This window comes from Pontibacter anaerobius (assembly GCF_026241195.1).
Classification (GTDB): domain Bacteria; phylum Bacteroidota; class Bacteroidia; order Cytophagales; family Hymenobacteraceae; genus Pontibacter; species Pontibacter anaerobius.
This window is the reverse complement of sequence record NZ_JAPFQO010000009.1, coordinates 172,134-229,804: the sequence shown is the minus strand read 5'-3', so window position 1 is coordinate 229,804 and position 57,671 is coordinate 172,134. Positions and strand designations below refer to the sequence as shown.

36 protein-coding genes (2 of these 36 cut by a window edge) are annotated in these 57,671 nt (G+C 50.0%); 23 read left to right on the top strand and 13 right to left on the bottom strand.

Annotated elements, in window-relative coordinates:
* From OO017_RS14540 to OO017_RS14460, 17 genes are all read left to right on the top strand, one after another.
* Positions 1-437: the final stretch of a TolC family protein gene (locus OO017_RS14540; protein WP_266053286.1), read on the top strand. Its footprint begins 1,045 nt before the window's first position; only the last 437 of its 1,482 coding nucleotides appear in the window; its start codon lies off the left edge, out of view; it ends in the stop codon at positions 435-437.
* Positions 438-1,059: 622 nt separating this feature from the next.
* The gene (locus tag OO017_RS14535) at positions 1,060-1,764 is read left to right on the top strand and encodes an ABC transporter ATP-binding protein (RefSeq protein WP_266053285.1); all 705 of its coding nucleotides are present in this window, start codon (positions 1,060-1,062) and stop codon (positions 1,762-1,764) included.
* Between the two features lie 2 nt (positions 1,765-1,766).
* Positions 1,767-3,008 carry an ABC transporter permease gene (locus tag OO017_RS14530; RefSeq protein ID WP_266053284.1) on the top strand — a complete coding sequence of 414 codons (1,242 nt, stop codon included), beginning with the start codon at positions 1,767-1,769 and terminating at the stop codon, positions 3,006-3,008.
* Positions 3,005-4,186 (top strand): ABC transporter permease, encoded by a 1,182-nt coding sequence (locus OO017_RS14525; protein ID WP_266053283.1) that lies wholly within the window; start codon positions 3,005-3,007, stop codon positions 4,184-4,186. Before OO017_RS14530 ends, OO017_RS14525 begins: the two co-directional genes overlap by 4 nt.
* Positions 4,187-4,915: 729 nt before the next feature.
* Positions 4,916-6,298, top strand: a complete 1,383-nt coding sequence (locus tag OO017_RS14520; protein WP_266053282.1) for a sigma-54-dependent transcriptional regulator — start codon at positions 4,916-4,918, stop codon at positions 6,296-6,298.
* Positions 6,282-7,580, top strand: a complete 1,299-nt coding sequence (locus OO017_RS14515) for a sensor histidine kinase (RefSeq protein WP_266053281.1) — start codon at positions 6,282-6,284, stop codon at positions 7,578-7,580. The genes OO017_RS14520 and OO017_RS14515 overlap by 17 nt, the downstream gene beginning before the upstream one ends.
* A gap of 260 nt (positions 7,581-7,840) precedes the next feature.
* A complete protein-coding gene (locus tag OO017_RS14510) occupies positions 7,841-8,062 on the top strand; it encodes a hypothetical protein (RefSeq protein WP_266053280.1) in 222 nt (73 codons plus the stop codon).
* Positions 8,063-8,458: 396 nt separating this feature from the next.
* Complete coding sequence (locus OO017_RS14505; RefSeq protein WP_266053279.1) at positions 8,459-9,175, top strand: polysaccharide biosynthesis/export family protein; 717 nt, start codon at positions 8,459-8,461, stop codon at positions 9,173-9,175.
* A 2-nt stretch (positions 9,176-9,177) separates the two neighbouring features.
* Positions 9,178-11,547 (top strand): GumC family protein, encoded by a 2,370-nt coding sequence (locus OO017_RS14500; RefSeq protein ID WP_266053278.1) that lies wholly within the window; start codon positions 9,178-9,180, stop codon positions 11,545-11,547.
* A gap of 76 nt (positions 11,548-11,623) precedes the next feature.
* Complete coding sequence (locus OO017_RS14495; protein ID WP_266053277.1) at positions 11,624-13,165, top strand: lipopolysaccharide biosynthesis protein; 1,542 nt, start codon at positions 11,624-11,626, stop codon at positions 13,163-13,165.
* 18 nt (positions 13,166-13,183) lie between these two features.
* Positions 13,184-14,392 carry a glycosyltransferase family 4 protein gene (locus OO017_RS14490; RefSeq protein ID WP_266053276.1) on the top strand — a complete coding sequence of 403 codons (1,209 nt, stop codon included), beginning with the start codon at positions 13,184-13,186 and terminating at the stop codon, positions 14,390-14,392.
* Between the two features lie 13 nt (positions 14,393-14,405).
* Positions 14,406-15,722: an O-antigen ligase family protein gene (locus OO017_RS14485; protein WP_266053275.1), complete on the top strand. Its 1,317-nt coding sequence runs from the start codon at positions 14,406-14,408 to the stop codon at positions 15,720-15,722.
* Between the two features lie 41 nt (positions 15,723-15,763).
* Positions 15,764-16,699, top strand: coding sequence for a nucleotide-diphospho-sugar transferase (locus OO017_RS14480; RefSeq protein WP_266053273.1), 936 nt, complete (start codon positions 15,764-15,766; stop codon positions 16,697-16,699).
* A 7-nt stretch (positions 16,700-16,706) separates the two neighbouring features.
* Entirely contained in the window at positions 16,707-17,954 is a 1,248-nt protein-coding gene (locus OO017_RS14475; RefSeq protein ID WP_266053271.1) for a glycosyltransferase family 4 protein, read from the top strand.
* Positions 17,955-17,972: 18 nt separating this feature from the next.
* Complete coding sequence (locus tag OO017_RS14470) at positions 17,973-18,812, top strand: glycosyltransferase family 2 protein (RefSeq protein WP_266053270.1); 840 nt, start codon at positions 17,973-17,975, stop codon at positions 18,810-18,812.
* Positions 18,813-20,063: a glycosyl hydrolase gene (locus OO017_RS14465; protein ID WP_266053269.1), complete on the top strand. Its 1,251-nt coding sequence runs from the start codon at positions 18,813-18,815 to the stop codon at positions 20,061-20,063. It begins immediately after the preceding gene.
* Between the two features lie 615 nt (positions 20,064-20,678).
* Complete coding sequence (locus OO017_RS14460; protein ID WP_266053268.1) at positions 20,679-23,507, top strand: PA14 domain-containing protein; 2,829 nt, start codon at positions 20,679-20,681, stop codon at positions 23,505-23,507.
* Between the two features lie 82 nt (positions 23,508-23,589).
* Here the strand turns inward: OO017_RS14460 and OO017_RS14455 are convergent, their stop codons facing one another.
* The 5 genes from OO017_RS14455 to OO017_RS14435 all read right to left on the bottom strand — a co-directional run bounded on the left by OO017_RS14455 (position 23,590) and on the right by OO017_RS14435 (position 36,295).
* Positions 23,590-27,132 (bottom strand): PQQ-dependent sugar dehydrogenase, encoded by a 3,543-nt coding sequence (locus tag OO017_RS14455; protein WP_266053267.1) that lies wholly within the window; start codon positions 27,130-27,132, stop codon positions 23,590-23,592.
* A gap of 205 nt (positions 27,133-27,337) precedes the next feature.
* On the bottom strand, positions 27,338-29,620 hold the full coding sequence (locus OO017_RS14450; RefSeq protein WP_266053266.1) for a LamG-like jellyroll fold domain-containing protein: 2,283 nt from the start codon (positions 29,618-29,620) through the stop codon (positions 27,338-27,340).
* Positions 29,621-29,820: 200 nt separating this feature from the next.
* Positions 29,821-31,605, bottom strand: coding sequence for an SGNH/GDSL hydrolase family protein (locus tag OO017_RS14445; RefSeq protein ID WP_266053264.1), 1,785 nt, complete (start codon positions 31,603-31,605; stop codon positions 29,821-29,823).
* Between the two features lie 211 nt (positions 31,606-31,816).
* On the bottom strand, positions 31,817-32,812 hold the full coding sequence (locus OO017_RS14440; RefSeq protein ID WP_266053263.1) for a PorP/SprF family type IX secretion system membrane protein: 996 nt from the start codon (positions 32,810-32,812) through the stop codon (positions 31,817-31,819).
* A 6-nt stretch (positions 32,813-32,818) separates the two neighbouring features.
* Complete coding sequence (locus OO017_RS14435; RefSeq protein ID WP_266053262.1) at positions 32,819-36,295, bottom strand: Ig-like domain-containing protein; 3,477 nt, start codon at positions 36,293-36,295, stop codon at positions 32,819-32,821.
* 582 nt (positions 36,296-36,877) lie between these two features.
* Here OO017_RS14435 and OO017_RS14430 point away from each other — a divergent pair.
* Genes OO017_RS14430 through OO017_RS14420 form a run of 3 tightly spaced genes read left to right on the top strand, consistent with a single transcriptional unit; the run spans position 36,878 to position 40,771 of the window.
* On the top strand, positions 36,878-38,353 hold the full coding sequence (locus OO017_RS14430; protein ID WP_266053261.1) for an MBOAT family O-acyltransferase: 1,476 nt from the start codon (positions 36,878-36,880) through the stop codon (positions 38,351-38,353).
* A 6-nt stretch (positions 38,354-38,359) separates the two neighbouring features.
* Entirely contained in the window at positions 38,360-39,496 is a 1,137-nt protein-coding gene (locus tag OO017_RS14425) for an alginate O-acetyltransferase AlgX-related protein (protein WP_266053260.1), read from the top strand.
* 39 nt (positions 39,497-39,535) lie between these two features.
* A complete protein-coding gene (locus OO017_RS14420; protein ID WP_266053259.1) occupies positions 39,536-40,771 on the top strand; it encodes a glycosyltransferase family 61 protein in 1,236 nt (411 codons plus the stop codon).
* A gap of 22 nt (positions 40,772-40,793) precedes the next feature.
* Here OO017_RS14420 and OO017_RS14415 read toward each other — a convergent pair whose 3' ends face one another.
* The 8 genes from OO017_RS14415 to OO017_RS14380 all read right to left on the bottom strand — a co-directional run bounded on the left by OO017_RS14415 (position 40,794) and on the right by OO017_RS14380 (position 49,394).
* Positions 40,794-42,005 carry a glycosyltransferase gene (locus OO017_RS14415; protein ID WP_266053258.1) on the bottom strand — a complete coding sequence of 404 codons (1,212 nt, stop codon included), beginning with the start codon at positions 42,003-42,005 and terminating at the stop codon, positions 40,794-40,796.
* A gap of 18 nt (positions 42,006-42,023) precedes the next feature.
* Entirely contained in the window at positions 42,024-42,800 is a 777-nt protein-coding gene (locus OO017_RS14410; RefSeq protein WP_266053257.1) for a nucleotidyltransferase family protein, read from the bottom strand.
* A 72-nt stretch (positions 42,801-42,872) separates the two neighbouring features.
* On the bottom strand, positions 42,873-44,231 hold the full coding sequence (locus OO017_RS14405) for an NAD(P)H-dependent oxidoreductase (RefSeq protein WP_266053256.1): 1,359 nt from the start codon (positions 44,229-44,231) through the stop codon (positions 42,873-42,875).
* A 45-nt stretch (positions 44,232-44,276) separates the two neighbouring features.
* The gene (gene rfbC / locus OO017_RS14400) at positions 44,277-44,840 is read right to left on the bottom strand and encodes a dTDP-4-dehydrorhamnose 3,5-epimerase (protein WP_266053255.1); all 564 of its coding nucleotides are present in this window, start codon (positions 44,838-44,840) and stop codon (positions 44,277-44,279) included.
* An 8-nt stretch (positions 44,841-44,848) separates the two neighbouring features.
* The gene (locus OO017_RS14395) at positions 44,849-45,934 is read right to left on the bottom strand and encodes an NAD-dependent epimerase/dehydratase family protein (protein ID WP_266053254.1); all 1,086 of its coding nucleotides are present in this window, start codon (positions 45,932-45,934) and stop codon (positions 44,849-44,851) included.
* Between the two features lie 63 nt (positions 45,935-45,997).
* Positions 45,998-46,801 carry a glucose-1-phosphate cytidylyltransferase gene (rfbF, locus tag OO017_RS14390; RefSeq protein WP_266053253.1) on the bottom strand — a complete coding sequence of 268 codons (804 nt, stop codon included), beginning with the start codon at positions 46,799-46,801 and terminating at the stop codon, positions 45,998-46,000.
* A gap of 390 nt (positions 46,802-47,191) precedes the next feature.
* Positions 47,192-48,010 carry a WecB/TagA/CpsF family glycosyltransferase gene (locus OO017_RS14385; RefSeq protein WP_266053252.1) on the bottom strand — a complete coding sequence of 273 codons (819 nt, stop codon included), beginning with the start codon at positions 48,008-48,010 and terminating at the stop codon, positions 47,192-47,194.
* A complete protein-coding gene (locus tag OO017_RS14380) occupies positions 48,000-49,394 on the bottom strand; it encodes an undecaprenyl-phosphate glucose phosphotransferase (protein WP_266053251.1) in 1,395 nt (464 codons plus the stop codon). Before OO017_RS14380 ends, OO017_RS14385 begins: the two co-directional genes overlap by 11 nt.
* Positions 49,395-50,442: 1,048 nt before the next feature.
* On the opposite strand from OO017_RS14380, the gene OO017_RS14375 reads away from it, so the two are divergent.
* The 3 genes from OO017_RS14375 to OO017_RS14365 all read left to right on the top strand — a co-directional run.
* On the top strand, positions 50,443-56,295 hold the full coding sequence (locus tag OO017_RS14375) for a T9SS type B sorting domain-containing protein (RefSeq protein ID WP_266053250.1): 5,853 nt from the start codon (positions 50,443-50,445) through the stop codon (positions 56,293-56,295).
* A gap of 8 nt (positions 56,296-56,303) precedes the next feature.
* Positions 56,304-57,326, top strand: coding sequence for a PorP/SprF family type IX secretion system membrane protein (locus OO017_RS14370; protein ID WP_266053249.1), 1,023 nt, complete (start codon positions 56,304-56,306; stop codon positions 57,324-57,326).
* A gap of 133 nt (positions 57,327-57,459) precedes the next feature.
* On the top strand, positions 57,460-57,671 hold the 5' portion of the coding sequence (locus tag OO017_RS14365) for a transmembrane 220 family protein (protein ID WP_266053248.1). The gene runs 172 nt beyond the window's last position; the window shows 212 of its 384 coding nt (coding positions 1-212); it begins with the start codon at positions 57,460-57,462; the stop codon falls past the right edge of the window.

The following is a 57,671-nucleotide window of genomic DNA, read 5'->3' as shown; positions in this document are numbered from 1 at the left end:
CGGACAACCAGCAGCGCGCACGCATTGGTTTTAATATGCCCATCATGGACTGGGGCCGGCAGCGCTCCTCCATCAAAGTGGCCCAGCTAAACCAGCAGTTAGTGGAGTACACCATCGGCCAGGAGGAAACCGGTTTTGAGCAGGAGGTAATAACGCAGGTAAACCAGTACAACACCCTGAAAGCCCGCATCCGAACCACTGCCGAAGCCGACGCCATTGCCGCTGAACGCTACGAGATCACTAAAAACACCTTTCTCATCGGGCGCATCAGCATCACCGACCTGAACATCGCCCTTGCCGAGAAAGACCAGGCCCGCCGGGCTTACATCACCGCACTCAGTGAGTTCTGGGAGGCACACTATACTTTAAGACAGCTAACGCTTTACGATTTTGAAAGACAGGAGCCGATTGTGGCGGAGACACAGGAAAGGATATGAGAACAAGTATGAAATGGGATGAGGAAGCACCGGGTCCAACCACCCCTACCCCTCCTTGTCTAAGGAGGGGAGCCTGTAATTACTAATGTTGAAGTGTAAGTTTCATAGTTGGGGATGGATGTCATCAGCAAAAGTTTGAACCCACCCCTAACCCCTCCGAGGTGGGGAATTATACTTGTTCCATAGCAAAGGCAGCAGCTATCGAACCTGATCCCAGTCCTTGGGTTGAGCGCCTATGCGAGTTTTTCCGGTGACGAGCGGCAGCGAGGCAGCCCGAGGCACGAAAAGAGGGCCCCTACCCCCGGCAGGAAAAGCTCCCAGCGCGATGCCCGAGGACGAGCCCTCCCGGGCTGGAGGGAGCCACAGCCAGAGATGCAACGATAGGCTTGTAAGACTGAGGATGAAAAGTAGCAGAATAGTATAGTTAGCGTCGAATTGAAGGAAGCAGCAAGTATGGCTACAGTCGAGTTACAAACTCGACACTATAAAAAGGCACGAGTTACAAACTCGCGCCAGCAGTAGCCAGCAGTAAGAAGGGAGCCAAAAAAAGGCAGTAAAAAATAAAAAAAGCGAATAACAACATCAAAAAAGAATCAACTCTAAAAGACTTATATTTAAAACTATGATCACATTATCCAACATCGAAAAGGTTTACCAAACCAAGTCCATCGAGACGGTGGCCCTGCAGCACGTGAACCTGTCTGTTCCGAAGGGCGAGTTTCTTTCCATCATGGGGCCATCGGGCTGCGGCAAATCCACGCTACTCAACATCATGGGCCTGCTGGACGTGCCCAGCCAGGGCATGGTGGAAATCGACGGGCAGCCCATCACCACTTACAAAGACAAGGAACTTGCGCATATCCGCAACGAGAAAATCGGTTTTGTTTTCCAGAGCTACCACCTGGTACACGACCTGAGTGTGCTGGATAACGTGGAGCTTCCCCTGCTCTACCGCAGCGGCGTTTCCGCTTCGGAGCGCACCAAACTGGCCAAAGCAGCCTTGGAGAAGGTAGGCCTTAGCGCCCGCACCAAACACTTCCCAGGTCAGCTCTCCGGTGGCCAGCGCCAGCGGGTGGCCATTGCCCGCGCCTTGATCGGGCAACCGCAGATCATACTTGCCGACGAACCAACCGGTAACCTGGACTCTGTGATGGGCGAGGAAATCATGAACATTCTCCTGGACCTGAACCGACTGGACGGCACCACCATCGTGATGGTAACGCACGACGAGAACATGGCCCAGAAAACCGAGCGCCTGGTACGCTTCTTCGACGGGCAACAAGTATCTGACGCCAAAGTATTCGCCAACAACCTGCAACAAGTATAGCCATGCTGAAGAATTACCTGAAAATCGCCTGGAAGGTGCTCTTGCGGCGCAAGTTCTTCACCTTTATCAGCCTCTTCGGCATCAGCTTTACGCTCATGGTGCTGATGGTGGCCACCTCCCTCTACGACCATACTTTCGGACCGCAGATGCCGGAGCGTAAAATGGATGAGCTGCTGTTTGTGAATATGATGCGCGAAAGCGCCGAAGGTGGCTATATGAGCAGCGGCCCACCGAGTTATTACTTCCTTGACCGCCACGTGCGCACCTTACAAACGCCGGAGATGGTTTCTATAAACTCTATGCCCTTCCAAGTAAACAGTTATATCAATAACCGAAAGCTGGCATTGGACATAAAGTATACCGACCAGCAGTTCTGGGATATCCTGGACTTTAACTTCGTAGAGGGCAGTTCCTTTGGGCAGCATGATGTAAAAAGTGCCAACCGCGTGGCAGTTATCAACGAGCATACCCGCAACCAGTACTTCGGAGACACCGAGGCCATTGGGAACTACATTGAAGTGGACCAGGTAAAGTATAAAGTGGTGGGTGTGGTAGAAGATGTACCCGTGCTGCGGCTGCACTCTTACGCCGATGTGTGGGTGCCGATTACGCTGCGCAGCCAGGACCTTAACAAACCAGGCCTGCGAGGAACCTATTTTGCCACCATTAAAGCGCGCCAAGCCACGGATATCCCCGCCATCAAGGAGGAGTATGCACAGGTAATGCAGGTGGTGGAGAAACAGCAGCCTGATAAAGACACAAAGCTTTCCTCTTTCCCCGACACCGTTATTGAGGCGTTTGCCCGCACTTTCCTTGGAAAGGGAAAAGAGCCTGGCCTGACAAAACTCTACGTTATACTTGCGGTTGTGGCACTGCTGTTCATGCTGCTGCCTGCCGTTAACCTGGTCAACATCAACATCAGCCGCATCATGGAGCGCTCCTCCGAGATTGGGGTGCGCAAGGCCTTTGGGGCCTCCTCCTCCACCATCATCGGGCAGTTTCTGGTGGAGAACATCTTCCTGACGCTACTGGGCGGCTTGCTGGGCTTTGGCCTTTCTGCCCTGGTGCTGCACCTTATCAACGATAGCAACCTGCTCGTCTACTCCGACCTGGGGCTGAACCTGCGCGTGTTCGGGATGGGCCTGCTGCTTTGCCTTGTGTTTGGTTTGGTTTCCGGAGTTTACCCGGCCTATAAAATGTCACGTTTACATGCCGTAGAGGCGCTGAAAGGAGGTACAAAATGATACGCCATCTGTTTAAACTGATCTGGAACAGGAAAAAAAGCAACTTCCTCCTGATCGCTGAGATTTTCTTCTGCTTCCTGGTGCTGTTCGGGGTGCTGAGCCTGGTAACCTATAACGTGCGCAACTACACCAAGCCGCTTGGTTTTGAGCATGAAGATGTATGGTTGGTAACCATGCGCCCCAACTCCGACTCCACCGCCCAGAACAGGCAGCAGTTGGAGCAGGTGTTAAGCCGGGTGCGCGCTTTCCCGGAAGTGGGGCATGCTGCATTAACCAGTTCCAATGCTCCTTTTTCTTTCAGCCAAATGAATAACAGCTTATCGTATGGTGAAGTCAAAGATGTAATGACGGATAACTACGATGTGCAGGACGCCTATGACAAGGTGATGCGTCTCAATATCACTGAAGGCCGCTGGTTTAACCCACAAGACAACGCCTCGCACCACAGCCCCATCGTGATCAACAAAATGCTGAAAGAGAAACTTTTCGGGCAGGAAGAGGCTGTAGGCAAACTCATCCCCAAGAACGACACCACTAATTATGTGGTGGTTGGTGTAACGGATTACTTCAGGGCTTCCAGCGAGTTTGCCGCCGAAGACCCGGCTTTATTCAACCGTATCAACATGGATAAGAGCCCTGATTATTTCTGGAATGAGTTGTTGGTTAGGGTAAAGCCGGGCACCGGGGTAGCGTTTGAGGAGAGAATGGTAAAGCAGCTCGCCAGCATCGGTAAAGACTGGACGATAGAGGTATCTACGTTGGAAAAGATGCGCCAGAACAAGGCAAAACTGACGCTCGCCCCAATGATTGCCCTCGGCCTGGTATGTGGTTTCCTGATCCTGAACGTGGCGCTGGGGCTTTTCGGGGTGCTGTGGCACAACATCAGCCGCCGCAACGGGGAGATTGGGCTACGCAGGGCACTGGGGGCAGCCTCGAAGCAAATTTACTGGCAGTTTATCGGTGAGGTGCTGGTGCTGGCTACGTTCGGGCTCCTGCTGGGCGCGTTCTTTGCCGTGCAGTTCCCACTGCTGCAGGTCTTCCAGGTTGAGTCAGAAGTATACTTTATAGCGCTCCTGAGTTCTATAGGCATCATCTACCTACTCACTGCTGTCTGCGCGTTTTACCCGAGTCGGCAGGCAGCCGGCATCCATCCGGCGATGGCACTGCATGAGGAGTAGCCTTGTCCCGCCTTGGCAGGAACTGTTTTCCTGCCAAGGCGGGCTGCTTTTCCGGGTCCAATCATCTTTGGGGAGTTAAGAGTTAAGAGTTATGAGTTCAAAGTTCAAAGTTAAAAGTTAGGGGCGATTAACCCACCCCTGCCCCTCCGAGGAGGGGAATTATACCTCTCCCCGACCCTCTCCTTTTCTCGAGGGCCCCTACCCCCAAAACAGGAGAGGGAGTCCGGTCCCAGTGATATAGCAATGGCTATCGAATCTGTTCCCAGTCTTTGGGTTGAGCGCCTTGTGAGATCCGGTGCCGCGCGAGCGGCAGCGCCCTGGCGCAGGAGGGAACACCGCGCGATGCCCTTATCGAGGGCCCCTACCCGCAGGACGAGGCCTCCCGGCCTTGAGGGCACCACAGCCAGAGATGAAACGATAGGCAAGTAAGGCTGGGGATGAACGGCAGCTAGAAAGTACAGCTTGGTTCAAGTTAGGAAAAGCAGGGGCTATGGAAGTATAGAAGGACAGCCAAAGCCTAAGTATGGCCACAGTCAATTACAAACTCAACATAAAAGGCACGCAAACTCGCGCCAGCGATAGGGAACAAGGATATCCCCAGCAGGAAGGATTAAGCCAAAGTTCAAAATTAACTATGAAAGTATAGCAGACACAAACCTCATCCCTCTACCAATTTATACTTTAAACCCTTATCTTTATACATTATAAAGCAGCAATTGCAAACGCACCATGGTCCTTATAATTGACGACGACATAGCCGTACGCGCCTCACTTGGGCTGCTGCTCAAACAGAACGGGTACAAAACCAAAGAGGCAGCCAACCCGGAGGAAGCGCTGCAACTGGCGGGGCAACATCCGCTTGAGCTCGTGATCATGGACATGAACTTCTCCATCGATACCACCGGCCACGACGGGCTTGACCTTCTCAGCAGATTTAAAAGCCTGTACCCCAAGCTGCCGGTTATACTCATTACAGGCTGGGGCTCGATTAGCCTGGCCGTGGAAGGCATGCGGTTAGGTGCTGCTGATTTTATCACCAAGCCCTGGAGCAACGATTACCTGCTGCAGGCCGCTCGCACGGCCCTGAGCCTGTCGCAGGAGCCGCAGGAAGAGGCAACCGAGGGGCTTACCCGCAAAAAGCTGGATAAACAGTATGACTTCGGCAACATCGTCGGCCAGGACCCGCAGCTGCTGCAGATACTGAAAAAGATTGGGCAGATTGCACCCACCGATGCCTCTGTGTTGATAGAAGGCGAGAGCGGCACCGGCAAAGAACTTATCGCGGAGGCAGTGCACCGTAACAGCCAGCGCAAAAGCCAGCCTTTTGTAAAAGTAAACCTGGGCGGCATCTCCTCCACCCTTTTCGAGAGCGAGATGTTCGGGCACAGGCGCGGCGCCTTTACCGACGCCAAGGCAGACCGCGTAGGCCGTTTCGAGTTGGCCAACAAGGGCACCATTTTCCTGGACGAGATCGGCGAACTGGACATGAACAGCCAGGTAAAGCTGCTGCGCGTGCTGCAGGACCGCACCTACGAGGTACTCGGCGACAGCCGCTCCCGTAAACTCGACATCCGAGTAGTATGCGCCACGAACAAAGACTTGGCAATGCTGGTGGAAGAGGGTAAGTTCCGGGAGGACCTATATTATCGGATTAACCTGATAAAAGTGAAACTGCCCGCCCTGCGCGAGCGACAGGAGGATGTGCCGCTGTTGGTGCAGTACTTTGTAAGCAACCTCAAGAAAACCTATAACCATCCGGAGCTGGAAGTGAGTCCGCGGGCCCTGCAGTGGCTAAAAGAGTTGCCTTTGCCGGGCAATATCCGGGAGCTGAAGAACCTGGTGGAACGCACGGTGCTGGTGGCAGAGCGGGACATATTGCAGGCAGAGGATTTCCAGGCCCAGGCCCAGCAAAGCCCCGCCAAACCCGGCGACAAAACCCTGCCCGCCGTGGGCACCATGACTCTGGAGGAAATGGAAGCCTCCATGATTAAAAAATCCATGGACTTTTACCACAACAACATCAGCAAGGTAGCCCGGGCGCTGGGCCTGAGCCGTGCCGCCCTGTACCGCCGCCTCGACAAATTCAATATCCCGTATGACGCTGCGGACTAAGTTTATACTTTTCGCCGTGTTTATACATGGCCTGTTGCTGGCGCTGGCCTGGTTCCTGCTGCAGCAGAACAAATACCTGTTTCTAGGTATAGAATTGCTCATTCTGGGCTCTATCTATATTACATTTCAACTCTACCGGTCCTTCTTTAAACCGCTGATGCTTATCAGGGCAGGCATAGAGTCCATTAAAGACAAAGACTTCTCGACCAAGTTTATGGCCGTGGGGCAGCAAGACCTAGATGAATTGGTGAAGGTGTATAACCGCATGATAGACCAGCTGCGGCAGGAACGGGTGGCGCAAGCCGAGAAGCACTTCCTGCTGGACAAGCTCATCCAGGCCTCCCCTGCCGGCATTATCCTACTTGGTTTTGATAACCAGGTGGAAAGTATAAACCCGGCAGCACAGCGTTACCTGGGGCAGAAAGCAGAAGAGCTAAGAGGTAAACACATCAGCCAGCTGCCTGACGCGTGGGCAAGACAGCTAAAGGACCTGCCAACCGGCCAGTCCACCACCTTTCGTATCAACGGAATCTGGACCTACCGCTGCCATCGTGCCCACTTCCTGGACCGAGGTTTTCAGCATTATTTTATACTTATAGAGGAGCTGACCGAGGCCATACTTCAGAACGAGAGGCAGGCCTATGAAAAAGTGATTCGGGTGATGTCGCATGAGGTGAACAATACCACGGGGGCCATCAACTCCATACTTGGGTCGCTGGGGTTTTATACTTCGCAGTTGCAGCCGGAAGATCAGGAGGACTTTGCGCATGTGCTGCAGGTAGCCACCGAGCGCAACACCAACCTGAGCCGCTTCATGGCTAATTTTGCAGAGGTAGTGCGCCTGCCACAGCCTAAAAAAGTGCCAACCGATGTGCATGTACTGCTCCAGAACCTGCACCGCCTGTTGCAACCCGAGCTGCAGCGGCGTCAGATAAACCTGCAGTGGCAACTGGCGCCCGAACCGCTGGAAGTGCCCCTGGATGCACAGCAACTGGAGCAAGTGCTCCTCAACATCCTTAAGAATGCCATGGAGGCCATAGGCACCGACGGAGAGATTACCGTGCAAACCAACGCTTCACCAAAGCAGCTATGCATAACAGACTCCGGCGGCGGCATTCCGGAACAGGTTCAGGCCCACCTGTTTACGCCTTTCTATACCACCAAGGCCAACGGACAGGGCATTGGGTTAACCATGGTGCGCGACATACTGGTGAACCACGGTTTTGGTTTTTCGCTTAGTTCTGACAACAGCCACCACACTACTTTCCAGATCAAGTTTTAACCCGGTTTACACGTTGTAGTAATGTTTAAGGGCATCGCCTTCATGTTGGCTGTGCTACTTCAGCTGCCGATAATCTTAATTAATAAATAGGATTATTATAGCAAATCAAGCGCTATACATGGCATAAAACTATACAATTCTAAGCCACTTCTTTATTTTCAAAAGAATATAACTTTTTTGGGCATATTTTCGTAGCGCCGCCGTACAACCTATGTTTATTTTCCCTAAATTGGTTTTAGACTTTTAGCCAAATTAAACAAATGGAGTACAACATTATTATTGCGCCAGACCTGGAGGGGTTGGCATCGGAAGTGGCGGGTTTCCTGCCACAGGGTTGGAGATTGAAAGGCAGCATTTTGGAGCACGGGGAGGGATTTGCCCAGCAACTGGTACGCCACACCAAAGATAAGCTCAGAGTGCAGCAACAGCAGCACCAGCAAAGGCAGCCTGCCAAGCAACGCCGCACCAAGTGGATTGAGTAGCAGCTAGTAATTTATACTTCATCCTTTTGTTAAAATCCATTTCCGGGGCCTTGCCAAGGCAGCTCCGGAAATGGATTTTCTTTTTGCCCCCCTATGCCTCCCGCACACCTTTAGCGCCCGCCCGTTACTTGCACTATGCCAACCCTCAGCTGCACTTAAAGCAAGCTTTCTGACAAATATCCAAAATTTTAGGCCTTTTCAGTATCCTTTTATCAGAGCAGAAGTATATATGCCTTGAACCGAAAATCAGGTTCGCTTACGCTTATACTTAAAAACACAATTTTGAACCGCTTACAGAGCCAACATCAAACTACAGCACTGTAAGTTCACCCTTAACCCTTTTATATGAGAAATTTAGTCTACTTTCTCCTGCTATTGCTATGTGTAAGCTCCTGCATGGCGAAAAAAGAACTCGTATACATTCAAAACCCCAATCTTAAAGAAAACGTCCCGACAGATTTCCAGACAAGGTATTCTGCCTATAACCTACAGTCTAATGACGTACTTTCTATAAAAGTACTGAGTGTGGACCCGGACATGTCCAATTTGTTCAACATCACGAACCCTGCTAACGCCTTTGGTGTATCAGAGCCGGCCAGCCTTTACCTGAGTGGTTACGCCATTGATAATGAAGGATTTATAAATCTTCCAACAGTAGGCAAGCTAAAGGTAGAGGGCCTTACCACCTCCCAGACACAGGAGCTGATACAGAAGAACCTGGACCGCTATATTACCGATGCTACGGTTGTTGTGAAGCTTATAAGCTTTAAAGTGAGCGTTTTAGGCGAGGTGCGCAACCCTGGCTATTTCTACATTTACAACGAGCGTGCAAACCTGCTGGAGGCATTAAGCATGGCCGGAGACCTTACACAAGGCGCTGATCGTGAAAACGTTAAATTAATACGACAGAAGCCCGATGGCAAATCTGAAATTGTCTTGTTAGACCTCAAAGACCCGAACCTCGTACAATCTCAATACTATTACCTAATGCCCAACGACGTGATCTACGCCGAACCTCTCAAGACACAATTAAAGCGAGACAACCTGGTGGTTTGGAACGCTGTGCTGGGGGTTATCTCTACAGGGGCATTATTGTACAATTTGTTTAAGTAACGATGAAGAGAAATAAACAGGAGCACGAAATAGACTTAAAGAGTTGGTTATTCAAGTTCAGGTCTAAGTGGTATTGGTTTGCCTTGAGTGCCTTAATCGCTCTCGCTGCGGGCTATGTGTATGTAAAAAGCTCTCCGCGCATTTTCGAGTTTAAGTCCACGTTACTGCTCGGCGACCAGCAGACCGGCTCCAAAAGGGCACAGGAACTGCTGGAGGTGCTGGATGTGCAGAGCAAAGGTATAAAAGTGGAGGACGAGATTGGCTTGCTAAGCTCTGCCGAAATGATAAAGCAGACGCTGCAGAAACTCAACTTTACGGTAGCGTACTATAAGGTAACCGACCATTGGCTTAATGAGATAACCAACCTGGTGGTGGAAGAACAGTACAAAACCGCGCCTTATGAAGTGGAACTGGATACAACTGCACTGCAGTTGGTAGACATCCCCATTAAGGTGCGCCTGCTGGACAAAAACACCTACGAGCTTGTAATTGAGGCCGAGAACGTGCCACGCTACGATTTTCGCTCCAACTCAGTGGTAGGCTCCTTGCCTATAGTTAACTTTAAGAAAACGCTTAAGTTTGGAGAGCACTACCAGGACGATAACCTAAGCCTGACGCTGCAGCGCACCGATGTAGAGGACCCAACAGGCAAAGAATACTATTTCGTCATCAACAGCCTCGAAAGCCTGGTAAAGCAGCAGCAGGCCTCGCTTGGCATTGCGCCAATAGACCGTGAAGCCCGTGTACTTGTACTAGGCAGCAAAGGCAGCATCCCTGATAAGCAGGTGGCTTTCCTGAACACCCTGATGGCAGAGTATGTGGCCAACGACCTGAAAGAGAAAAACCAGAACGGCCTGAAGACGCTTGAGTTTATCGATAGCCAATTGGCCACGCTCTCCGACTCGCTGCGCCAAAGCAAGCAGGCGTTGTCTTCTTTCCGCTCTAACAACAGGATCGCCAACATCAATGTGCAGTCTAACATCAACTATGAAAAGCTGTCGCAACTGGAGGCGGAGCGTGCCCGACTGAACACGGACAAAACATACTATGAGAATATCCTGGACCAGATAAGGAATGGCAATGGTATTGCGCAGTCGGTGTCGCCTACAGTGGGGGGTATCCAAAGCCCGCTTCTCAATAACCTGTTTGTGCAGTTGGCCGAGCTGAACCAGAAAAAAGCCGGCTACCGTACGACCGCTACGGAAGACAACCCCATGCTGCGCAAAATTGAAGGCGAGATTGCCAGTACACGAAGCGCCATTGAGGCCAACCTGCAGAACCTGGTAGAGTCAGCGAACATCTCCATAGGCAATGTGAATGACCGCATCAGCAAGATAGAGTCCACACTTGCCGCATTGCCGGAAAACGAGCGTAAGCTGATGGACCTGCAGGGGCAGTCTGAGTTTATCGACAAGAAGTATGATTTCCTGCTGGAGAAGCGTGCAGAGGCTGCTATCACCCTGGCTACCAACGCAACCGACAAAAAGATAATAGACAAGGCCTCGATGGTAGGTAGCACACCGGTAAACGTGAAGCCGAAGATGATCTACCTGCTGGCCCTGCTGATTGGCCTGGCCATACCTGCCGGTTTCATAGTGCTGGTGGATAATGTGGATAATACCATACAGGGGAAAAATGATCTGGCCAAAATAACGAACATACCGTTTCTGGGTGTGGTGGCGCATGGCTCTAAGTCAGATAAACTGGCTGTGATGAACAACCAGCGCTCCGCCATTGCCGAATCGTTCAGGTCCATTCGGATTAACCTGCAGTACCTGATGGCAGACTCAAACTTCAAGGTGATCGGGGTAACTTCCTCCATCTCAGGCGAAGGAAAGACATTCTGTTCAGTTAACCTCAGCTCTGAATTGGCGATGTCCGGGAAGCGCGTGGTACTGATAGAATCGGATATGCGCAAGCCTACATTCAGCAAATACTTCCCGGTGGCTGAGTCTATTGGCCTGTCGTCCTTCCTGACACAAGGTTTACAGCTGGAGGAGGTCGTGCAGAAAACCTACATGGAGAACCTGGACATTATTCCGTGCGGGCCGATTCCGGAAAATGCGCTGCACCTGCTGGAGATGCCGAAGATGCAGGAGCTGCTCAGCCTGCTGAAGGAGCAGTACGACTACATTGTGATCGACACCCCTCCAATCGGGTACGTGTCTGAATACTTTGTGCTGATGCGCCACATGGACGTAAACCTATACGTGGTGAAGCACAAGTATACCAACAAAGAGATGCTGTCGCAGATCAACGAGCTGTATGACACCAAAAAGGTCAAGGATATCTACATGGTCATCAATGACCTGAACTATAACAAGACCTACGAGTACGGGTATAAGAAAAACGCCAAGTACTATTACGCCTAACATTCAACACACAACAGCGGGTGCAGCTACTATACTTTAGCTGCACCCTACCTGCTACTATATTGCCGTTTCAAAAATGAGTAAAAACTTAGCCTCCAAAGCTGTCAGCGGCCTGAAGTGGGGATCTGCCTCAACCATAGCCAACGCAGTAATGCAGATAGGCTATACTTCAGCCATGGCCCGCCTGCTTGCCCCAGAGGCCTTTGGCCTGGTGGCTATTGCCAGCGTTATACTACGGTTCGGGAGTTATTTCGCACACCTTGGCCTTTCGCAGGCTATTATACAGAAAGAGGATCTTACACAGGATAATATTAGAGCTGCATTCACATCATCAGCTCTGCTTGGGTTAAGCTTTATGTTGCTGATATGGGCCTTAGCACCATTTGCCACCATGTTTTTTGAAAACGGCTCTTTTGAGAGCGAGGAGGTAACACCCATCGTACGAGTAATGGCTTTTTCTCTTCTTATTGGAGGATTATCGTCTACAGCGTTTAGCTTGTCAGAGCGAAACATGCGGTTTAAAGAGTTGAGTATCGTAGAGACACTCTCTTATGTCATATCATATTTATGTGTAGGTGTGCTGTTGGCGTACTTAGGCTATGGAGTATGGAGTCTTGTGTTCGCCACTCTTACACAGGCAGCACTTGTTGCACTAGGGGCATACGCAATTACAAGACACAGCATACTCCCCCACTTCAAGTGGGAGTCGTACAAGCCCCTGTTCAACTACGGCAGCAAAATGTCAGTAATCAGCTTTCTCGAATTCATTAGTCAGGATATGGCTACCATTTTAATAGGCAAAACATTGGGACCGTACAAACTGGGTATTTATGACAGAGCACACCGGTTGGTAAATCTGCCTATGTATATGCTTACGCGTACTATCAGCCGAGTTATCTTCCCATCTTTCAGCAAATTACAGTCAGAGACTAAAAAGCTGGCGAGTGTCTATATCTCCAGCACAACACTTTTGGCGGCCATTATTATTCCTACCTGCCTGGGTTTGTTAGTGGCGGCTCCCGAAGTAGTGTACATCCTGCTCGGTGATCAATGGGGTGAGTCCATTCCTGTTCTGCAGGTACTTTGCCTGGCCATACCGTTAAGCTTCATCACCATGTTTGCAGGCATCGTCTGCGATGCCAAAGCTGTATTGAACATCAAAATAGTGCTGACGGTAGTTTTTATTGCTGTAATTGCCGGGTTCTTCTTTATGTTCAGGCAATATGGCCTGATTGGCTTTGCCTTTGCAGTACTTGCCGGGGAGCTCGTACGTATAGCTTTCTACCAGACCGTGATGAACCGTATTCTAAAGCTACCTTACCTGGAGCAGTTGCAGGTATATGTACCAGGCTTGGTTAATGGTGTAATTATCGCGGCTGTTATTTATGGCCTGAGCAGCGTACTCAGAGGTATAGAGCTTCCACATGTGGTAACGCTGGCTATTCAGCTAATTACAGGGGCCGTTTTATTCCTCATACTCACGCTCTTTTTTCCCCATAAAACCCTTAAAGCTCAAATTGGAAAGCTTCTTTCAAAGTTTGGACTCGATGATAACCCCACAAGTTATTATGGCAAAATCATCTCCAAGTATAGAAAGGACGTAATCAAAAGCACTTAAGATTTAAATTAAGAAATTATGGTAATAGGCGTATCCGGACCTGTTGATATAGAGCTGTTGGAAAGTGATTTTGGAAATACACCCATACCCAAAACCAACACGTTTCCGCTTACATCTCACTTTGTTAACGCACTTACCAAACGCGGGTACCGTGTTATAGTCTACACAAACTCAGGTGAGATTTCTACACCCACTGTGTTACATAGCGACCAGGTTACCGTATGTATTGGCTGTACAAAACCACAGCCTGGCAGAAGGATCTTCAAGTATGAGAGAGACCAGCTACAGTCGCTTATGCAGGAGTATCCTGCCGATATTATCTACGCCTTCTGGACTTATGAGTACGCCTGGGCTGCGCTGGACAGCGGTATTCCCACGGTAGTAAGCGTACACGACATTGCCCGTAAGATTCTGGTTAACCAACCGGACATGTTCAGGTTGGTGCGCTTTTTCATGAATGCGATTGTTATGTGGAAGTCAAAATGGCTTGTGGCCAATTCTAGCTATACTTATGCCCAGTTATCTGCGCGAAACAAGAAAAAGGCAACTGTAATCAACAATTTTTACACGCCACACTTGGATGACCTCCCGGTAGGCACTGCCAAGGAAAACTACATCGTTTCCGTGGTGATGGGGTTCACAAAGCGCAAGGGTGTACCAAAGGCTCTACATGCTTTTGCCAGGCTTAGGAAAAAATTCCCGACACTAGAATATAAGCTTATCGGAGCAGACATGGAGCCAGGCGGAGACGCACAAAAGTATGCACAGCAGCATAATATTGAAGAAGGAGTCCGTTTCCTCGGACCACTCTCCCACCCTGAACTCATGCAGCATGTAGCTGGCGCAAAAGCTCTGTTGCACCCATCAGTCGAGGAGTCGTTTGGTATGGCAGTGCTGGAGTCTATGATTGTTGGCACGCCGGTAGTTGGAGGCAGAAAGAGTGGGTTTATACCACACCTCTTAAACCACGGAGGGGCTGGTGTTCTTTGCGACATAAACTCTGATGAAGAAATGTCTGCAGGGGTAGCAAGACTGCTATCAGACACCTTGTTTGCCGGGCAGGTAGCTTCTAACGCCTATGCATTTGCCAGGGCAAATTTTTCTGAAGATGTTGTGGTAGCACAGCACCTGCAGCTATACAGCGAGATTCTTAACACAGGAAACTCTTACAGCCCAATTGCAGTAACTCAAAAGGAAAATAGCCCGCTGCTTAACAACCAGCTTTAGCATCTTCAACCTTATGAAGTTAAATTACAGTTTCATTTTTGCATTCCCGCTCATGATGATCATGTTGCTCGACCCCATGTTCCTGGAACTGCTGTCGGGGAACGATGAGGCCAGACTGGGCTCTATGCTGAGTGTATTAGTAAAGCTCAATGCGGGTATAGCCTTTTTATACAGTCTGTACCGCTTCCAGAGTATGTCCTCGTTCATGCGTTTCGTGTTCGTGCTGGTTACACTCTATGTGTTCGGGATGGTATTTGAGTCTTACTATAAGTATAGCAGTTTCTTTATATACCCGCATGTTTTTCTGCGGCTTTTGTTGTTTTACTTCGTCTTCTTTACCTATACCTTCTATAAGAACAATGATTACCTCAGACTAAGCCACATTATAAATTTTATCCTGATAGGATTTGTGCTCAATGTCGTGCTGATACACCCAGATGCGCTGAGCCTCTCCTCTTTCACCAACCATGAAAGGGGTGTGAACGCTACCACCATGTACATGCTGGTAATTCCGTTTTTGTACTTCGCCAGCCAATACCTGTTTGTAGGTGGATTGTACAACATGATCATGAGCTTTGTGGTAGTACTGGCAATTATCTTCTTCCAGCACAGGACAGTATGGGTTTGTATGGTTGGCATTCTGGTAGTGTATGTATACCTGGTAAAGTTTAAGGCCGATAAGCCAGTGAATTTTGGAAAGCTGCTACCGATCGCAATGGTAGTAGCAATACTGGGCATCGTAAGCAGCGCCTTCTTGTTTTCAATCCACCCCGAGATCATCACCAAATTGCAGGAGAATTTCTCTGATATAGAAAATGCCAGTGAGCAGGGAACAGGCGGTTGGAGGTACAACCAGTTTTTATCGTACCTCCCATTCATAAAAGAAAACTTTATTATGGGGATGCGTTTCGAAGGCTTCGAACTGCCGATACAATTCTACCGCGATGACCTTGACGCACCTGTATTTGAAGATGGAAACGGCCACCATTTCCACAGTTTTTATGTGGATGTACTTTTTTACGTAGGCTTTGTGGGGATGCTGATGTTCATGATGATGTATTTTTATTCCATCGTGAAAGGCTTCACCAGAAGACTCTTAAATGAAAAGCAGATTGTGCTTCTGGCCTTTATCACCAGCGGCCTGGTCTACGGCATTTCTTATATCCTGCCATACTTCTTCTATGCATTTTTGGGCTTGGCCATCGCTTACCTTGAACAAGATATGAGCCAGTATAGCTTTCTGCCTGATTTTGGCAGACGCAGAAAAGAAAGAATACGAAAACTTCGGCTTGAGAGAATTAGTATCAAACAGGCAGCAACCTCCTACTAAGAATAGGAGTACAAGTATATACCAAAACCCTTATCACTTGTATGAGTACCGCTATACCGCAAGAACAACTGCACACTCCGGTGTTGCTGATCATATTTAACCGCGCCCACACCACCCAGAAAGTATTTGACCGTATCCGGCAGGTAAAGCCTAAAAAGCTCTATGTAGCCGCCGATGGTCCACGCCCACATGTAGCCTCCGATGCCGAGCGCTGCGCAGAAACACGACGTATTGTAGAGCAGGTGGACTGGGACTGCGAAGTAAAGACGCTGTTTCAGGAGCATAATTTGGGCTGCGGCGTGGCTCCCTCCCGCTCCATCTCCTGGCTTTTTGAGCAGGAAGAGTATGGAATTATACTTGAGGATGACTGCATCCCGTCGAAAAGCTTTTTCTGGTTTTGCCAGGAGTTGCTGGAGAAGTATAAAAACGATACCCGCGTGATGCACATCAGCGGCAACAACTACCTCGATGGCTGGCGCCGGGATTCAGATTACTCCTACTACTTCTCCGACAAGGTGAACAGCTGGGGCTGGGCCACCTGGCGCCGCGCCTGGCAACTATATGACTTTAACCTGGGCAACTACCAGGAGCTGAAGAAAAAAGGCTACCTCAATGGCATCTTCCTGAACAAGCTGGAGGAGAAGTATAGACTGAGTAAGCTGGAGGAAACCTTTGAGAATATACAGAAAGGCGATGTATGGGATTACCAGTGGGAGTTCACCGTATACAGCAATTCCGGGCTATGCATTGTGCCGGAAGTAAACCTGGTACGAAACATTGGGTTTGGCGAGGATGCCACTCACACCTTTAACCTTCACGATAAAAAGGCGCAGGTGCACGAGGAGGAGATCGAGTTCCCGCTACGCCACCCTAAGTTCGTGATCCGGGATGTGGAGTCGGACCGCCGCAACTTTAACAAAATGATGCGTGATAAAGCCAGCGCCAAATTGAAAGCGTTGTTCAGCTTTAGTCTTTAATTAGCTTATGAAATTACTTTTATCTGCATATGCCTGCGAACCGAACCGTGGCACCGAGCTGGGTAACGGCTGGAACTGGGCTTTAAACACGGCCAGGCTAGGGCATGAAGTATGGTGCCTGACCACGGTAGAAGGCAGGGAAAGCATTGAAAAGGAAGTTGAAAAATTAGCCTTGCCCAACCTGCACATGGTTTTTGTAGAACTTCCTGCCATGGTAGACAAGCTGTTTGAATACCACCTGGGGTTTTACCCGCACTACATGTATTGGCAGCATAAGGCGTACCAGCAGGCAAAGAAGTTGGACAAGGAAATTAACTTCGACCTGGTACACCACGTCACTATCGGGAGCCTGCAGATGGGTACTGCTCTATGGCGGCTGAATAAGCCACTCATTTTTGGCCCAACCGGCGGAGGGCAGGAGGCTCCGAGGGCACTAAAGAAATACTTTTTCGGAGGGTGGAAAATGGAGCTCATGCGCAAAGCTATAAGCGAACTACTGCTGGCCCTGAACCCCAACGCACGCAAAGCCATGCAACACGCCTCGCTGGTGCTTACCACAAACCAGGATACCTACGACATGGCCCAGCGCATTGGAGCCCTCAACCCTAAAATGTTCCTGGACACCAGCCTTCCTGAGGACTTCTACCCGGAGGCTTACCCGGAGCGCATTCCTGATGAAACGCTGAAAATACTATGGGTTGGGCGCCTCTTTGCCCGAAAAGGCCTCCCACTCGTCATGGAGGCACTGAGTAAGGTTCGCCCGGATGTAAAGTATGAGCTGACAATACTTGGGGATGGCCCGATGCACGATTATGTACCACGCTGGATTGAGGAGTATAAACTACAAGGCAAAGTAAACTGGAAAGGGCAGGTGCCATGGGAAGAGGTAAAACGCGCCTATACCCACAACGACCTTTTTCTCTTCTGCAGTCTCCGCGACTCCAGCGCCGCCCAGTTCCTGGAGGCCATGGCTTACGGTTTGCCGATCATCACCCTGGATCTGCACGGTGGCAAAAACCTTATACCTGATGATGCCGGTATAAAAGTACCTGTGAGCACTGTAGACCAGACCGTAAAAGCTATTGCCGCTGCCGCGGAAACGCTTTACGACCAGCCGCTGCTACGCCGCAAAATGGGAGTTTCAGGTTATAAGTTTGCCAAGTCTCAAACCTGGACAATCAAGACACAACACATTAACGAGTTTTATAGTAAGTATACCCAGGCTCAGCCTGCCGAACTAACCGTTCAACATTAGAATCAGCCCTTAACACCTATGTTATACATCGTTATACCTGTTTTTAACAGAAAGAATTTCACCAAAGAGTGCCTGCTCTCCCTGAAGCGCGGCACTAACCAGAACTATAAAATAATTGTAGTGGACGATGGCTCCACCGACGGTACCGCTGATATGCTGCGAGAGGAATTTCCGGAGGTAGAAGTGCTTTTCGGAGACGGTAACCTCTTCTGGACAGCCAGCGTGAACATGGGCATCAAGCATGCCCTGCAGCTAGGCGCCGAATACGTGATGACGTTGAACAACGACCTGGAGGTAGCCGAAGATTATATCGAGAACACCTATAAACGTATGGCTGAGAAGCCAAACGCTATTATTGGTGCGCTGGAGATGGACGCTGGCACCCGCGAGCCTGCCTTTGGTGGCGAAATCGTAGATTTTAAGCTTAACAAGGTACGTCACCTGCTGCAGGAACTACCTAAAGAGCAGCAGGTTGGCCTGCATAAAGTATCACAGCTCCCCGGTCGTGGCTTACTCATTCCTCGCGCTGTATTTGAGAAAATAGGCTTGCTGGACCAGGACAGGTTCCCTCACTACGTAGCAGACTATGACTTTACACACACCGCCTTGCGCAACGGTTTTGAGCTCTACGTAAATTACGATGCTAAACTTTATACTTACCCGGAGGAAAGCGGAGAACGTAAAAACCGCCAGAGCAAGTCGCTTAACAACTTCTATAAGCACCTGTTTGATATAAAAGGCGGCGGTAACCTGCGCGATTTCACCCGCTTTACCTTTAAAAACTGCCCACCACCCTATATTCCATATTACCTGGCAAATGGGTATGCCCGCCGCATCTTTGGATACATGCTGAAGTAAATGCAGCACAGCGTAAGTATAAAAGCCACCTTCCGGCACCGCAGCCACACGCTGTGGATGAGCAGAAGGTGGCTTTTTATACTTTTAGCGGCACTGGCGGCGGCAGTCGCTGCAACCATCCTGATGCGTAAGCAGGGCTTTTCACCGAGAGTTGCCTCTTCAAATCACAAGGGGTCCATAGTTATTACTAAGGGTGGCACCTACAGTGGCAACTGGGAGTCCCGTAACTCGGACGTGGCCGCCGTAGAAATTCGCACTGAAGAGCCGGTGGTGATAGAAGATTCTCATATTAGCGGTGCCGGTTTCCTCATACACAGCCAGGGCTACAACGTAGACATAACTGTACGAAACACCGAGGGCTACGGCTTACCGCCCACCTCCTACACCGGCTACAAGAAGCCGCGCCGGTTTCTGGCAGTAGATGAGTTCCGGAATATAGTGGTAGAGAATTGCTACCTGGAAAGCACTGCCGGCATCTACATTGGAGGCAAATACACTGGCCACGGCAGCCCTAACCAAAGTATAAAGACCCGCTTCAACAAAGCCCGTAACATAAACGGGCAAGTATACGAAGGCAAGGAACTAGTGCAGTTCGTGCAGTTTAATTACCGCGGCGAGGTACCCAATGCAGAGATTGCCTGGAATGAGGTGATAAACAGACCTGAAGCATCTGCCGTGGAGGATAACATTAACATCTACAATTCCAGAGGCACCCCAGCCTCTCCTATCCGAATCCACAACAACTACATTCAGGGGGCCTTTCCTTATCCATTGCACCTACCGGAATACTCTGGTGGTGGCATTATCGCGGACTCCCCTGGCACCGATTCCTCTTCAGCCACAGCCTATGTAGAGGTTTACGAAAACCAATTGGTGGGCTTGGGTAATTACTGCCTGGGTATAGCCGGCGGGAACAACATTGAGATGCATCACAACAGGGCCATTGTTGCAGCAGAATTCAACAACGGTAGAGCCTACCATTTCTGGACCAGTGGCATCTGGGCGAAGGATTACTATAAAATGGGCAACACCTTTAACAACAGCATGCATCACAACACCCTTGCTGTAAGGGGCAAAAACCACACCTGGCGTAACGAAATTTTCGATAGCACCTTTGCTGCGGCCGATGAATACGCCAACCACATCCTTTCAGATAGTATCACAAAAGAACTGGAGGAAGCTGAGCATGCACTCTGGACAAAAAAGCTAGAACGTAACAACCTCCACCTGGGCCCTAGCTCAGGCTTATAACACAAGGCAAATCCACACTTTGTGGAATCCGCACCTGCCTATACTTCCCTCAAACTCACTTTATGTATTGCTTAAGTTAAAAGTGTAGAAAATTTCCACACCTAAAAAGTACAATCAAAAACTTTCGAAAGCATTAAAATATTACAATATAAGTAACTTTGCATATTTATATAACTATTCCTTAACAACTAACTAACAACCCCGCCACCTCAAAGCTGCAAAAACATTGTTTTTGCACTATATAGCTGCATTAGCGCCAAAAAAATACATAGCACAATACCAAGAAAATAGCAAAACACGTAACCTTATTTAATGTGCACCAGCAAGCCCATAAAAGGCTTTATCAGTCAAAACAAAGCACTATTACATATAACTATTCAAAGTGACATATAAATTTTTATAGTTTTTTTAAACGAATAGTATGAAATAAAATAATTTCTTATCTATATTTGCAACAGATTATATATTAAGATTTTAGCCACCCATTAAACCTAAGAGGAAACTCTAAAAAAACTAAAAAATCTTATTAACAGTGCATTAGCCAAAGGACACTGTAAGATTTTTAAAGAAGACAAAACATTAAAAAATCTAATTTTCAACTTTTAGCCAAAGGAAATGAACACAAAAATCTCTAACCTGAGCAAGAGGGCAGGTCGGGCAGTAGTAGCTCAACTCTTCGCCTACATTTTGTTCGTGCTTCTTCCTTCAACAGTATCAGCACAAACCTACAGTGGTCCTTTAGTGATCACGAAAGGGGGAACTTACAAAGGTAACTGGGAGTCTAAAGACTCTGAGGTTGCCGCAGTAGAGATCAAAACCAGTGAACCTGTAATTATTGAGAACTCGAATATCCGTGGTGCAGGACCGCTCATCAGGAGTTTAGGTAACAAGATTAATCTTACTGTTCGTCACACCAATGGCTACGGTATCACTCCCACGCCTTACAAGGATTATAAAAAGGCTCGCCGCTTTTTAGGAATCGATGTTTTCAAAAATGTAGTTGTAGAGAACTGCTATATGGAGAACACAGCGGGTATCTACATCGGCCAAAGCTATGAAGGCAATGGCACTTCTTCCGAAACAATTAAGATTCGCTACAATATCGCTAAGAACATTGATGGCCGTGTGTATGGAGGAACAACGTTCGCACAGTTCGTACAGTTTAACTTCAGAAAAAACATCAGCCATGCTGAGGTAGCCTGGAACCAGGTTATAAATACGCCAAACAACTCTGCGGTTGAAGATAACATCAACATTCACAACTCAAGAGGAACTCAGTCATCCCCGATCCGCATCCACAACAACTACATAGAGGGGGCTTTCGCTATACCAGCAGAAGGTAAGTCCTACTCTGGTGGTGGTATTATTACCGATGGAGATGGAGACATCAACACCTGCCCGGCTTACATTGAGGCGCACGACAACCAGCTAATTGGCCTTGGAAACTACTCTATGGGTATAGCAGGTGGCAACAACATCCGTTACCACCACAACAGAGCTGTAAACGCTGCTACATTTGAAAACGGAACAAAGTACAGTATGTATACCTCCGGCTTGTGGAGCAAAGACTATTACAACAAGAACACAACCTTCTCTAACTCTGTAGATAACAACGTGGTAGGTATCACGGCCTGGGGTTATAACAATAACCGTAACGATATATCTGTAGCTGAGAACGCTGATTTCACGAACAACACTTTCATGCCCCTTTCAGTCGCTATTACCAAGCAAACTGAAAAAGACGAGTTCAGCATGTGGCAGAGCAAGTTAAGCAAGAACGGCATTGTGCTTGGCCCTAACGGCTCAGCTAGCTCTACTCCTGCAAACCAGGCGCCATCTGTAGCCATCACGTCTCCAATTGCCAATGTATCCATCGCACAGGGCGCTTCTATCGTTATCGACGCTAACGCAACTGACGCCGACGGATCAGTTTCCAAAGTAGAGTTCTACCAAGGATCTGTGAAACTGGGCGAAGACACCAGCGCACCTTTCAGCTACACCTGGAACAATGCGCCTACAGGCACTTACTCACTTACTGCCAAGGCTTTTGACAATGCAGGCGCTACTAAGACATCTTCTGCGGTAGGAATTGTGGTAACCAATGTGGCCTCTACTCCTAGCTTAACAGAGACCACTACCCCGGTTACAAACAATGGTGCAGGCGCTATCGCACTTGAAGTGTGGGCAAACGTAGGCGGACACAATGTCAGCGATATTCCAGTATCACAGAAACCAACTAGCACAAAAGAACTGACCCTGTTCGAGGCCCCGTCTAACGTAGGCGATAACTACGGCCAGCGCATCCGCGGATACATTACAGCACCCGAGAATGGCCAATATACTTTCTGGATTTCTGGTGACAACAACGCTGAGTTATACCTGAGCAACTCAGAGGACCCTGCCGGCAAGAAGAAGCTGGCCTACGTGAACGGCTGGACTAACCCGCGTGAGTGGACGAAGTACCCTTCGCAGCAGTCGGTAAAGGTAACCCTGGAGGCTGGTAAAAGATATTACGTGGAAGCTCTTAGCAAAGAAGAAGCAGGAGGCGATAACCTGGCTGTAGCATGGCAAATGCCAAGCGGCGCTAAGGAAATGCCGATAGCTGGTAGCAGGCTTTCACTGTTAGGAAGCTCAGTTGTTTCTTCTACTCCTCTAATTGCAACAGGCAAAATTATCCTGGAGCACTGGAAAGGCGTAAACAGTGAGTCAATCAGTGATCTACCTTTATCAACAACTCCAAGCAGCACAAAGGAATTGACCCTGTTCGAGGCCCCGTCTAACGTAGGCGATAACTACGGCCAGCGCATAAGAGGTTATGTAGTTGCCCCAGAAAGCGGCCAGTATACCTTCTGGATTTCTGGCGACAACCATGCTGAGTTATACCTGAGCAACTCAGAAGACCCTGCCGGCAAGAAGAAGCTGGCCTACGTGAACGGCTGGACTAACCCGCGTGAGTGGACGAAGTACCCTTCGCAGCAGTCGGTAAAGGTAACCCTGGAGGCTGGTAAGGCATACTATATTGAAGCATTACATGTTGAAGGAGCAGGTGGTGATAACCTGGCCGTTGGTTGGGAATTGCCAAGCGGCGCTAAGGAAATGCCGATAGCTGGTAAAAGACTGGCACCACTCGGGGAATCTTTTGAAAGTATCTCTGCGATGAAGGTTTCTGAAACAGCCGACTCTGACCCGTTCTTCGCGCAAACTACTGCTTACCCTAACCCATTCCGCGATGTAGTGACCCTGACATTCGGTGACAAGCAGGTAGAACTAGCAGAGGTAACTGTTCTGGACCAGACTGGCCGCGTAGTTTACAAGGAGTCTAAGCTGGAGTTGGTAAACAACGAGCTGTCTATCAACCTGGCAAACCTGAAGACTGGCATGTATATCTTAAAGTATACAGACAAAGCCGGTAAGAGCGACAGCATCAAAATTGTGAAAGAGTAAAAAAACACAACTATTAGCCAATAACAGAAAAGGGCCTGCAAAATTGCAGGCCCTTTTCTATTATCATTTGGTATTAGCACCACTAATGAGCAATCATTAACTTCCTGCTTAGCTTTCTTTCAGCAGAATACAGTAACAAGTTATAGAGACCTGTGGATAATTTACCGTTTAGTGTGATACTTGTCTGAATAGCTCCGTTCGGGCCTGCCGTTGCAGTGTGTTCCACTACAGTTTTACCTGTAATATCTACCAGCATCAGCTTAGCCACTTCACCTGGTACAAGCCCGGAAACGGCTATGTTCACCTGCTGCCCCGAGTTTGGGTTAGGAAACACATTAAATTTGCCAGCAAATGTCTCATTATCCGTGATACCTAGCGGCGACTGGCCACAATAAGTACCACTTCCCCCATTAAACCGCTCTTTTATTTCTTCTGCTGAGATAGCTTGGCTGTACACTTTCAGTTCATCGAGATCGCCAGCATAGTGGAAACCGCCTGAACGGTTTAGGTAACCGATGTTGACAGTAGCATTGTCCACAAAATCTGCGGTGTACTGCACCTGTGCTTCTTGTAGCAGCTCACCATCTACGTATAGCCTGTTCATGTTACTGGCCTCATCACGTACTACCACAATGTTATGCCACTCCCCATCATTTAGTGCCGGACCCGAACCGCCTATTTCTATACCTGCATGGTTGGCGTCTTTAAGAGAGAACACCGCCTGGCGCTGCTCATTTAACCCGATCCACCAGTGCACACCTGCATCTGTTGCTGCAGCATCACGGCCCACTATCACCATATTTCCGGAAGCATCAGTTTCTGTTCGTATCCAGAGGCCAATACTAAAGCTACTGCTGCCATCCCAGTTAAAGTTAGAAATGTTGCTGATGTCTAACGCATCATCTGTACCGTTAAATCGTTGCGCCCCTTCAAACAGTCCTTCAGCCACTGGCTCCGGACAATTCTGACAACTTGCGTTGGCAGATGATCCTACATCTGCGAAGCTGCTGCCTTCAGTCTCATCGAACTCATAGTAATGCATGAGTCCAGGCAAGCAGTCAGAGAGATCCGTGTTTGATTTACCTCCATCTCCAACTACCACATTGGCAGGCTCTGAGTCTGTACTATGCCCATCGCTATCTGTAGCCTTCGCTTTTATACTATAAGTGCCTGCTGCCACTCCTTCCCAGGTATAGCTGTAAGGGCTTTCATCTACTGAGGCAATTAAAGTGGAGCCGTTAAAGTACTCAACCTTTGCCCATGTGCGGTTTTCATCTGCAAAATTTACGGCGAGTTCTATTGGCGCACCTTCCTCAAAAGTTGAGTTATTAGTGGGAGAGGCAAGGGATACAGCACCCACTACCCCATCGCTACAATCCGGGTAGATATCCACATAATCTGAGGTAGACAAGCCGCCGGAGTCCGTCACTTTCAGGCTAAACCTATAGAAATAAGTATCCCCGTCGCAACCAACAGCGGCGATTGTGGCAGAGCTTACATGCTCGTTGATTGTTGGCTCCGGGTGTGAGTGAGTATTATGATGCAGGGCAACAACCCACTCATAGGTCAAATCCGCATCCGTGTCTTCCTCGTCGGCTACATCCGCCCGAAGTTCATACGTGCTCTGCTGGTTCATCGGGTACTGGGTACCTTCCGCAGGGCTTACAATATTAACTACAGGTGGCGTATTGTTTACGTTTATCTCCAACTTTGCAGTTGAGGTAAGACCACCAGCATCTGTGACGGTTAGTACAACCTCAAAAGTCTCAACTCCCGTTGCTGTGAAAGTATGGCTCGGGTTTGCCTCCGTTACTTTGGCAGAGCCATCGCCGAAATCCCAGGAGTAGCTCAACGCCCCACCATCCGGATCAGATGATTCGCTTCCTTTGAAGTTGACTGTTAACGGGCTCTGCCCATAAAGTTTATCAGCCTCGGCCACAGCCTTTGGAGGCATATTGCCATTATAGAAAGTAATTTTCTTTATCTGTGCGCCATAGTTAATGTAGTATAACTCTCCTGTAGCAGGGTTTTGGGCAAACGCCGTAACAGTAGCGCCTTCATCTATAAAGTTTTTAATGGCTGTTGGTTTGTTATTACTGTCAAACTCCAGCACTTTGATCCAACCGGCACCGTAGTCGCCAAAGAAGTAGGTATTGCGGTATTCGGTTGGCATGTTTTCACCTGTGTACCAGATGCCTCCTGTGGAAGAGCTCCCATAAAACGGTTCTCCGGACACAGGAGAGCCTGGGACCCCTACATTTACCACCGCAGCATCCTCTCCATTGAAAGTACCTGACCGGGTAACGGCTACTGGTGCGGTATCGTCTGATACAGCGGCGTTTGCCCAGTCTATAGCCGGTCTTGTATGCACAAAAGTATGCACGTTGTCCGGGATCGGTGTGTTCCAATCACAGTAGTTACCAAAGTATGGCTCCTCAGTGGCTTTAGGCTGCAGGATCAGTTCATTAAAGTAGAATGTTTCCCTGTCACAGTTTCCTGTTCCGTACAGCGGGTTTTTTAGGTCTGGTGTAGGCAAGCCCGTGTTGTAATAATATTGCTGTGCCTCCAGCCCTTCATATAGTGGCCAACCATAGTTCAACCCTCCTTCAGTGGCCACATTTATCTCTTCCCAGTCTTGCCAGCCTACATCGCCGATGTACAATGCTCCCGGACTTGTGGCACTTCCAGTACCCGGTCGGATGGTAAAACGGAATGGGTTACGTAAACCCAATGCCCATACTTTAGACTCGGCGGCACGTGGATTTGCGCTGTTGTAGAAGGGGTTTGATGGCAGGCCATTGCCTGTAGCCGGATCAATGCGCAAAATCTTACCATTGAGCGAATGTACCTGCTGGGCGCGCAACGCACCTACATTGTTTACATCGGCTAAAATTCCATCCTGCAGGCCTTGCTCCACATAATTATCGGTTATATCACCTGGTTTCCAGCCGGTGTCTTTGCCATTAGCGGTTGCACCGTCGCCGGCAGAAACCAGCAAAGAGCCGTCTTCACCAAACACCAGTGAGCCCACCCCGTGCGACACGTACAGAATCGGGATACCTGTAGATATGCTCTCGCCTAGCAATACTTTACGGCTCGCCATGTCAGTGGTTAGCTTGTCACCACTGACCTTGTAGCGGGTAACACGGCCAATAGTGGCATTGTTATACTCGTTAGCGCTTGGGCTGTAGCTGCCTGTTCCAAAGTTCAGAAGGTGGTGGCGGTCCACTACGTACAACAGGTAAATGTACCTGTTACTCTCAAAGTTAGGGTCAAGGGCAAAGCCCAGCAACCCGTGGTCGCCCCAGTTGCCTACTTCTTCACTGATGTCGATGAGCGGCTCAGGCAGCCGTTCTCCATCCTCCAAAATCCATACTTTGCCGGCTTTTTCCCACACGTAGGCGCGCTGGCCATCGTCAGAGAAAGTGAGACCTACGGCTGCATCCCACTCGCCTCCCACCTGCTCTTCCACAAAGCCATCAGGCTGCGCAAAAACCGGTTGTGGACCCAGAAAAAGTATGAACAAGAAAGCAAGAGACAAAGAATAGCGGCATGAAAGTATAAGGCCATGCCAGCACTTTAAGAGCGGAGACTTACTACTCCACGCTTCGTAAAGTTGATTCATAAGAAACGAAATTTAACAACATGATTTGAACAGATTGAAAGAGCCTGCTACCAGAGCAGGTCAGCCAACCACATAGAAAAAGAATGCGCCCGCTTTAAAGCAGGGCTATAGTTGGTTTGTATAGATACGCGGCAATAGTGCTATAGTTCTATATTTTGCACTAAAAAATAATCCAATAAAGGAGTCTCCGGAAAACATCTCAGAACTAGCGTTTCACTACCAGCTTACGGCTTACCACACGTTTGCTGGAGATTACGGTGAGCATGTACAGACCAGCTCTGTAATCAGTTGTAACAGGCACCTTTACCTGTGTTTGCCCCAGGTCATCAACCTGCAACTGTTGCTGCAAAAGTATGCGCCCCCGCAAATCAGCCACAGTAAATTGCACTTCTTCGCCAGCTGGTAAACCATGCAGCGAAGCTGTTACTTCACCAACATTGATGGGATTAGGGTATACTTTGAAGTAAGTAGTTTTAAGCCCTTTGTTCTCCACCGCTACAATGTTGGAGTAAGTGTACTTTCCATCTTCATTTACAATTTTTAGCCTGTAATACCCTATCTCCGGAAGAGGCGCTACATCTGCAAAAGTATAAGCGAGTTGCGTGTTGCTGTTTCCGGCAGCAGCCACATCACCCAGCTTCTCAAAGGTCTCCATGTCCGGGGCGCGCTCCACTTCAAAGTGAGACAGCCCGGCTTCGACCAAAGTTTCCCAGGAGAGTTGCACGGCACCGTTCATATACTCCCCCTCAAAGCGTACCAATTCTGTTAAGGCATCATACACTTCTTCGTACCTTTGCTTGACTTCTTCGGCAGAAAGCACACGCCCGAATAGTTTTACCTCATCCAGTATACCTCCGTAGTGGTACCCGTTGCCATCGTTCAGGTAGCCGATGTTAACAGGTGAACTGCTGGAAAACCCATATGGATACCTGAAAGAGTTGCTTCCCACCCTTTCGCCATCCACGTATACTTCTGTAAGGCCTGAGCCGCCGTTGCGTACTGCCACCATCTGGTGCCACTTACCATCGTTTAGCTTGGGTCCGCTGCCGCTCTCCGGTCGCGGACCAGTCCACTCGAGGTCCAGCAAAGTGAATATGGCACGTCCTTCGCTATCCAGCCCCAGCCACCAATGCGCTTCCGAGTCCTTGGCATCACGCCCGATCAACACCCTGTTACCGGAGGTGCTACCTGTACTTCGCATCCAGAGCTCTATACTGAAGTTTTCGTCTGCGGCCCAGTTAAAGTTCTGGCTTTCCTCTACATCCAGGCCATCGTCCTGGCCATCAAACTCCTGCCCACCCGATACAACGCCTTTTACTGCCTTTGGAAGGCTGCTATCAGTTCCCGAGGCATGGCTTGGGGTGTAGTAATCTTTATAAACGGGTCCTCTCAGCTCATGCAGCATCCAATGGTGCAGCATACCGGTTTTCTCCCCTACTCCCTGCTTTACACTTATGGTAAACTCCTGTTGGTCAGCGCCAGCGTTATTGGAAGCGGTAACACGTACCGGAAAGCTACCGGCGGCAGAAGGTATCCAGCTAATCTCACCCGTGGATGCATTTATAGTCATGCCTGCCGGTGCCGCTTCCAGGGCATAGACAGGAGCGGGGTTGCCGACTGCCTGTACATCATAGGTATACTTCTGATTAACCACGCCGTAAGTTACTGCCTCCGACATGATAACAGGCTTTACCGCCTGCGGGCCACAGTAACTGCCGGACCCATTGTTGTAACGTGCCCTTACCTCTGTCTCTGTCAGGTCCCGGTTATACACCATCAACTCATCTAGTAAGCCGTTGTACCCATAGCCGTTGTTGAGGTCCAGGAAACCGATGTTGACCGGTGAGCCGCTTTCGAAGTTATCGGGATAGTCATACTGGAAGCCAGCCACCTTATAGCCATCCACATACAGTTTGTTCAGGCGCAGGCGCCCGTCGCGTACTACTACAATGTGGTGCCATTTATTATCGTTGATTTTAACGCCTTCGCCCACAGTACTGAAACCGGTGCGGCTCCTGTCGTAGAGATCGAATTGGGCAAACCCGTCTGTGTTCATGCCCAGCCACCACATCATGTTGGAGTCTTTGGCGTCGCGGCCGATAAAGACCTGGTTATCTGAGGAGCTGCCTGAAGATTTCATCCAGAGCTCTATGGTAAAGCTGCTGTTGGGGCCCCATTCGAACTGCTCCAGCGCGCTTATGGTTACTCCGGGACTGCGGCCTTTAAACGCCTGTGCTCCGCTAAACAGGCCAGCCTCTGGCGAAGGACAGGTAGAACAAGTGGCTGTAGCATCCGAGGCATAGTCTTCGTAAGTACCGGATGCGGTTTCATCGAAGCCCAGGTAGTGTACCAGCCCATCGGGGCAGTTGGTCTGTGCAGCAGCCGGTAACGCAGTGGCTACCTGTAACAACAGGGCCAGACAAAGCCAAAGTATAACCTGCGCCCTGCCCAGGGAGCGGCTTATATATGTTGGTATATAATATATCATGAAGCTTGTACTTATCTAGCGCCCGCTATAGAAAAATGCAGCAGACCTGTGCAAATTTATCCCAGAGGGTGAATCTCTAATCAATTAAGAGCTAAGCTGTTGTATCGCAGATATGTAAGTATACACCTTATCTCCTAAGTATAGTACGCCAATAATATATCATAGTTTTGTATTATTCCCTGTAAAACCTTTCTTCTGCTTTACCTTACTATAAGCTTCAGTTTTTGGGTGTGACTAGCTGATGATACCTGTACTACATAGAGCCCTTGGGCTAACTTAGCTGGTAAATGAATTCTAGTATTTAGACCTCCATTTTTTCCGGCAAGTAAGGTTTGATGAAACAACTCTTCACCACCAGGGTTTAGCAAGGAGACAACTACGGGGGCTGCCTGGCCAAAACCGGAGGCAGAAAGGTTTACAGTTTCCGAGCCATTGGTTAGATTGGGGTAAAGGCTCGCCACGGGAGAGATCAGGCTTTTTCTGTAAAGCACAGCTACTACTTTAGAGTAAGAATAGGCGCCATCATGGTCTACTTGTTTCAGGCGATAGTATAGAATTCCAGAGGGTAAATCATGGTCCTGGAAAGTATAAACGATACGCGTGTTACTGTCTCCTGCCCCATCTACTGTACCGATCATGGTAAAGGAGCCTCCTTCCTCCATTCGTTGTACTTCAAAGCGGCTGTTGCCTCTTTCTGATGCTGTAACCCACTCTAAAAGAACATTTCTATCTGAAACAGCCGCTTCAAAACTCATCAGCTCAACCGGGAGAGGTACAGCAGGGGAACTCAAGGCGTTAAACCATACCTGGGCCATCTTATCATAGCCTGCTTGGTTGGGGTGAAGGTTATCAGCCATATCGCCTACCCCTACTGGTTCTGTCCAGTCTTTTTTGTAGTTAAGTTCAGCATCTGCCATGTCCGTCATAACGATTCTGTCTCCAGTTAGCGCTATCCTTTCTTCTACCATTGCCCTAACATTGGCATTATAAGATTTTGAAAAGTCATCTAGCTTGGGATCGTCCCCAGCTGTTAGGATTATACTTGCCAGCACCACGGTAACCTCCTTGCCATACCTGGCTTCATGTTCGTCTATCAAATTAAGTATGTCCTTTACATCCTGTACTGCACCTGGGTTTGGATCTATGTAGTTGGTACCTATGTGCAGCAGAATAATGTCAGGCATGAACTGATCCAGGTAAGGTCCACCGCCAGGCCCACGGTAATCAGTTTCACTACCATAAAAGCTAAACTCACCGTACTGTAAAAGGTCAGCAATATCCTCATCCCTTGCCCCTCCGAACCCTGCATGATCAATATCTAACTCAAATCCATTTTCTGTTAGAAACTTGGTTTGGTGCGCCTGCCCTGTCTGCTCACTGCCCACAAAGTCGATTTTGTAGCCCTCTACCCGCCCATCAAGAACCAGCTGCCGATACAGCTCTTTCCTGTAGCCGATCCGTTCCTCAGGAACCACTCCGGAACCTGAGCCACCATCTGTGTTGGAATCTCCTAAAGGCATGATCCGGACTATTTCATCAGGGTTCGTTGTGCCGCTTACGACGGCACTATAAGTTGATTCGGCTCCGTTTGCAGTGGCTTTTATTCTGTAGTAGAACGTTTCGCTAAGCTTTAAGTCCTTTTCCCTGTAATAATGAACTTCACCAGTCACCGTTACTAAGGTTGAGAAGCTCCCTTCCACACCGCTTTCAGATTTCTCGATAATATAGTTTTGGGCACCATCCACAGGTTGCCAACTTATGCCTATGGCTTTAACAAGTGAGGCTCTTGCTCTAACCCCTTGTGGTGCAGCTAAGGGTGATGCAGTTACGCCTTCCTGTATGGCAGATGCTGGTGCGTCAACATATTTTTCAGGAGCAGGAAGATGCGAAAACACTGAGAATTTGGCCATTGCCGCTTCAGAGAAGCTCAATAAAACCAGCAAAATGCAGAAGGACTTAAGGCGTAGAGGTAAAAGAAAGAACATAAAGCAAGCTCGTTTATCAGGTCATTTTTTGGAGCCCTTTATAACGACACTTTACCATTGTAGTTATCTAGCAAACAGCATTTTACCTGTGTCAAAAAACCTCACATATTCGTAACATTCCATAAAACATCTGCTATGTTATCCGCTTCTACAGCAATAGTTATATTTATACTATATATAAATAATAGTACAATATCATCTGTTTCTGAACCTACCAGATCAACAGGCGCCTGCTTTTTCTACCGTTGGTTTTGTAGGGGGTAAGATAGTAGCCAAGGGTAACCTCGTTCGTGGATTTGTTGATGGCTTTGGCATCCTGGATTGGGGTTTCATAGGCATAACCGATGGCCAACTGATTTAAGCGAAGGCCTGCTGCTAAGCTATAAGCCAAGTCGTTACGATAGCCGCCGCCAACCCAAAACTTGTTGTCATACACGGCCTTTACCTGCCCTTCCAGTGTAGAGTTATAGTTGGCATCATCCTGATAAATGCCATTGAGCGTGAAGCTAAGTAACTCCGTTATACTTGCGCGATAGCCAGCCTGTACTACATGCCTGCGTGCATAAGTATCGTCCAAGTAGTCGCTTCCGGTTGAGGCTAGCTTCCCTTCCGTTGCATCCATGAGGGAGTACCCCAGGTAAAAGTTAGCTGTCGTAAGCGAGAGGCCCAGGTCAATGTCTGCCCTGCCGCTACGGTTGTTGTCGCCCAGCATGTTGCTGAACCTCGGATCATTTTTTTGGTCTATTGTGAGGCTGTTGCCATCCAGGCGGTGAAAGGTATAGTGTACACCCGCGCCCCAGCGCAGGCTCAAACTCTCCGACAACCTTACCCCGGCTCCGTAGCTAACCAATGCCTGCGTCTCTTTTGCCGGACCAAACTGGTCATGGAAAAGCGTGAGGCCAAGGCCATGCTTGGCGTTGATGTCATCTGCTGCCTCACGGCCTCCCTGGTTATTGGAAAAAGGTTTATTACTATCTCCTAACCGGAGCAGGTCCAGCTCCGCAGAGGCCATGATTGTTTTTGGCGCATCCTCAAATCCTGTCCATTGGTTACGGTAAATGCTCCTGAGCACCGAACCCTCATGCCCTGTGAGAGAGGGGTTGAAGTAATGTTTGTATTGCGTAAAGTTAGCCAGCTGCTTTCTGTTTTGGGCCTGCGCCCCGCCCATAAGCAACAACAGGCAACCCCAAAGTATATATCTCCTCATTTGCTGCTATTTAAGAACTGTTAAAACCCCCTTCTGCACCAAATCTATGTCCCTGATCTGAATGATGTAGAAGTATGAGCCCGCTATGATCCGGCCGTCCCTGCCTCTGCCGTCCCAGCCTTTTTCAGGGTCGCTGGTTTTGAACAGAAGTACGCCAGCGCGATCAAAAATCTGTACTTCAATGCTGTTGTAGTAGCGCAGTTCTGGTACCAGCCACGTATCATTAATGTTATCTCCGTCAGGCGAGAATGCATTTACCAGCTCAATGCCGCCCTCTGGCTCATAGAGTGATTTGGTAAGGGTAAATGTTTTCTCGATCACGTTATCATACGGGTCGGTGCTGCGCACGCGGATGCTGAAGATCGACTTGCCGGAAAGCCCCTGGTTAGACCTCAGGTGTAGCTCGTTGTTGTTTAGGAGCTCAAACAGGTCATTGTCATTAGCTCCTTGCCCGTTCACTAAGGTATAGGTAAATTCACTGTCGTCCGGGTCGGTAGTGGAGAAGGTACCGATTACCTCATCCGGCTGAGCATCTGGCTGAAACGTATCATCGCTGAGGCTCAGCTCTGTAGGTGGTTGGTTTGGCTCCACCACCACGGTTACGCTAGCCATCATGTTCTTGCTGTTGCTGGTGTTCTCCTTCAGCTCCAACTGCCCCATAACTACATAGCTGCCCGGAATCTCACCGTTATAATCGCCCTGGTTCCAGGTTACTTTTAGAGGCTCCTTATCGCCATCTGTATAGCTTACCTCCACCTCTTCGGGCAGGCCAATAGCTGCAAACTCCGTTTTGAAAAGTACGGTGATATCGGTCAGGGACTGTACGACTGTAATGTCTTTGGTAAGCTTTTCGACCTGTGAGGTTACCTCCTGCCCCTGGTTGCCCGCTTCATCTACCAAGTATAAAGTAGCGGTGAGCAGGCCATCAGAAAGTCCGGACAGGTCAAGATCAGGTATGCTAAAGTCATTGGCTGCCACGGTGGCTGAACCTGTTACGGGCTCTCCCCCATTGTTACTGCTTACATTATAGAAATAGGTTGCGCCTTTCTCCGCCCCGCTTATCTGCAGGCTTATATTCGTCTGGTTGTTCACATCTACTTTGTCAGTCCCGAACGCTACGGCATAGCCCTGCGGTGCAGAGGCGTCGTACGTAATCTCCAGTAGGTTCGAAGCTTTGTTTGAGTTACCTGCCAGGTCCGTTACTTTGCCTGCAGGCAGTTTGATGCGCACCTGTCCGTTGGCCACAGGCACTACTGTGGCAGTGTAGCTTACTTTATCAGTCGATTTAAAGTCCTCCAGCTTCGCGTTTAATACCTCAAAGTCTGCAACAGTTAAATCGTACACCTCCTCTGTAAAAGTTATACTTATGCTAAAGGTTTCTTTAACCGGCGAGGTGCTGGCTGTAGAGAGGGTTACTTCCGGTGATGTTAGCTCTATGGTAACGCCAAAATCTGCGCTTGCTTCGCTCGTGTTGCCGGCGACATCAGTAGCGGTGGCGGTAAAAGTATAAGCACCCTGTTTCAATGCAGTTCCTTCATGGCTATACTCCCAGCTACCGTCATTTTTTGCCGTTGTTTTACCAATCACCCGGCCCTGCTCCAGCACAGCTACTTCGGCTCCGGCCTCTGCCCGTCCATAAAGTATAACGGTATTATCGGCGGTAACATGGTCATCATCTAAAGGTCCACGATCTTCTGACACGCCAGCGATGGATGGCGCTTCCGGTGCTTTGGAATCTATCTCCCAGGTATGCGTGGCCGGAGTCGGGTCTGTGTTGCCGGCAGCGTCTGTAGCACGAACGGCCAACGTATGTTTTCCTTCTGCAAGCCCTTTAGCTGTGTAGCTGCTTTCTGCGGCAGAATAGGCACCCCCATCCAGGCTCACCTCATAGGTCACGTTTTTCTCGTTGCTGCTAAAGCTAAAGCTGGCTTCGCTGCTGTTGGTGGCTGCTCCCGGACCTGAGGCGATCATAGTCTCCGGGGCTTTGGTATCCACTGTAAAGGTTCTGGTGTTGCTCGACTTACTTGTATTGCCGGCTTCATCTGAGGCTTTGGCCGTAAGCTCGTGCTGCCCTTCTGCCAGCGCTGTGGCGGGCGCCAGGTTCCATTTTCCGCCATTCGTTGCCGTAGCCGTACCAATACTTTTTGTGCCGATGTATACCTGCACCGTGCTTCCGGCATCTGCCGTACCGCTTATTGTTGGTTTGGTGGTGTTTAGCACAGCTCCTTCAGCCGGAGTTGTTACCACTGGCGTACTAGGCGCTTTAGTATCAATAACCCAGGTATAGCTGGCAGGGGTGGCATCTGTGTTACCGGCAGCATCGATGGCCCTTACCCGCAGGGTGTGCTCACCATCGGCCAGGCCATTTACGGTATAAGGGTTTCCAGCATTGGCAAATGCACCACCATCTATACTTACCTGGTAAGTTACGCCGCTCTCGTTGCTGCTAAAGCTGAAGCTGGCTGAGTTGCTGTTAGAAAGGGCCTTGGGTTTAGAAGCGATGGTGGTTTCAGGTGCCTCTGTATCGGATGGGGTCAGTTCTCTGTTCAGGAGGTTATTCAGGACCTTGTACCACACAGGCGCCATTTTATCGAAACCTTTGGGAGCGGGGTGGAAACGGTCTGCCATGTCTCCTCCAAAATTCACGTAGTCATACACTAGTTTGGCATCTGCCATATCCACAAGTTCCAGCCTGTCGCCGGCTTTAATGCGCTGGTTAGCCATAGCCTCCATTTTGGCATTGTACCGGTCAATTATATCGTTCTTAGAGGCGGTCGCCCCTTTATAACAATCATCACCTTTGCAGACAGTCTTTATGATTTTGGCCAGAATAACCGTTACCTCCCTTCCAGACTTCTGCTCATACTTGTCTACTTCGTTCAGGATCTTCTCCAACTCATCCACGGTTTGCTGCGAATTGTCCACACCTTCGTTGCTGATGTCGTTGGTGCCTGTGTGCAACAGGATGATATCCGGCGAGAAAGCCTCTAGGTAATTTCGCTCGCTACTAAGTCCCATCCGCACGTTATCATACCAACGCATATAATAGCCTTGCTGTATCAACTGTACCAGGTCCTCGTTGCGTGCACCCCCTAAACCAGCGTGGTCCGTGTCGGTCATCAGGGCGCTTCCTGATTTCTCACTGCCTACAAAATCATACTTCCCTTTTGAGGCAGAGCTATTCAGGAGCTGTTCCAGCCTGTCTCTGTAAGACGCTTTTTGCTCTGCCGGAATGCTGCTGCTTCCCCCCTCGGTATTAGAGTCGCCGAGCGGCATTATCTTATACTTGTAGTCTTTCGGGTACGTGGTGGCGCTGGCCACACTGCTGTACGGCGAGTCGCCGGTATTGCCAGTAGCTTTTATCCTATAGTATACTTTCTGGCTATAGTATAAATCAGTTTGCCGGAAAGAGGTTACACCGGCACCAAAGGTCTTCAGTATTGTAAAAGTCCCCTCCCCGCCTGTGTTAGATTTTTCCAGCACATAACCGGATGCGTTATCGACAGCGGTCCAATTTAAGGTGATGGCCCCAACCAGCGAAGGCCTGGCCTGAAGTTGTGGGGCGGTGAGTACAATGCTAGCAGCAGGAGCTACTGCCGGAGTAGGAGCCGCAAAGGAATTTTGATATATTGCTGATATACAGACAAGTGGAAGCACCAGAAGGAGTAACTGCCTCGTGTAAACGTATAAGGGCATATAGTAAGTATGAGTTAAGGCTCTTTGAATAACTCCCTATATAACGTCAATCCTATACCTTGGTTGCCCGCCTTTAAAAATCTGCACCTTGATTAAAGTACATTTTTTATTTGCCCTTTACTTAAACATCAGTGTGAGAACACCGTAAAAGGTGCCTACACTGTCTCCCATTGCAATTCAACATGTAGATATCTAAGTATTAAAAAAAATATATGCAGAAACGCACAACCTTTTAGTGCAAATTCTATATAATATCTAAAAAAGGGAATTTATTATCCTTACCTTAAAACGCCCCCTTATACTAGTACATGAAGTATAAAATACACTTGACGCTACCCGAACCTAACACCCTTATTAACTGAAGAACGTATGCTTTTTAACTCTACTGAATTCTTCATATTCTTTCCGGTAGTAGTTACCTTATACTTTCTGACGCCATTCAACCGCCGTTGGATCATTCTGCTGCTGGCTAGCTACTACTTCTACATGTCCTGGAAGCCAGCCTATACCCTGATACTGATAGCCTCCACTGTAGTTGACTATACCTGCGGCCGCATGATGGGCCGCTATACCGATGAGGATAAAGACAAGCGTCGCCCCTGGCTTTATACCAGCCTTCTGTCTAACCTGGGCATCCTACTACTATTTAAATACTACAATTTCTTTAACGACAGTGCCCGTGAGCTTGCCCTGAGTTTAGACGTTCCTTACGCGATGCCTGCCTTTGAACTGCTACTGCCCATGGGTATCTCCTTCTATACTTTCCAGACGATGAGCTATAGTATAGATGTGTACAACGGGCGCATCAAACCGGAGCGGCACCTGGGCGTGTTCGCCCTGTTTGTGTCCTTTTTCCCGCAGTTGGTGGCAGGGCCTATCGAGCGGGCCGGCAACCTGCTGGGGCAACTGCACGTGGGCCATGAGTTCAGCTACAACCGGGTGGTGGCTGGCCTCCGCCGCATGGCCTGGGGCTTCTTTAAAAAGATCGTGATTGCCGATAACCTAGCGCTGATGGTGAACCAGGTATACAATAACCCGACGGAGTATGATGGCATCTCGCACATCATCGCCACGGTTTTCTTTGCATTTCAGATCTACTGCGACTTCTCCGGTTACTCCGATATTGCCATCGGTGCGGCCCAGGTTATGGGCTTCAGGCTGATGGAGAACTTCCGCAGCCCATACTTCGCCAAATCGATTCCGGAGTTCTGGAGCCGCTGGCATATCTCGCTCTCCACCTGGTTCCGTGATTACCTCTACATTCCTTTAGGGGGGAACAGAGTAGTTAAATGGCGCTGGTACTATAACCTGTTTGTCGTGTTCCTGGTGAGCGGACTGTGGCACGGCGCCAGCTGGACGTTTGTAGTATGGGGTGCGCTCCACGGCATCTACCAGGTGTTCGGCATCCTGACAAAAGAAAAAAGAAATGCGCTGGTACAGCGACTGGGCCTAAACAGTAACCCCCAAGTATATAAGTGGGTGCAGGTGCTCACGGTATTCTTCCTGGTTTGCTTCTCCTGGATATTCTTCCGGGCCAATAGTATAAACGATGCCTTTTACATAGTGGGGCAGAGTGCTTCTGTGGTTACCAACCCGGCACAGGTTTTTGGCCTTGACTGGAGCCACGATATTTTTATGGAGCAGGGATTCAAGGTCTTTGCAGTTTCAGTTGTAGCCATCGCCATCATGGAAACCGTACATCTGATACAGCGCAACGGCAGCGTGTCGCAGCTGATTATGCAACGGCCGGCCTGGGTACGCTGGGGCATTTACTACGCTGCCATTGTAGCCGTGCTACTGTTCGGCCAGTTCGGGCACCAGGAGTTTATATATTTTCAGTTTTAAGAAAGTATGGCAAACAAGATGCAAGATAAAGGAGCAAAAAGGCTGTTGAGCAAATTAGCCCTGTTGGCGCTGCCGTTTATACTTTGGCCGTTGATAGAGGTGTTTATACTGCCTATGAACTTCTTCACCTTCAGAATTTGGGAAACCATCTCTGTTAACTCCATGCGTGTGATGTCGGGGCCTTTTTACCCGAATGTGCACATGCAGATGGTGGAGGAAGGCGAACTGGCCCCACGCACGCCTTATGCTACAAAACGAAAAGTGGAGTGGTATACCGATGCCTACGGCTACCGCAACCGCGACACCAAAAACGATGTGCTACTGATCGGTGACTCTAACATTACCGGGGCCAAGCTGTCTCAGGACGAAACACTGGCCGAGGTGCTGGAGCGGCAGCTAGGCCGCGATGTTTATTCTTTTGCGCCAGCCACCATGAACCGTTTTCTGGCCACCGACCGCTTCCATGAGAACCCGCCAAAGCTGGTGATCGTGTCCAGCATTGAGCGCCGCGTGCCTGAGCTTCCCGCAATCGGGGAAAATGGGCTGAACTCTAAGATCAGAAACTTTACCGGTAACCTCATCAGTTCATCCGGCTTCCTCACCTCCCTGGCCGTAACTGCCGACCGTATCTCCAAACTGGCGCTGTACCGCCGCACCCTTGCAGAGATTGACCGCGCTGTGGGCCGCAAAGAGTACATCAGCTATAAAAATGAGTTTTTTATGGAGGGTGAGTATGCCAACCGCGAGTTCTCGGAAGAAGAGCTGGACCATATCGCCGATGTGCTGGAAGGCTATCGCGATGCGCTACAGGAGCGCGGCATACACTTTGTGTTCCTGCCCATTCCCAACAAAGAAAATATTTATTACCAACTGCTGCCCACACAGAAGGAAGCCACGTTTCTGCCGCTCCTGCTAAGCCGCCTGGATGAGCGTGGCATAGAGTATGTGGACCTGCAACCAACTTTCAGAGAGCTGTACCAGCAGCAGCAAGTGCAGTTATACCCGGTGGATGATGCCCATTGGAACGAAATAGCCGTACAAGTAGCTGCCCAACTATTAACCAGGCACGCTACCGTAGCACAATTGCAGACAACACCGTCAGATGAAGACGAAAGACTGCTGGTTAACTTTAAAGAAGAATAGCCACCTTAAACCTTACAAGAACAAACCTATCATACACCCATGAAACTTAAAGCTTACTATACGAAGGGGACTAAAAGGTTAATGAAGATCTTAGGAAGATATGTTCCGCATAACTCGCAATATAGGCCGGGAGATGTCTGCCGTATCAACCTGGAACAGCTATCGGCGAATAACGCGCGCGAAATCCGGGTACATCCTATCTACCCTGCCCTTACCACCAAACTTAATATCTCTGATGCCCTATACGAGGCCTGCTCCGAATACTGGAAACCAAAGAAGAAGGTGCAGACAGACTATATGGTGGTAGAGGTGCCGAACGGCCGCATCTATACCGATAATGAAAGCAGTGTGGCTGTGGTATCGCAGTACAACCGCTTGGTGGAGAACGTGTCGCTGAGCCTGACAGGCGGAAAGGTATCGGAGCCAAACCTGAACAATATCTTTGAGCAGCGCTTCTTTACCACTCCTTCCAGGTTTAAGGGCACTGTATTCTCGCTGCTTTCAGGGGGCGCTGGCTTAAACAACATTGGCCACTGGTTTCTGGATGTGCTGCCTCGCCTGCACCTGCTACGCGAAAGCGGCCTGTATGATAAGGTAGACTGGTTCTATGTGCCAAGTATTCGCTACGATTACCAGACAGAGACACTGGAACTATTGGGTATTCCCAAGGATAAAATTATTGAGGGTGATAAACACACGCACATTGCCGCCGACTGCATCATAGCCTCTACTGCACCTCGCGGTAACCACACGCTGGTTCCAAAATGGCTGTGCAACTTTGTACAGGAGTCCTTTATGCCATTTGCGGAGGAAACTACAGACATTATAACTCCCGAAACGCCTTACCTGTACATCAGCCGCTCCGATTCCAGCATTCGCAACGTACTGAACGAAAATGAGCTGCTGGATGCGTTGAAGCCTTATGGTTTCACAAGTGTCGTATCGAGCAAACTAAGTATAAAAGAGAAGATCAAGCTGTTCTCGAAAGCAAAAGTGGTGGTTGGTGCTACCGGCGCTGGCCTGATCAGCATGTTCTTCTGCAAGCCGGGCACGAAGATGATCGAAATCTTTAATGAGGGCTTTGTAATAGAGCCGTTCTACGATATCGCGACCAAAATTGACCTGGACTATGACTACATCATCTGTAAAGGCAACAAACACGTACGCAACGCCGACCAGGGACAACGGGAGCACCTGGTGGTAGAGACAGATAAGATAGTAGAGATCCTGGACCGAATGAAAACGGACAAGATTAAGAAAGTGGAAGTTGCCTGAAAGGCAAAGCGCTAATTATACTTTAAAAGCCAGCCTCTGCAGTTACTGTCTCAGAGGCTGGCTTTTGTTTTGACGCCATTGCCTGCTCGTAGATCTGCACCAGCAAAGTATAGTTTGCCTCCGGGGTATAGTATTCTTCATAACTCCTGCGGGCATGCTGCCCCAGTGTGTGCGCCAGATCGGGAAGTTGCTGCAAGAGTTCTACCTGCCTTGCCAACTCCTGAGGCTGCCCCGGGGTGTAGTGCAAGCCGTTTTGCTGGTGCTGCACAATGTGTGCTGCCCCGCCAATCTTAGCGGCAATCACCGGGGTTGCCGTGGCAAACGCCTCCACTGCCGTCATTCCGAACGTCTCCAGCCACTCCGATGGAAAGATCAGGGCGCGTGCCTTTTTAAGCTGCTCCATGGCTTCTTCCCGTTGGCGGTAGCCCAGGTATTTTACCGACGGGTTCTGAGCGGCATACTCTTCTACACGCTGCTGTAGCGGCCCTGTACCAATAATCTTTAGCGGGAATGGCCGAATGGAGTGCGACTTCAGCAAGGTATCGATGCCTTTTTCCTCCGTCAGCCTGCCTAAGTATAAAAAGTAATCCTCCCGTGTTGCAGCGCCCAAACCTGGGTCAGCGGTAAAGTTTGGCTTTACGGTAAGTTGCTCCGGCCTCAGGTGAAGCGAGGAATGCAGGAAAAGTTCGGCAGCTCCCGGCGTGAGGGCGATAAACTTATCTACTTTATTGCGCCAGGTATCAAGTAGTTTGTGTACTCCGGTTGCCAGCACGACCGATGCTGTTTCAATTTTTGAGTCACGGTAAATGCCTTTTAAAATCGCATTTAAGGGAAATTTCTGCTGTATGTTCCCCAACTGCACCTTGCCGTTATAGTATAACACAGCGCTGGGGCAAATGAGGCGGTAGTTGTGCAGCGTCATCACCATGGGTATTTTATACTTGTGGCACACCCAAAACACCCCTGGCGATACCAGCGGGAAGAAATTGTGCACGTGCACCACATCCGGCCTAAAGGCGCTTATTTTTCTGCTGATGGTGCTTGCACTCTTCGGGTTATACACCACCCCCAGCGCCGCCTGCAGCTTGTCTTTTATACTTGTAATGTTGTTGTTGGAAAAGGTGAGCTGCTCTACAATATGCCCATGCGCACGCAATAGTTGCGCCTCCTGCTCAAATACAGTGTCTTCGCCGCCGGCTTGTTTGTAGTAGTTATGGATCTGCAGAATTCGCATAAAGTATAAAAGGGATAATCAGGATAAAGTACGGATAGCCTTTTGCAGGTCTTCCGGTGTGCCCACATCCAGGCAGGAGCCCTCATCAAAGGACACGCTTAGCACCAACAGGCCATGGTGAATGGCAGCCTGTACCACCTCCCCCACGCTGAACTCTTTGCCAGAAGTATGAAGCCGGGCTTCCTCCCCTTTTAAAAAGCTATGCATAAACTCGGTGAAACGCGGCCCCCAGCAGGCAATGGCCCATCCGTAAGCTAAATTAGAGGTAGCTGGTTTCGGAAATATGGTTTTTACCTCGCCGTTTTCCTCCAGCTCAACCATGTCCCACTTTTGGGGATTTGGCACTTTAAAACAGCCCAGCACTACATCGGCCTGTGTTTTCTCTTGCTTTTGCAGCAGTTGCTCAAACGCATTTTGTGGCTCAAAAAGAATGTCCGGGAAGCCGAAAACAACCCGCTGCTGCCGCACAAAAGTATAGGCCTGGTCTAAGGTATACGGACTGCCGTAAGGCCGCTGCATGATGAGGTAAGCCAGTTGCAGGCCTAATTGGCTGCCATCACCGTAGTAGTCGGGGATGTCCCACTTGCCCTTGCGAAGTATAACGTATACTTGCCTGGCACCGGCACGCTGCATGTGCTCCAGCAGGTACTGCGACACCACCTTAGGGTGCGGCTCCCCGTGCTCCGGATGCGGCTCAAACCCCACCGGGAACAGCTCTTTGCTGCACGGTATAGGCGATAGCCTAGAGCCAAGCCCAGCCGCAGGTATAAGTCCCACTACATTAGTTGCCATCATCAAGAAAAAGCCGCGCAACGCTCCCGAGGGTATGCGATGCGCGGCAATTAGTTTAGTTTGAGTATTATATTGTTACACAGAAGCCTCGGCTCTGTTCAAGTGCTTCAGGGCATTATTCCGGCCTACTTCGTCGTTCGCTGCGAAGTATGCGGCCTGCTCCTGGCGCAGTTGATCTACCAGCCTGCCTTCCGGCATCACCACATCATCATACGTGATCACCTGGTCTTTCGGGATGTCGCGCTTCAGCACGCAGCCTTCTGCCACACCTATCGGCAATAGTCTTTCTGCGGCGGTGGTGTCAGCGTTCTCGCAAAGGCCATAAGTCATGTAGTGTCCGATGCCATCTATCACTTCCCCTGCCTTCAGATCTATCTTAGCGGCTGCCACTACCTCTACCTGCGGTGCGCCCATCGGCGTGAGGGCAGCATCATTGAACAGCACGGCACGCGCCACGGTGTTAGGCACCTCAAAGTGGCACAGGTGGTACGGCGTATAGAAAAGGTATAATGGCCCCTCGCCCAGTTTGTAGAGGTTCAGGTAATGCTGCTGAATTGGGTTATCATGCGTACCCAACACAAATACGCCAGGGCCTGGCTCAGCACCTACCACGTAATCCACGATACCCGGACCATCGGTCAGGTCCTCCAGCGGGTACAGGTTGTGTACGCAGTCTTTCAGCGAGGTGCCGCTCGCCACGGTTGGCCCGTGCATGCCACGCTTAGCCACACGCATACCGGTTCCGTTGGCAATAATGGCCTGCTCGAAAGAGATCTTGCTGCCATCGGCAAAAGAGGTTACCATAGACGGCTGCTGGCCCCACTTCTTCGCAAACCCTTCTTGCGTAGTTGGGTTGCGGTACGGGTCGTGCAGGCCTTTGATGTTGCCGCAAAGCACCGGCTTTACGCCGAGTCCTTTCACGAAGCGGAACAGGTTCATGGTAACGCCGGGCTGGTCGCCGTCGGCATTCGTGAACACCACCCCTGCCTTATCAGCGTATATTTTCAGGATCGGGCCAACTGTTCCGTCTACCTCGGCATTCATCATAATGATGTGCTTGCCGTTGTTGATGGCGGTGATGGCTACGTTGGTACCGAACTCCACGGCACCCGTTACCTCGATCACGGCGTCAATGCCCTCGGCCTGGCACAGCAGCATAGCATCCTCGGTAACGCTATACTTGCCCTGGCGGATATTTTCTTCTAACTCACTTACAGAAGTTACCTCCTGCACGTCTTCTATCTCTGCCTGGTTGTAGGCTTGCCTGGCTTTGTCAAGGGTGCGGTTTGAGATGGCTACCAGCTCCATCCCCTGGGTATATTTACAGATTTGCAGTGCGATGCCGCGGCCCATAAATCCGGCTCCTACCATGGCAACGCGTACCGGGTTACCTTCGGCGTGACGTTTGGCCAGGGCTGTATCTACTATTATCATCTTGAAGTATAAATTTTGGTTTTGAAGAAGCAAAAGCTGCCGGTATTACACCAGCAGCTTGCCTTTAGAAGTTTCCTGTTTATCCGTAAAATCCGGATGTGCCTGGTCTTTTTCGGAGATCACCACCGGCTCTATCGGCCACTCGATGTTAAAGGCAGGGTCGTTCCAGCGTATGCCCTGCTCTGCCCCTGGAGTGTAAAACTCCGTTACCTGGTATGTCACGTCAGTGTTGTCTTCCAGCGTGATGAAGCCATGGGCAAATCCTTCCGGCACGAATAGCATACGGTAGTTATCGGCTGTCAGCTCCACGCCAATCCACTGCTTATACGTCTCTGAATCCGGGCGCATATCGATGATCACATCGTAGATGGCGCCACGGGTACAGCGAACCAGCTTGGTTTCCTCATTCGGGGCCAGTTGCATGTGCATACCACGCAGGGTGCCCTTCTTCTTGTTATAAGACACATTGGTCTGACGGATGTCGTTGGTCAGGCCATACTCTTCAAATTCTTTCTGGCAGAAGGAACGGCCAAAGAATCCGCGCTCATCCTCGATGCGCTTTACATCAATTATATAAGCTCCTTTGAGCTTCGTTTCAGTGAAAATCATAGTATAGCTTAGGCTGTTTCTAATTCGGCTTCTGATACTTTGGAGCTGTTTCGCTGCCACTGCAGTTGCTCGTTTATCTTTTGCGTTTCCTGCAGGCTGTTCAGCACCATCAGGCGCATCAGCAGGGAGTTACGGAAGTCACCGTCTTTGAACTCCATCGCCTTCAATCCCTCGTGCAGTTCCTCAATGGCCTGGCGCAGGGTATACTGTGGTAGGTGATTAGGGGCCAGCTGCTTAAACAGATCGAAGTTTACGCGATACGAGCGCTTATCCGGGGCGGCATCCTTGTTAACCGACACATCCACTCCCGGAATCAGTTCCGCTACAGCATTTGCCAGTTCGTATACCTGGTAGTTCCACTCGTTAGAGCCTGTGTTCACGGCCAGATACTCTCCACCGTTTGATGGCTGTCGAGTTACAGCCCACTCAATGGCACGCGCCATGTCATGCACGTGTATCAGCGGCCGCCAAGGGGTGCCGTCGCTCAGGATGTTGATCTTACCAGTTGCCACAGCTCCTGCCACAAAGTCGTTCAGCACCAGGTCCAGGCGCAGGCGGTCGCTCATGCCGCAGGCAGTGGCAAAGCGGAGGCAGGTTACAGTAAAGCCATCACCGGCAAGGGGCTTCAGGTCTTTCTCGGTAGCTACTTTAGAGCGGGCATAGGCTGTAAGCGGGTTAAGCTCAGAATCTTCCGTTTTTGCTTGCTCGGAGGCTGCGCCATACATGCTGCAGCTGGAGGCGAAAACGTAGTTCTTTACGCCGGCAGCCTTGGCCATCTCGGCAATGCGCACGCTCGACTTGTAGTTAACATCCATGGTGATGTCCTCATACTTCTTGCCCATCGGGTCGTTGGAGATGGCGGCCAGGTGCACCACGGCATCCACACCGTTCAGCACTTCGGCTGGCATGGTACGCACATCACCGTACAGTTGCATGTCCAGGCGGCTCTCAGGAAGTATAGGAGCGTTGGTGAGGCAGGAGGCAAAGTATGCCATGTCGTAGCCTACTAAGGTTGCCTCTGGGTATGCGGCACGCAGGCGCTCTACCACGCCAGGGCCAACATAGCCCATGTTTCCGGTTATCAGTATTTTCATTTGGATGAAATGTATATAGTAAGAAAAGGGGTTGGGTTCTTGTTGATGAGAATGTATGCGCGCTTAGTTCACTGCGCCCGACAGCATTTTATGCCACACGTTCCAAGGGGCTTTGCCGCTCTGCCACAGGTCTTCCAGCACGTGCTTGTCGCGTAGGGTATCCATTGGCTGCCAGAAACCGCGGTGACGGTAAGCAGAAAGATCACCCTCTTCGGCCAGCGACTCCAATGGGCCACGCTCCCAAATGGTGCTGTCATCCTCTATATAATCGAAAACGCTCGGTTCCAGCACAAAGAAGCCACCATTGATCCAGGGCATGTCGCCGCCGGTCGGCTTTTCTTTAAACTGCGGCACCAAGGTAGCCTCAGATGAAAGCGTGAACGCTCCGAAACGGCCCGGCTGCTGCACTGCCGTCAGTGTGGCTTTAGTGCCCTGCGACTTATGGTACTCCACCGCCTCCGCTATGTTCACATCACTCACACCGTCGCCGTAAGTCAGGCAGAAGGTCTCATCGCCCACATAGTCTTTTACACGCTTCAGGCGGCCACCTGTCATGGTTCCCTCACCGGTATCCACCAGCGTCACTTTCCACGATTCGGTATTATTCTTATGTACCTCCATGCCGTTACTGCGCATATCGAAGGTAACATCAGAGTTGTAAAGGAAATAGTTGGCAAAGTATTCTTTAATGATGTGGCCTTTATAGCCGCAGCATATTATAAATTCATTGATGTTATAATGTGAGTAGATCTTCATGATGTGCCAGAGGATCGGCTTTCCGCCAATTTCCACCATCGGTTTTGGGCGCACACCACTTTCTTCGCTAATTCTTGTACCGTAGCCACCGGCAAGTATAACTGCTTTCATCTATATTTTGTAAAGGGTTAAGGGTTAAACGTCATATAAAGGCTGCATCCGCAATATTGTACTACTTCTGCGGCCACTTCTGTAGTAAATACGGAGATTTATATATTTTGATTTAACAGGAATGATTTTTTTCTGAGAGACATTATACTTCAGCATTTCGCCTAACGAGGATATGGCTGCCTGCGTGGGCCGTTTTAATACCGGCATAAGGGGTAAAAATACCCTGTGAGGCTATGGAGTGCAGCTGAAGCGATAACTTTCTGGCGCACTTCACCTTTTTGTAAAATTGTACTACTGCCCGGCGGTAACATCCGTATGTTTGCTTTTGCCGGTAATGGTGCTCTATCATTCTCCTCCATATCATCCTAAGCACTTGATTTTTCACTTGGGTTATCTGCTGAGCTGCATTCGGCGCGGCCGCTTCAGCAGCATCATTTTAACCACCTCGTACAAAAACTTTGTGTTTGTAACCAGGTAGCGTTTCCAGAGGCGGCCCGGTTCCTGCCATAAACGGTAGGTCCACTCCAGGCTCAGGTCACGTGCCCACTTCGGAAGGCGCTTCTCCAGCCCGGCATAGGTCATGTAGGCCTGCCCTACACCCAGCATACAGGCTTTCACCTGCCCTTTGTGGTCGGCCATCCAGCGCTCCTGCTTAGGGCAGCCCAGCGCCACGAACACCAGGTCAGCCCCGGAGTCATTGATCATGTTCGTGATGGCGGTATCTTCTATATGCGTTAATTTCCGGAAAGGCGGGGAGTAAGAGCCGGCCACGCGCAGGTGCGGCAGATCGGTCTTGGTACGCGCTACCACCGCCTCCAGCACCTGGTCTGTGGAGCCGTAGAAGAAAACGGACTTTCCCCTCTTGGCAGCTTCCTGCAGTAAGCGCGGCATCAGGTCCATACCTGGCACGCGATCCTGGTGCTGTCCGTAAAGCAGCTTCATTAGTTTAGACAGCGGTCCCCCGTCCGGCGAGGCGATGTCTGCGTTGTTGAGCAGGTTCTGGAAATCCTTATCCTGCTGTGCCTCCATCAGCATGTGCACATTGGCAAAGCATACATAAGAGGATTCCTTATGGTCGGTGAGCCAGAAAACGTGGTTCACAAAGTCATTAAAAGAGCCTGCCGAGATAAGGGAGCCGAGAAGCTGGCGCTTCTCTTTTATAGGTGGCTCGGCAGTTACAGGTTGTTCTTGTATCGTATCAGTAAGCATTTTTTTCGCCTTTTATCATGTTCCAAACAGTAAGGAAGATAATTTTCATGTCCATCATAAAACTCCACTTGGCCATGTACATCACGTCGTACTCTACGCGCTTCTCCATCAGGTGTACTTCCTTGGTCTCGCCGCGGTAACCGCTTACCTGTGCATAACCTGTAATACCCGGAGTAACGAAGTGGCGCATTTTATACTTTGAGATAACCTTGGAGTACTGGTCTAGCTGCGACACCAGGTTCGGGCGTGGTCCTACAACCGACATGTCTCCTAGCAGTACGTTGAAAAACTGCGGCAGTTCGTCTAAACTTGTCTTGCGCATAAAGGCACCGAAGCGGGTAATGCGTGGGTCGTTCTTAGTTGCCTGAAGCTCAGTATTATTGTTCACGCGCATCGTTCTGAATTTGTAGCACACAAACAGCCTGTTTTTCTTACCAGGGCGCAACTGCTTAAAGAAAATCGGACCTTTCGATTCCAGCTTTATAAGCAGGGCTATGATCGGGAACAAGATCGGGAAGATCAGCAGAATCACACTCAGGGAGAACACGATGTCGAAAATACGCTTTACAACACGGTTAGAAGCAAGTTCCAGCGGCTCGTTACGCATACTCAGCATCGGGATGTTATGGTAAAAGTATACGCTCACATCCTTCTTAACTATCGCGCTGAAGTCCGGTACAAGGCGCAGGTAAATAAAGTTATCGTTGGCAAACTCAGTCAGTTCGTCTATCTGGGCCTCATCGGTAAGTGGCTTGGTATAGTAAATCTCATCGATGCTGTGCTGCAGGCAGTAATCCTTCAGGTCTTCTATGTTACCCTGCACCTGGCTGCTGAAGGCGCTGCTCATGTCGGCTGCATCATCAAAGAAGCCCATGAATTTTGTGCCTATCTCGTCGTTGTTGCTCAACGTATGATGTAGCGAGGCTGCGGCCGGGCCTGTACCAACTATAACGTAGCGGGTGTGCGCCATGTCCGAGTTAGTGAAATAGCGGTTCATCTGGAACATGATCAGGCGACTCACACCGATCAGTAAGGCTGTAGATAAGTAAGTATACAGCAGCAACAGTCGGGAAAGCTCCTCCAGGTTAAACACAACGATACAGCTAGCCAGAATAAGCGCGTGCATCACAAACACGTTGATCAGGTTGCCCAGGCGCTTGTCTATCGGAAGGAAGCTATCCACCCTAACCACGAAGTTAGAGAAGCCGGAAACGATCCACCACACCAGAGCAAATAGCACAAAAAAGATGTTATACTGGTGATCAAGATCCAGGCTACCGTAACGGATCAGGTTTGAGATCTTAAAAGCAAAAGCGATAAGCGTAACGTCAAGAAATAACAGAAGGACTCTGTTAAAACTGTAGTAGTGTTTATATTTATTCATGTGGTTGAGTACTTTTTTGGGTCATAAGTAAACGTTGGTATTCTGCACTGCCTCATTCTAATCAACTTCACAAACTGCCCTCTAAGGCCAAACCATAGCGCTTTAATACTTACACCAGTTGTTAAGAAAAGCCGGGCTCTTGTTGCCTCCTCAGGCGCTTCCAGCAGAAGCGTCGCTTTTTTGTCTTATAAACCGTAGCATCAAAGCATCAGCATTAGGTCTTGTGTGTTTGTCTGAAATACGGCCTTCTCCACACGAAGGTTTATAATTTTATTAAGTTCTATTAAAAAAGAACAATTACTTAATATACCAAAATTCACATATCCATATATTCAAAATTCACTCTTTAAGCTCATTTACCTATACTTTAGTTTAATAGCCATTGGCATATCTGAAAACCGCATACAAACCAATATATGACATTATCAATATAAAGGATAGATACTGTCACCATGTAGCTCACAGAAGCTCTAGGATAGGCAGGGAAAAGTATGTAAATCTATTTTTTATAACTATTTCAATGATTATATAAATAAAATTTATAATAAATATATATGCTGAATTTAAAACATTACTATAGGATCGCAGCATGAAGCCAGCACAATAAGAATAGAATAGTACAATCTACGTTAACAGAACAGTCGTTTGGGGAGTAAAAGCAAACACTATCCTATTGCCTCTACACGGTGTATTAACTAACCTTCTTTTCAGGCAAGAAGAAAAGAGCAGTAAATCACAAAAAATCAGCTATATACGAAGTCCAAAAAATTAAAGTTTCAGACAGATGTAAAAAAAATTAAAAATTTTGCCAGTTATTGAACTTTAGCCCCCACAAATACACTTAATCTTGGTGTGTCAGCATCAGTCATCTATTGGACTTATACTTGATAGGCTACTGACAGTGCAACAGCAGTAATTTAATGTTTTTTAAAGCTCTGAGACTGTGTTACTAAGACATAGCATAAATGGGCATGGCTACTGGCTGAGTTTACAACCAGATGTTAAACCAAAAGAGGAACTATATAAAGAATATCTACAGCTAAAGTATATGCGTTTACCTGCCCAAGGCATTTTATGCCTGCTACTGTTGCAGCTTTGGAGTGCCTTTACCACCTACACCTACGCCCAAACTTGTACTCCATCTATTTCAAGCTCTGGTAATCTTTGTACCTCAGGCCAGGTTATACTTTCGGCCAGCGAGGCTGAGAGTTACCTTTGGTCTAACGGAGCCACTACTCCAAGTATAACCGTTACGGAAAGCGGAACCTACACCGTAAAAACCGTACAGGCCGATGGTTGCGAGGCCACCTCAGAGGAGATGTCGGTAACTAATGGTCCGGACGCCACGGTAGCAGACCCGATCACGTTCTTCACCTCCTGTAGCTATGCCGGCAATGTCTCCACATTTGAACTGACCATTGAAAACGCCTCGATCACCAAAGCCACAAACACCCGCTATGAGGTAAACTGGGGTGACGGAACTAGCGATAGTTTCGGAAAAGTGTTTGAGACCGCTTCCCATACGTACAGGTCAGGCGGCAGCTTTAAGCTGACAGTAACCGCTTATGATGCTCACGGCTGCAGCAACACGCACGAGGAGCGCGTGTTTATTGGCAGTAACCCCAGCCTTGGCCTCGCCAGCCGCGGCAACACCAACGATTGCGCCCCCGCCACCTTCACTTTCGACATCCTGAACACAGAGGGCAACTCAGCTCAGACCGTTTATACTTTCCAGTTTGATGACGGCTCGGCTCCAATGACGTTTACGCACGCCAACCTGCCGAAGACTATTGAGCATACGTTCACGGAGTCGTCCATGAAGATGCCGGGACGTGCCTTTACTCTGAGCGCCACGGCCACTAACCCCTGCGGCACTACTCCGGCCACGGTAGGCGGCATTAAAATATCTAAAGGCCCGATTGCGGATTTTGGAATTGGAAAAGCCTGCCTGAACACAGCTATAAAACTGACAGATAAAACCATAGAGGGCTTTAACGCCAATGCCACCAGCGGAAGCCCTACCAGCTATGTGGTGGAGTGGGAGATTTCCCCGGCGCAGGGATGGGAGTATACCTCCGGCAACTTCAAGACGAACAACCCCTGGGTGAAGTTTACCGAGCCCGGCACCTATACCATCCGTCTCACGGCCACCCCGACAGGCATCAATACCAAGTGTACCTCCAGCAGCATCGAGAAAACCATTACCATAGAAGAAGCCCCTGTGGCCGACTTCAGTTTGAGCGGGGATAATACATGTGTGCCGGCTATTTTTGAAGCAACCAATACTTCTAGAGGCGCTGAGGCTACCTATACCTGGCGGGTTAGCCCGGCAGAGGGATGGGTGTTTACGCAGGACACAGACGCAAACTCAAAAAACGCGGTTTTCCAGTTTAACAAAGCCGGCACTTATACCATCGGCCTGACGGCCAGCAACAGCTGCCAGACATCGCTCAAGGAGACAACCATCACCATAAAAGATAAACCGCTGGTGCAGCTGCCACCCCTGCAAGTATACTGCGGCCCTCAGACGATTTCCTTTACAACGAAAAACAATGCCCACGCACCTGCTTATGACGCACAGCAAGGCACCATTAGTAAGTATAACTGGTCTGTTACAGGTCCGGGTGCAGTAACATTTGCAGATGGAACTGATGCCAGTTCGGCTTACCCAAGTATAAATTTTAGCGAGGCGGGCACGTACACCGTCAGTTTGGTTGCAACAAATGAGTGCGGAGTTTCTGAGGCGGCAACGCAGCAGATTGTTATAAATCCGCTGCCAGAGCTAAAGGTAACATCCTCTGAACCGGCCATCTGTATCGGCGGCGGCACCACGCTCAGTGTGGAAGGTGCGGACACCTATACCTGGGCACCGGCTACCGGGCTGAGCGCCACTACCGGCAACACCGTTACCGCAAATCCAACCGAGACCACGACCTATACCATCACCGGCACCAACATGGAGACAGGCTGTACCAGCACCACTACCTTTACTTTGGAGGTGAACCCGCTGCCGGAGGTACAGGTGACAGCTAACGCACAGGAAATATGCCAGAGCCAGGGCACAGCTATACTTTCTGCCAGCGGCGCCGATACCTACACCTGGGCTCCGGCCATAGGCTTGAGTTCGACTTCGGGAGCAGAAATTACCGCCTCCCCTGCCGAAACCACTACTTACACGGTGACAGGCTACAACAGCGCCACCGGCTGCAGCAGCACTGCTACCGTAACTGTTACCGTTAACCCACTGCCGGAGGTAAACGCCGGACCCGACCTTACCGTCTGCGACGACCCTACCCCACTGCAGCTGCAGGTAGGTCCAGCGGGAGGTGTGTGGAGCGGTGCGCATGTGAGTACTGAAGGAGAATTCATTCCAAACGGTAAAGGTTCTTTTGTGCTGATTTATACTTACACCAATGCCAAAGGCTGTAGCAACTCTGACCAGATGACGGTTAACGTGACCGATGTGGCGCAGGCCGCAGTGGAGCAGAAGGAAGTAGAGGTCTGCCTGAATACAGGCAAGTTTATACTTGGTGCCAGCCCGGCAGGCGGCAAGTGGAGCGGTTCAAAGTATGCTTCAGAGGATGGCACGTTCACGCCCTCAGAAGTGGGTACTTATACTTTAACTTATACTGTGTACACCGGCACCTGCTTCACCACAGACCAGATGCAGGTAACGGTTAAGCCGCTGCCTGATGCGCCTGTTATTACGGGAGTAAAGGATATCTGCTTCAACACCGCCACCACACTCCAGGCAGAAGTACAAACTGGCTCCATCAACTGGTACGACCAACTGAAAGGCGGTAAGCTGCTGGGAACCACTCCAGCCGGAACAGCCTTTGAAACCGGGCAACTAACCAAGACAACAGATTTCTTTGCGGAGTATATCGGCGAGAACCAATGCGCCAGTCCACGCACCCGCGTTACCGTAATCGTTCGTCCGGAGATCGCTGCCCCTGTAGTGGCTCCAGTCAATATCTGTGGAGCAGGCAAAGCCACACTGGTAGCACAAGGCTCGGCCAGCAAGTATAACTGGTACGATGCAAGCGGAAACCTGCTGGTAAACCAGGGCAATAAAGTATACGAGCCAACCGTGGAGCAAACTTCTGCTTTCTATGTGGAGGCCGTGATCGGCACCTGTGCCGGCCCGCGCACGCAGGTGCTGGTTACGGTTAACCCTAAACTTGATAATAACACCATTACGGCCCCCGAAATAGTATGCGCCAACGCGCCACTGAGCATTACAGGCACTGAGCCTGTGGGCGGCAGCGGAGCAGGCACTTATACATACCAATGGATGAGTAGCCTCAATGGCAGCACCTTCACGAACATCCAGGGAGCCACGGGCAAAGTATACCAATCGCAGGAAGGGCTGGCCCTGCCGACCTGGTTTAAGCGTATAGTGTACTCAGATGGCTGTATGCTGGCATCGGAGGCAGTGAAGGTGGATGTGATTCCGGCTATCACCAAGAATGAGCTGCGCGAGGTACCTGCCATCTGCTCTGGCCAGGCACCCGAGGAGATACAAGGCGTACTGGCAGGAGGCGCTGAGCCTTATACTTACACCTGGTATGTGAGCTCCGACAACACCAACTTTACGAAAATAGAGAACAGCAACTCGGCTAACTACAAGCCAACGACACCGCTTACCGCCAACACCTGGTACAAGCGCGTGGTGCAGTCCGGCTCATGCAATGCCAGCACCAGCAACACGGTTATGGTAAGGGTGATGCCCCCGATCAGCAAAAACCTTATCACTGGCACGCAAACTGTTTGTGAAAGCGACGCGGCCATACTTATCGGTCAGGCGCCGGAAGGCGGTTTCGGACCGGGAAGCTATACTTTCTACTGGGAGTTTAAAAAAACGGGCGGCGAGTACCGCGAGATACCGAACAGCCGCGGTAACAGCACCCAAGACTGGACAGCCCAGAACCTGACAGAGACAACAACCTTCAGAAGAGTGGTAATCTCAGGCTCCTGCGCCGTGAGCACCAGCGACCCTATTACGGTAACGGTAAACCCTAAGCTCCTGAACCTGATCGCCGGCGACCAGGAAGTATGCCAGGGCGGCACCCCTACCCTACTTACCAGCCTCACCCTTACCACGGGCGGCGAAGCAGGCAAGTATAACTATACCTGGGAGTACAGATCTGAAGGCGATGCCAACTTTATGCCGGCACCGGGCAACAACACCCGCGCCGACGGCAGCTACCAGCCAGGCAGCCTGAGCAAAACCTCGCTGTTCCGCCGCAAGGTAACGTCAGGCGGCTGCACCAGCTACTCCGAGCCCGTAAAGGTTACGGTAAACCCAATCATCGAGAACTATAACATCAAGGCATCACAGAGCGTCTACGCAGGCACCAAACCCGCTCCGCTAACAGGCCTGAACACGGCTCCTTTAAAAGGAGGTAACGGCAAGTATAGCTATCGCTGGGAGTTCAGCACGGATGGGGTAAACTTCGATCCTGCCGAAGGCAACAACCAGAACCCGGATTATACTTTCCCGAGAGGCCTGTATAAAGACACCTGGTACCGCCGTGTGGTACTATCCGGTGGATGCGAGGTGGTGTCGAATGAGGTGCAGATCACGGTGATTGCGGAGATCGCCAACAACATCATCAAATCGGACCAGACCATCTGTATCGGCAATGTGCCGGAGCGGCTGGAGGGCGAGCTACCCAAAGGCGGCGAAGGCAACTTCAACTACCGCTGGGAAAGCAGTGTGAAAGGCGATAAATCCGGCTTTGTGACGGCGCAGGGTTACAACGGCTCACCAAACGATGGCCAAAGCTTTCAGCCTGGTCCGTTAAGCCAGGACACCTGGTTCCGCCGCATCGCTACCTCCGGCGCTTATACCGACATCAGTAATGCTATACTTATCACAGTAAAACCTGAGTTGAGCAACAACGTGGTGCTATCGGGCACGCAAACGGTTTGCTACGGTGAGGCCCCGGCTACTTTAGTTGGCTCTGAGCCAGCTGGCGGTAGCGGCAACCCGGCTTACCTGTGGGAGCAAAGCAACAGCCGCAACGGCATTTTCACACCAGCCCCGGGCCAGAACGATAGAAAAGACTATACCCCATACCCACTTAAGGAGAATACCTGGTTCCGCCGTGTGGTCACCTCCGCCTCCTGCGGCTCCCTGACAAGCAATGCTGTGGAGGTGAAAGTAACGCCGCTGCCTGACATGCCAACGGCACAGGGAGCCAGCATCTGCGCTGGCCTCAGCACTACGCTTACGGCCACCGGCAAAGGCGGCAGGCTGGAGTGGTATGCCAGTGCAGCAGGCGGATCACCGCTTGGCACCGGAAGCACTTTTAAAACGCAGGCACTGCTCCACACCACAACCTTCTATGTGCAGGAGGTGCAGAGCTGCGCCAGCAAACGCTTGCCGGTAACGGTGACCGTAACAGAGCCTGAACTAAGCGCTGGCCCTGATGTAACGGTGGTGAAAGGAAGAGGTGTACAACTGCAGGCAAGCGGTGGCCTGACCTACAGCTGGGCACCTGCTGTAGGAATGGACAATCCGAGTATAGCCAACCCAACGCTGACACCGGAGAAAACCACCGTGTACACAGTTACGGCTACCACCGAGGGCGGCTGTACTTTCTCTGACGAGGTGGTGGTGGTGGTGCTGCCGTTCATTGACATCCCGAATACCTTTACGCCTAACCAGGATGGCATTAACGATACCTGGGAAATCGAGAACATCGACAAGTACAGCAACTGTAAGGTGCAGATATTTAACCAGTGGGGCAACCAGGTATTCAGCTCAGAAGGATACAAGCAACCTTGGGACGGGCGCCAGAACGGCAATCCGTTACCAATGGCTACTTACTATTATATTATAAAGTTAGACCGGAATGAAAAGCCGCTGACAGGCAGTGTAACCATCGTTAAATAAGCCAATCTATGAACAAACTTTTAGCCCTGGGAGTGATGCTACTGGTGGCGGCTGGCAGTGCTTTTGCCCAGCAGCGGCCGCAGTACACGCAGTATACCCTGAATAACTACCTCGCCAACCCCGCCATAACGGGAATAGAGGATTATGCTGACCTGAAACTGGGAACGCGCCAGCAATGGTCGGGGCTGGAGGGAGCCCCCCAATCCTACTATGCCACACTGCACATGCCTATTAATAAGCCGGGGGCAAGTCCCTCTTACGGCAGCAGGCGCAGCATGGCCAAGGAGTCAAGTATGAAGCCTTCCAATATTTACAGGCGTTCCCGTCCGCATCATGGGTTTGGCCTGATGGCCATGTCTACAGAGACGGGACCGCTGAAGCGAGGTAGTGTCTCGGCCAGCTATGCTTATCACCAGCCTATCACGCGTACGATAAAAGTTTCGGCTGGCGTGCAGCCCGGTATTATCCAGTACAGCCTGGATCCAGCCCGCGTAAAGCTAGCTAACAACAGCCTGCATGACCCCGCCATCTACGACGGGCGCGTGAACGAGGTGAAATTTGACCTGGGCATGGGGCTCTGGCTGTACTCCCGCAACTTCTACGCCGGGGTGGCGGGTGCCCAGCTGGTGCCGAGCAAGCGGCAGTACCTAGCGGATAACACGCCATCCGACAACGATGGCTCACTGCAGCAGCACTACTATGTTACCGGCGGCTACCGCCTTGACGTAGCGCCGTACATCTCACTTATCCCCTCGGTTATGGTAAAGGTGGCGCAGCCTAGCCCGCTCTCGGTAGATGCTACCATGAAAGTGGTGTACGGCGACAGGCTCTGGGGCGGTGTCACCTACAGGCACAAAGAATCTGTGGCAGCCATGGCGGGCATCAACATCAGCCCCCTGCTGGACCTGGCTTACTCCTACGACGCCGGCACCTCGCCGCTGGGGCACACAAATGCAGGCAGCCATGAGGTAGTGCTCGGGTTTAAGCTGCGCAATACACGCAAGATAATTTGCCCGGAATGGGCGTGGTAATATGAAATAATGGTTTAGTTTGAGAGTACAGAAATGGGGCAGCTACCTTAGCTGTCCTTTTCTTTTTCAGTGGATACAGAATCGAAACTTTACTATCTTTCCAGCAGTAAGGCTATACATAAATCACTTTGCTATGCTGTTAAAGAAAATTGCCGCCATTCTTTTTGGCCTGATGTTTCTGTCGTTTGTAGTGGTGCAGTACAATGACCCTGACCCTGTGATTTGGATGATCATTTATGGCGCTGCAGCCCTGCTATGTTTCCTTTCGGCGGCAGGTAAAGCTCCTGCCCCGTTGCTTTGGGTAGCGGCTGTGCTTTTTGCTGTTGGCGGCATCTACATGTGGCC

Coding starts and splice junctions, on each gene's coding strand:
- OO017_RS14535 (WP_266053285.1), top strand. CDS start 1,060: ATGATCACATTATCCAACATCGAAAAGGTTTACCAAACCAAGTCCATC.
- OO017_RS14530 (WP_266053284.1), top strand. CDS start 1,767: ATGCTGAAGAATTACCTGAAAATCGCCTGGAAGGTGCTCTTGCGGCGC.
- OO017_RS14525 (WP_266053283.1), top strand. CDS start 3,005: ATGATACGCCATCTGTTTAAACTGATCTGGAACAGGAAAAAAAGCAAC.
- OO017_RS14520 (WP_266053282.1), top strand. CDS start 4,916: ATGGTCCTTATAATTGACGACGACATAGCCGTACGCGCCTCACTTGGG.
- OO017_RS14515 (WP_266053281.1), top strand. CDS start 6,282: ATGACGCTGCGGACTAAGTTTATACTTTTCGCCGTGTTTATACATGGC.
- OO017_RS14510 (WP_266053280.1), top strand. CDS start 7,841: ATGGAGTACAACATTATTATTGCGCCAGACCTGGAGGGGTTGGCATCG.
- OO017_RS14505 (WP_266053279.1), top strand. CDS start 8,459: ATGGCGAAAAAAGAACTCGTATACATTCAAAACCCCAATCTTAAAGAA.
- OO017_RS14500 (WP_266053278.1), top strand. CDS start 9,178: ATGAAGAGAAATAAACAGGAGCACGAAATAGACTTAAAGAGTTGGTTA.
- OO017_RS14495 (WP_266053277.1), top strand. CDS start 11,624: ATGAGTAAAAACTTAGCCTCCAAAGCTGTCAGCGGCCTGAAGTGGGGA.
- OO017_RS14490 (WP_266053276.1), top strand. CDS start 13,184: ATGGTAATAGGCGTATCCGGACCTGTTGATATAGAGCTGTTGGAAAGT.
- OO017_RS14485 (WP_266053275.1), top strand. CDS start 14,406: ATGAAGTTAAATTACAGTTTCATTTTTGCATTCCCGCTCATGATGATC.
- OO017_RS14480 (WP_266053273.1), top strand. CDS start 15,764: ATGAGTACCGCTATACCGCAAGAACAACTGCACACTCCGGTGTTGCTG.
- OO017_RS14475 (WP_266053271.1), top strand. CDS start 16,707: ATGAAATTACTTTTATCTGCATATGCCTGCGAACCGAACCGTGGCACC.
- OO017_RS14470 (WP_266053270.1), top strand. CDS start 17,973: ATGTTATACATCGTTATACCTGTTTTTAACAGAAAGAATTTCACCAAA.
- OO017_RS14465 (WP_266053269.1), top strand. CDS start 18,813: ATGCAGCACAGCGTAAGTATAAAAGCCACCTTCCGGCACCGCAGCCAC.
- OO017_RS14460 (WP_266053268.1), top strand. CDS start 20,679: ATGAACACAAAAATCTCTAACCTGAGCAAGAGGGCAGGTCGGGCAGTA.
- OO017_RS14455 (WP_266053267.1), bottom strand. CDS start 27,132: ATGAATCAACTTTACGAAGCGTGGAGTAGTAAGTCTCCGCTCTTAAAG.
- OO017_RS14450 (WP_266053266.1), bottom strand. CDS start 29,620: ATGATATATTATATACCAACATATATAAGCCGCTCCCTGGGCAGGGCG.
- OO017_RS14445 (WP_266053264.1), bottom strand. CDS start 31,605: ATGTTCTTTCTTTTACCTCTACGCCTTAAGTCCTTCTGCATTTTGCTG.
- OO017_RS14440 (WP_266053263.1), bottom strand. CDS start 32,812: ATGAGGAGATATATACTTTGGGGTTGCCTGTTGTTGCTTATGGGCGGG.
- OO017_RS14430 (WP_266053261.1), top strand. CDS start 36,878: ATGCTTTTTAACTCTACTGAATTCTTCATATTCTTTCCGGTAGTAGTT.
- OO017_RS14425 (WP_266053260.1), top strand. CDS start 38,360: ATGGCAAACAAGATGCAAGATAAAGGAGCAAAAAGGCTGTTGAGCAAA.
- OO017_RS14420 (WP_266053259.1), top strand. CDS start 39,536: ATGAAACTTAAAGCTTACTATACGAAGGGGACTAAAAGGTTAATGAAG.
- OO017_RS14415 (WP_266053258.1), bottom strand. CDS start 42,005: ATGCGAATTCTGCAGATCCATAACTACTACAAACAAGCCGGCGGCGAA.
- OO017_RS14410 (WP_266053257.1), bottom strand. CDS start 42,800: ATGATGGCAACTAATGTAGTGGGACTTATACCTGCGGCTGGGCTTGGC.
- OO017_RS14405 (WP_266053256.1), bottom strand. CDS start 44,231: ATGATAATAGTAGATACAGCCCTGGCCAAACGTCACGCCGAAGGTAAC.
- rfbC (WP_266053255.1), bottom strand. CDS start 44,840: ATGATTTTCACTGAAACGAAGCTCAAAGGAGCTTATATAATTGATGTA.
- OO017_RS14395 (WP_266053254.1), bottom strand. CDS start 45,934: ATGAAAATACTGATAACCGGAAACATGGGCTATGTTGGCCCTGGCGTG.
- rfbF (WP_266053253.1), bottom strand. CDS start 46,801: ATGAAAGCAGTTATACTTGCCGGTGGCTACGGTACAAGAATTAGCGAA.
- OO017_RS14385 (WP_266053252.1), bottom strand. CDS start 48,010: ATGCTTACTGATACGATACAAGAACAACCTGTAACTGCCGAGCCACCT.
- OO017_RS14380 (WP_266053251.1), bottom strand. CDS start 49,394: ATGAATAAATATAAACACTACTACAGTTTTAACAGAGTCCTTCTGTTA.
- OO017_RS14375 (WP_266053250.1), top strand. CDS start 50,443: ATGCGTTTACCTGCCCAAGGCATTTTATGCCTGCTACTGTTGCAGCTT.
- OO017_RS14370 (WP_266053249.1), top strand. CDS start 56,304: ATGAACAAACTTTTAGCCCTGGGAGTGATGCTACTGGTGGCGGCTGGC.